The following is a 57,671-nucleotide window of genomic DNA, read 5'->3' on the forward strand; positions in this document are numbered from 1 at the left end:
CGCGCCAATCGGCCCGTTGTACAGATGTGGGGCGATCTGCGCGTAGTACACCTCGGCCAGCGTCGCGACTTTCTTCGCTTCGAGCAGGCCGCCCACACGAGCCACGTTCAACTGCAGAATCGACGCGGCGCCCGCTTCCAGCAACTTGAAGAATTCGTACTTGGTGGTAAGGCGTTCACCGGCGGCAATCGGAATGCTGGTGTGTTGCGCGACCTGCGCCATGGCGCCTTCCTGGCCCGGCGGCACCGGCTCCTCGAACCACAGCGGATCGTATTTTTCGAGGCGTTTCGCGAGCCGGATCGCCGACGAAGGCACCATCTGCCCGTGCGTGCCGAACAGCAGGTCGGCCTTGCTGCCCACCGCTTCGCGCACGCGCCGGCAGAAGGTTTCGCAACGATCCAGCACTTCCATCGACAACTGATGACCCGAGTACGCCGTGTACGGCCCGGCCGGATCGAACTTCACCGCTGTGAACCCGCGTTTGACGTTTTCAGCCGCGCATTCGGCCGCCAGATCCGGATCGTCGTAGTCGTATTCGCCGCGGCTGTTCTTCGGATACAGGTACGTGTATGAACGCAGCCGCTGATTCACCATGCCGCCGAGCAACTCGTACACCGGCTTGCCGGCCGCCTTGCCGATAATGTCCCAGCACGCCATTTCCAGGCCGCTGACCACGCCCATCATCGTCAGATCGGGGCGTTGCGTGAAACCGCTCGAATACGCCTCGCGCCAGAGCCGCTCGATATGGTGCGGGTCCTTGTCGAGCAGATAGCGGCCGAATACGTCGTCGATGATATGAGTCATCGCTTTCGGGTGGAACGTCGCCGAATAGATTTCGCCGACGCCTTCAATCCCGCAATCGGTCTTGAGCTTGACAAAGATCCAGTACATGCCGCCCACGTGCGGCGGCGGTACGGCGACGATATGCGTTTCGAGCGAGACAACTTTCATTTACGCAACCTCTTTTCTATTGAGCATGTTTCTCAGCGCGAGCCCGGCAAAGCCGCCGAGTGCCGCCATGGCGGCGACATAGCCGAAGTAGAGCTGGTAGCCGAAGACGCCCGGGAACGTCTGCGTCAGATAACCGTTGATGAGCGGCAGGAACACGTCCGGCGAATAACCGAGCACGGAGATCAGGCCGATCGCAAGACCCATCGTGGCGACCGGAATATTGCAGCGGTCCAGCAGCGACCAGTACAGGCCGCGAATCGCGTAAGTCAGAATACCGATGAACAACACCAGGAAAACCAGCAGCACGTGGCTCGAAATACGCGGCGCCGCCATCAGTCCCACGAGCGACAGCGCGGCGAGAAAGAGCGCGATCACAAGCACCGACACCTTCGAATAGCGGTCGCCCAGAAAGCCGCCACCAATGCCGCCGATCGGCCGCATCCACAGCTTGAGCGTGGTGATCGTGCCGGCCATCACGACCGTCAGGCCGATCTCACCTTCATGCAGATACGCAGAGAAACTGTAAGTGGCCCAGAACACCTGATAGCCGCAGAACACAATGGCGGCAACCAGCCACAGTTCGGGAATCTTCGCGAGCGTCTTCAGGTCGACCAGCACGTTGTTGCGTTGACGCGCGGCGCGATTGGCGGCTGCGTCTTCGGTGCCTTGCGGGTCTTTGACAAGCGCGAGCACGACGCCGAGCGCAATGCACAGAAACGCGTACATGTAGACCACCAGCTTGAAACCGGCCGCGACCGATGCACCTTTGGTTTGCGTCATCCATGCGAACAGCGTGATCGCGATTGTCGCGAGCATGGCTTCGATCAGGCCGCGTCCGCCGTCGAGCAAGCCGAAGAAACGCCCCTGCTCATGCGTGCCGGCGATCATCGTCACGCGTTTGATGACGGCGGCCCAGAACGTCAGGCCGGTCGACAAACCCCAGCCGCCGAAGATCATCATCAGCATGGGAAACGACGGCGCGGTCGAATACCACAGCCCGAGCGCGCCGGTGGCGATCAGCGAAAAACAGATCAGCAGACGCGGCGCGATGCGGTCCGCGAGCCAGCCGCTCGGCAGATAACTCAACAGAAAAATCGTGCCCAGCGACGAATACAGATAGCCGAGTTGGCTATCGGTGATGTGGAACACTTCGAGCATGGTCGGCTGATACACCTGCCGCAGATACAGAATCGGGTAGATCGCGCCGGCTGCGATCACCAGCAACATCAGCTGGATATAGCGCTGCGTCTTGCTGTCTTGCAGTGCGGCCTGCTCGTCGCCTAAAGCGAGCGATGCGTTGGTTCGAACGGGTTGGGATGACACGTGAGCGCTCCTCAGAGACACAGCACCGGTCCACCGGCCCGCCGGGTCTCCAATATGTTTTGTTATGGACTGGCAGCGGTTCGCTGCGCTTCTTTGGGTTGCAAGGCAGACACGCGCCGTGGGTTCGACGTGCGGTGCGTGCCGGTTCAGCTTCAGTACTTCATGACCACGAGACGGGTTTGGGTGAATTCGAGCATGCCGTGCTTGCCGTCGTCGCCGCCGAGGCCCGAACGTTTCCAGCCGGCGTGAAAGCCCTGATAGGGATCGGCCGGCGTACGGTTCACATACAGCTCGCCTGCCTCGATGCCGTTGGCGATCTTCATCGCACCGCGATAGTTCTCCGTATACAGCACCGACGACAAACCGAATTGATGGTCGTTGGCCATCTCAAGCGCTTCGTCCAACGTGCGGTATTTGACGACCGGCATGATCGGACCGAACGTTTCTTCCTGGATGATTTCCATGTCCTGGCGGCAGTTCGACAGTAACGTGGCCGGGTAGAAGAAGCCTTTTCCTTGCGGCAGCTTGCCGCCGGTTTCGAGCTTCGCGCCTGCCGCGACCGCACGTTCCACCATCGCGTGAATCGACTGGCGTGACGCTTCGTTGACGAGCGGCCCCATCAGCGAGGGCTGTTCGCTGCGATCGCCGCTTTCCACCGCGCTCATATGCTTTTTCAGCAGCGCGACGAACCGGTCATGCACGCTTTCCTGCACGTAGACCCGTTCGATCGCCGTGCACAACTGACCGCAGTGCGTGGTCTTGGAAGCGACCAGGTCGCGCGCGGCTTTCTCCAGATCGGCATCGGCCTCGATAATCGCGGGCGTCTTGCCGCCCAGTTCCAGCGATGGCTTGGCGATATTCGCCTTGCAGTAGTCGAGTACCTTGCGGCCCGCGCCGACGCTGCCCGTCAGCGTGATCATGCCGACCTTGGGATGCGTGCAGAGCGCTTCGGCCGTCGCATGATTCATCGCGAGAATGTTCACCACGCCCGCGGGCAAACCGGCCTTCTCGACCGCTTTGGCGATTTCGAATGCGGAAGTCGGCGTGTTGTTGCTCGGGCGCACGACGACCGTGTTGCCGGCGATCAGCGCCGGCGCCACTTTGCGCATGAACGTGTAGACGGGATAGTTGAACGGGATCAGACACGCCACCACGCCGATCGGCTCGCGATGCAACACGAGGTTTTCGTCGGGCGCATCGCTCGGAATCACTTCCCCTTCGATGCGGCGAGCCCACTCCGCGTGATAGCGGGTGATCTGGCCGGCGTAGATCGCCTCGTTGGTGGCGTCGGCCACGCTCTTGCCCGACTCCAGCGCGAGCGCCGCGCCGATGGCCGGCGCGCATTCGGTCAGCGCATCGGCGAGTTTGTGCAGGTAAGCCGCGCGCTCGGTCGAAGGCAGCTTGCGCCAGCCTTTTTGCGCGACCGCGGCGGCCTCAACCGCGACGATGGCTTCAGCTTCGGTGGCGCCCGTCACATGGGCAATGACGGCCTCCGTGGCCGGATTGTGGACGGCGATGAGCTCGCTGCCAGCGGTTCCTGTCGCGGGTTCGTTGAACCGGCCGTTAGCAAAATTCCGATCGAGTCGCATGGTCGTCTCCTGAAAAGCATTGGTGCGAAAAACGCATCGCCCTCGGCTATGGCCTGTCTGCCAAAGGTGCATGGACGGAATTTTTCTCTGCGTCACCGCTGGCCACAAGCGAATAATTTGCGGGACAAACATTCGAAAAAATCACGTTTATCCAGGGATGTGCCTCATTCGCGATCGGCCTCCCAACTTGCAGAATCCGGGCTTTGCCAAAAAGCAGCGGGCGTCGAAGGCATTCGGCCCGCTCACTACCAACGTCTGGAGCTCAAGATGAAAAAGAACCGCATCGCGACCGCCACATTCATGGCGCTCACGTCACTCACCTCACTGGCCGCGTCCTCGGCCTTCGCCCAAAGCAGCGTGACGCTGTACGGCGTACTCGACGAAGGCATCGACTACACCAACAACGCCGGACACGGCGCGGTTTGGGAAATGGCGAGCGGCTACGCGCAAGGCAGCCGCTGGGGCATGAAGGGTGCGGAAGATCTGGGCGGCGGCATGAAGGCCGTGTTTCAACTGGAAAATGGCTTCGACGTAAGCTCCGGGCGGCTCGGCCAGGGTGGCCGCATGTTTGGCCGGCAGGCCTACGTGGGGTTGAGCGACAGCCGCTTCGGCACGGTCACGCTGGGGCGCCAGTACGATTCCGTGGTCGATTACCTCGCTCAGACCACCGCCAACGGCAACTGGGCCGGCTACCTCTTCGCGCATCCCTACGACAACGACAACACGGACAACTCGTTCCGTCTCGGCAATAGCGTGAAGTATGCGAGCCCGGAGATCGCGGGCTTCCAGTTCGGCGGCGTGTACAGCTTCAGCAATGACACCAGCTTTGCGAACAACCGCGCGTACAGCTTCGGCGGCCAGTACGCGAACGGCGGCCTGCTGGTGGCCGCTGCCTACATGCAGGCGGACAATCCGGGCGTGGGCTCCACCGGCGCGATCACCGCCAACGACGCGAGCTTTATCGCCGGACGCATGCGGGTGTTCGGCGGCGGCATCAACTACACGTTCGGCTCGGCGACGGCAGGTTTTGCGTACACCAACTCGAACTACAAGAATCCGACCGGCAACGGCTATATCGGCATTCCGCTGGCCGCGCCGGGCGTGACGTTGAATACGCTGAAGTATCAGAACTTCGAGGTGAACGGTAAATACCAGTTCACGCCGGCGTTCTTTGTCGGCGCCCAGTATGTGTACACGATGGAGAACTACGACGCGTCGTCAGGCAGTGTGAAGCCGAAGATCCACTCGGTGGGGTTGATGGCGGATTACAACCTGTCGACGCGCACCGACGTTTATGTGCAGGGCGAGTACCAGAAGGTGGCGGGCGATTCGACTCACTCGATTCTCGACAACGCGTTCATTCCTGGCGTGCAGGCGCCTTCGTCGACGAGTACGCAGGTCGCTGTTCGGGTCGCGCTGCGGCATAAGTTTTAAAGCAGTGGGGGCTTCGCGTCCGCATCGTCGTAGGATCGCCCCCCCCTCAGATCTACTTCTCCTCCTGCTCGCGGCCCTTGAACAGCCGCGCACTCGACAGAATGGCGAGCGCGATGGCCACGCTGAGAATCGCCGTGGCTTCGCGCCCGAGCCCCGCAGCCACGCCAACACCCGCGCTCAGCCACAGGCTCGCCGCCGTCGTCAGGCCGCGCACCTCGCGCTCGGCGCTGAGCTTGATGATGGCGCCCGCGCCCAGAAAGCCGATACCCGACACGAGTCCTTGCAACACCCGGCTCATGTTGTCCTGCGAAAATCCGGCCTGCAACGGCACGACCACGAACAAGGCCGCGCCCACCGCCACCATCATATGCGTACGCATGCCGGCATCGCGCCGCGACAACTCACGCTCGAAACCCAATATGCCGCCGAGTATCAATGCGAGCCCGAGGCGCATTAGCACCTGGGTGACGTCGGCCACGCTGCCGAGATCGGAAAATTCTGCCTGGGCGGTCGCCCACACCACGTGCCACCCGTTACTCATTACATTTACCTGACGACAAGAAAACGCCAAGCATACGGCAATACCGCCGCTTTGCGTACCTCACCCCGTCGACGTCTTCTTCACGAATGCGTTCACCACGGCTTCCAGCTCTTTTGTGATCGTCGTCATTACGCCGGCCACCACGGCGAACTCGCGGCCGGTCACTTGTGCACGGCTCGCCACGATCTGTCCGTTGAACGACACGATGTGCGCTTCTTTCGCGATCCCCTTGATCCGCTCGATCAGTTGCTGCTGCTCCTTCTTCTGCAAGCGCGCTATGCGCCGGCTTTCCTGCTCGTAGACGGCGGTGACACCGTGCAGTTGTGTCAGCAACGGATCCACGGAGTCGACCAACGCCTTCAGCGCATCGTCAGCGCGCGGTGACGCGCGCCCGATCGCCTCTAACGCAGCCGAAGCCAGCGCGATAAAGTCCGCGATCTTCGCGGCGACTTTCCCGCTGCCGTGAAACGCTTCGCGCAGCGCCGGAGAAAACAGGCCGGGCAAGCCGTCGCGGCCTTGCGTCAGCACCGTATGACTGTCGGCAAAGGTGTTTAACGTTTCACGCGCGATCGCCAGCGCGCCGTCGAACTGCTGGAACGCCAGCATCGCTTTCAACACGATGCGCTGCGAGAGCATCCGCTGACGTCCCGCAAGATTGATCAACGAGCTCAACACCTCGCTGGAGACGTCTATGTCGGACGTGTGTGCGTGAACCCGTTCTGTCGTGATGCTCATGTCAACTTCTTATGATTGTGATCGGCCCCGTCGCGCGACACGGTCCCCGGGCTACGCCTCGATGCGCAACCCGGGTTGAGAGCATGGACCCGGTTACTCCGTTGCGTGCGCGTGCATCACACCGGAGTGCATCGACCACGCCATCCACGGACGACGCAGCGCGACGATCGCGAGGAACGCGCATGCAGCCAGCGCGCCGAACGTCGCAAAGCCCATCTGATAGCTGCCCGTGCTTTCCTTGGCGATACCCATGACGACCGGCAGATAGAATCCGCCGATGCCGCCTGCCGCGCCGACAATACCCGACATCAGACCCGTACGGCCGGCCCAGCGATGCGGCACCAGCTGGAAGGTCGCACCATTGCCGAGGCCAAAGGCCACATACAGGCACAACAGCAGTGTGATGCCGCCCGCCATCGAAGGCATGGCAGCGGCGAACACGAAGTCGCACAGCGAGATGATCGCGAGCAGGAAGGTCAGCGCGCGCACGCCGGACACCTTGTCGGCGATCAGGCCGCCGAGCGGTCGCACCATCGCGCCGGTCGCGGCGAGCAAAGCCATGAAGAGACCCGCGTCGATCTTCGAGAGCTGATAGAGGTTGGTCAGCAGCAGCGAAACATATGAGGACATGCCGACGAAACCGCCGAACGTAATGCTGTACACCAGCATGATCGCCCACGTGTCACGCTCGGCCAGCACCGCGCGATAGCGCTTGGGCAGCACCGCGATGGCCAGCAATGCGCCGATCACCGGCAACAGCAGCACACCGGTCTTGCCGGAGCCGAACATGCCGGCTTCGACCAGCAGCACCAGCACGATCAATCCGGCGAGCGTCACCGCGAAGCTGCCGAATGCGCGCAGCACGCTACCCGATTTCACGCCCGAATCATTGGCCCAGAAATAAAGCGTGATCGCCGCGATCGCGAGCAACGGCAGTGCGCCGCCGGCGGCCATCTGCCAGCCGTAATGCGTGGCCAGCTGCGGGAACAGGAAGCCGTCGAGCACCGCGCCGATATTGCCGGCCGCGGCGAGGCCGAGCACGAGACCTTGCACCTTCGGCGGATAGTTGCTGCCGGCCATCGGCAGCGCCACGGCGAAACTTGCGCCGCCGACGCCGAGGAACACGCCGAGCACCAGCAGCACCGTGTATGACGGCACGGAAGGCATCAACGGCAATACGATGGTCGGCACCGCCGACAACAGCACGCCCATCAATGCAATGCGCTTGCCATGGGCGGATTGATACAGGTTACCCAGCGTGACCCGCAGAATCGCGGCCGACAGCACCGGCACCGCGACCAGCAGTCCCTGTTGCGCGGGCGTCATCGCAATGCTCTTGCTGATGAACGGCGCGAGCGGTCCATACAGGACCCAGACGGTAAAGCCGGTGTCGAAATAGAGGAAACACGCCACCAGCGCGCGCCAGTCCCCACTCTTTAGGGAGCTCATCACGTTTTTCATCAGATATCCTCACAAAACTGATTTTTCGACTATCCGGCAGATTGCGCCACGCGCCACGCACCGGAATGATCACGATGTTGAAAACCGGCATGAACATGCAACCTCCATGCCATCCGGCTCCGTCTTTTAAAACTTCCCTGCGTACTCGTTGAAACCTTGAAACGGTGAACGCACTCGTCGCTCTGGAAAGCGTGCGGCTATCAATAAACGTCGCGTGCGTAGCGTTTTTCCTGCGCGAGGCGGCTCACGTAGTCGAGCGCTTTCTCATCGCTCATGCCGCCGTGCCGGGCGACCACTTCCTTGAGCGCCGCATCGACGTCTTTCGCCATCCGGTTCGCGTCGCCGCACACGTAGAAATGCGCACCGTCTTCGAGCCATGCCCACAATTGCGCACCCTGCTCGCGCATGCGGTCCTGCACGTAGACCTTGTCCGCCTGATCGCGTGAGAACGCAACGTCGAGACGGGTCAGCACGCCGCTGTCGCGCATCGATTCAAGTTCGTCGCGGTAGTAGAAATCGGAAGCGGCATGCTGCTCGCCAAAGAACAGCCAGTTGCGTCCCGTGTCGCCACGTGCACGCCGCTCGTGCAAGAAGCCGCGAAACGGTGCAACGCCGGTACCGGGCCCGACCATGATCATCGGAGTTTCCGAACCATGAGGAGGACGAAAGTGTGCGGACTTCTGCACGAACACGGGAACGTTGACATCGCCCGCGCGATCCGCGAGAAAAGTAGACGACACGCCTTTGCGATGACGGCGTCCGTTGCTGTAGCGCACGGCGGCAACCGTCAGATGAACTTCGCCGGCATGGGCTTTCGGGCTCGAAGCGATCGAGTAAAGACGCGGCTGCAGACGCTTGAGCATGCCGGTCAATTCGGTTGCCGTGAGGCGCACCGGAAATTCGTGCAGCACGTCGGCGATCTGCTGGCCCCACAACCACTGCTTGAGGTCGGCCTTGCGTTCGGGCGCCAGCAGATCGCGCAGCGCGCCGTTATTGCTGCGTGCGGCGACAAACGCGAGCAAATCCGGATTCGGTCGCGCGATCTCGTAGTGCCTGGCGAGTGCATCGGCGAGACGCATTTCGCCCGCGCCCGCCACATTCACGGCGGCATCCGCGCTCAAACCGCTCAGCCCGATCAATTCGTCGACCAGTTCGGGACAGTTGCTTGGCCACACGCCAAGCGCATCTCCTGCTTCGTATTCGAGTCCCGAGTCGCCCGTGTGCAGCGAGAAGTAACGCGTGTCTTTCGCCGCGCCCTGCTTGTTCAGGCGCAGATTGCTCACGAGCCGCGATGCGGCGGGCCGCGTCTTGCTCGGCACCGTGCCCGGCACCACCGCGTTGACCATGCCGCCGGGCGGTACCGCGTACAGCGCAGCATCCTCTTCCTTGATGCGCACGATGATGCGATCGAGCCACGCATCCGCGCTCTCCTGATACTCGCTGTCGCAATCGACGCGGTCCATCAGCCGCAGTGCGCCTTGCTCGGCGAGCCGCTGGTCGAGCCGGCGGCCATGTCCGCAAAACTGGTCGTAGTTGCGGTCACCGAGCGCGAGCACCGCGAAGCGCACGCCGTCGAGCCGAGGTGCGCCCTCGCTGTTCAATTGCGTCCAGAAACTTTGCGCGTTGTCGGGCGGATCGCCGTCGCCGAAAGTGCTTGTCATCAACAGCACGTATTGCGCCTTGGCAAGCATTGAGGCCGGATAGTCCGCCATGCACGATGTGCGGATTTCGAAGCCCGACTCCATCAAACGAGTCGCATAACTTTCGGTCAGCGACTCGGTGTTGCCGGTTTGCGAGGCCCACAGCAAGGTGACCTTGGGACGCGCGCGCACAATGCGCACGCCCGATACTTGCGATGCTTGCGATGCTTGCGATGCCTGCGCATGCGAGGCCGCAAGCGGAGCGGCGGCAATCGTCGCACTGCGGCTATAGAGACCGGCTAGCAAGCCGTCCACATACAGGCGGCTAGTGGTATCGAACGGAGCGTTGCCGGGCAGAACCGGCACGCTGTCGATGCCCTGCGCCTCCTGCGAACGCAGGCCGCCAACGAAACCGGCCAGATAAACCCGCTGCTGATCGTTGAACGAAGGTGCGAGCGTCGGCGGCAACTGCAACAGGCCGGTGAGTGCATTGATACGGGGCATATCCAGATCCTCGGCGCTTGCCGATACGGTGTTCTCCTGCGCCGCGCTCACGGCTACGGCAACGGATGCGTCGGCGAGCACCGTATCGTCGTCATTCAGAAGCGGCTCCGTGCTGTCGGCCACAACGGGACTCAACGCGACCGCACAAAACTTGAGTTCGGGCTGCTGCGAGACCGGGTCGATCGCATCGCTCGTTACGGCGTTGATGCACAGGTCGTCGCCGAATACATCGTTCCAGTGCATCGGCGCAAAGCAGTTGCCCGCGCTCACGCGCTCGGTCACGACAGCCGGCAACACCGCGCGGCCGCGGCGCGAGCGAATCTCCACCGGGTCTTTTGCCTTGATGCCGAGCGTGGCGGCATCTTCCGGATGAATCTCGACGAATGGACCGGGGTTCAGCTTGTTGAGCATCGCGACCTTGCCAGTCTTGGTCATCGTGTGCCATTGATGCTGCAAGCGGCCGGTATTCAGCACGATCGGAAACTCACGATCCGGCAATTCGGCCGGCGCCGCGTAAGCGCGCGCGAAAAACATTGCCTTGCCGCTCGCGGTCGGAAAGACGAGCCGCGGACGGCTGCCGTCCGGCAGTTCCTTGAGTGTCTGGCTCACTCCGTTGTTGAGGTAGCGAACCGGATTGCGCTCGGCGCAATCGTCCGATGCAAGCGGCCATTGCAACGGCGTTTCTTTCAAACGACGATGGCTCGCACCGCGCAGGTCATAGCCGGTTTTGGGATTCGACGCGCGGGTGATTTCCGCGAAAACTTCCTCGGCGCTCGCGTAAGTGAAAGCCTCCGCGTAACCCATTTCGCAGGCAATGCGCGCGATGATCTGCCAGTCCGGCAGCGCAGCGCCCGGCGGCTCGATCCCTTTTTGCATCAGCGTGACATTGCGCTCGGAGTTGATCATCACGCCTTCGGCTTCGGCCCACAGCGCGCCGGGCAATAGCACGTCGGCGTATCGGTTGGTCTCCGTGTCGAGGAAAGCGTCTTGCGCGATCACGAGTTGCGCCGCGCGCAAGCCGTCGATTGCGTTCTGACGATTCGCCACGCTCGCCACCGGGTTCGTGCAGATGATCCAGCACGCCTTGATCTCGCCCGCCGCCATGCGTGTGAACATGTCGATCGTGCCGTTGCCCACTTCCGGTTTGAGCGTGCCCTTCGGAATGCGCCACAGGTCTTCGATAAACGCGCGGTCTTCTTCGACTAGCACCGAACGCTGGCCCGGCAATCCCGGTCCCATGTAGCCCATTTCGCGGCCGCCCATCGCATTGGGCTGGCCAGTCAACGAAAACGGTCCGCTGCCGCGGCGGCAAATCTTGCCCGTTGCCAGATGCAGATTGCAAATCGCGTTGGTGTGCCACGTGCCGTGCGTACTCTGATTCAGGCCCATGGTCCAGCAGCTGATCCACTCGCTCGCGGTGCCGATCATCTGCGCGGCCGCACGCAGATCGTCGAGCGCGAGGCCGGTGATCTGCGCGACCTTCTCCGGCGTGTAGTCGGCGAGAAACTCAGGCATCGCGTCCCAGCCCTCGGTAGCGTCGGCGATGAAAGCGGCATCCGTATGGCCGTTTTCGTGCAGCAGATGCAGCAAGCCGTTGAGCAACGCCAGATCGGTGCCCGGCTTGATCTGCATGAAGAGATCGGCCTTCTCCGCCGTCGTGTTGCGGCGCGGATCGACGACGATCAGTTTGGCGCCGGCCTTCACGCGATCCATCATGCGCAGGAACAGAATTGGGTGACAGTCGGCCATATTCGCGCCGATCACGAAGAACAGGTCGGCATGATCGATGTCTTCGTACGATCCCGGCGGGCCGTCCGCACCGAGCGACAGTTTGTAGCCGCTGCCCGCGCTCGCCATGCACAGGCGCGAATTCGATTCGATGTTGTTGGTGCCGACGAAGCCTTTGGCGAGCTTGTTGACGAGATACTGAGCCTCGATCGACATCTGACCGGACACGTAAAACGACAGCGCATCCGGTCCATGTTCGTCGAGCATGCCGCGCAAACGCGCCGCTGTGGTGCTGATCGCCTGCGCCATGGGCAGCGGCGCCGGGTCCTGGCCACGCGCATGGCGCACGAACGCATCTTCAAGACGCCCGGACTTGCGCAACGCAACGTGCGCCGATTGCCCCTTCGTGCACAGCCGGCCGAAGTTGGCCGGATGCTCCTTGTCGCCGGAGATCTTCACGACCTGGCCGTCCTCGACATGCAGCACCATGCCGCAGCCAACGCCACAGTAAGGGCACACGGTTTTCACGTTAGGGGAGGACATGGCGGGCAAGATCACTCGAAAAGGTTTCAGACAATCCGTGGCTCAAACGGCGACCCACACCTGGCCGTTTTCGACTCGCGCGGCGAACGCGCCGACGGAATACGCTGGTGTTTCCAGGCACTCGCCGGTCCGCAGGTCGAAGTGATGCTTGTAGATCGGCGAAGCGACCACGATGCGCTCGCCGAGGCTGCCGATCAGCCCGCGCGACAGCACCGCCGCCTGCGAGCCGGGGTCGAAGTTGTCGATCGCGAACACGGTGGCGTCGGCGTCACCGTTGTCAACGTGAAAAACCGCGACCTGCTCGCCGTTGACGAGCGCGCAAACGCCCGTGTTGGGCACGATGTCGTCGAGCGGGCAAACCGGTGTCCAGGCGCGTGGCAGGCGATCGTTGTTCATGACGGAAGTCCTCGGTAAATGGTGCAAATCAATCAGACGGTTTCGACGACGACGGGAATCGCGGCGAGCTTCGCGTGGCGCTCGGCGGGCGTGGCCGGCCGGATCTGGCCGCGTTCCTCGACGAAAGCGACGTTGCTGTCGGATTCGCCGCTGTTGACGAAATGACGGAAGCGCTTGCGCGTTTCGGGATCGGTGACAGCCTTCTTCCATTCGCACTCGTAGGTGTCGACCACGTGCTGCATCTCCGACTCGAGTTCGTCCGCCACGCCAAGGCGATCGTTGACAACCACGTCGATCAGATACTCAAGGCCGCCTTCGAGGTTGTCGCGCCACACGCTGGTGCGTTGCAGACGGTCGGCGGTGCGCACGTAAAACATCAGGAAGCGGTCGATGTAGCGCACCAGCGTTTCTTTATCGAGGTCCGAAGCGAGCAGCTCGGCATGGCGCGGTTTCATGCCGCCGTTGCCGCACACGTAGAGATTCCAGCCCTTCTCGGTCGCGATGATGCCGACATCCTTGCCCTGTGCTTCCGCGCACTCGCGCGTGCAGCCCGACACGCCGAACTTGATCTTGTGCGGCGTGCGCAGGCCCTTGTAGCGGTTCTCGATCTCGACCGCGAGGCCCACCGAATCGCCTACGCCATAACGGCACCACGTCGAGCCGACGCACGACTTCACGGTGCGCAGCGACTTGCCGTAGGCGTGGCCCGATTCGAAACCGGCGGCGATCAGCTCTTCCCAGATGAGCGGCAATTGTTCGACGCGCGCGCCGAACAGATCGACGCGCTGACCGCCGGTGATCTTCGTATAGAGGCCGTATTTCTTCGCCACCTGCCCGACCGCGATCAAACCGTCGGGGGTCACTTCGCCGCCGGCCATGCGCGGCACGACCGAATACGTGCCGTCGCGTTGAATGTTGGCGAGGTAGTAGTCGTTGGTGTCCTGCAACGACGCATGCTCCTTCTTCAGCACGAACTCGTTCCAGCACGACGCGAGAACGCTCGCCACCACCGGCTTGCAGATATCGCAGCCGAGACCATGACCGTGCTTCGCGAGCAGTTCGCCGAAGCTGCGCACGCCTTCCACCCGCACGATGTGATACAGCTCCTGGCGCGAATACGGAAAGTGTTCACAGACGTGATTGTTGACCGCGAGACCCTGCTTCTTCATCTCGGCTTTCATCACCTGCGTGACGAGCGGCACGCAGCCACCGCACGACGTGCCGGCGCTGGTGGCGCATTTGAGTGCGCCGATGTCCGTCGCGCCCGCGCAGACCGCGGCGCATAGCTCGCCCTTCGAGACGTTGTTGCACGAGCAGATCTGCGCGCCCGCGGGCAACGCCTCCACGCCGAGCGCGGGCTTCGCGTTGCCGTCCGCCTGCGGCAGGATCAGGAATTCGGGCGACGCCGGCAGCTCGATGCGGTTCAACATCATCTGCAGCAGCGTGCCGTATTCGCCGGCGTCGCCCACCATCACGCCGCCCAGCAGGTATTTGCCGCACTCCGACACCACCAGCTTCTTGTAGACCTGCTTGCGTTCGTCGCTGAACTGGTAGGCGCGGCTGCCCGGCGTATTGCCGTGCGCGTCGCCGATGCTCGCCACGTCCACGCCCATCAGCTTGAGCTTGGTGCTCATGTCGGCGCCGACGAATTCGGCCGTGCCACCGTGCAATTGCTTCGCCACCGCGCGGGCCATTTCATAACCCGGCGCCACGAGGCCGAACAACTGGCCGTTCCATAGCGCGCATTCGCCGATCGCATAGATGTGCGGATCGCTCGTGCGGCAGGCGTCATCGATCACGATACCGCCGCGCGGGCCGAGTGTCAGACCGCTCTCGCGCGCCAGATCGTCACGCGGACGAATGCCCGCCGAGAACACGATCATGTCGGTGTCGAGGTGGCTGCCGTCCGCGAATTGCATGCGGTGCGTGCCCGCTTCGCCGTCCACGATCGCCGTGGTGTTCTTTTGCGTGTGCACCGTCACGCCCAGTTCCTCGATCTTGGTGCGCAGCACGCGGCCGCCGCCGTCGTCCACCTGCACGGCCATCAGACGCGGCGCGAACTCGACCACGTGCGTTTGCAGGCCCATGTCGCGCAGCGCCTTTGCACATTCGAGACCGAGCAGTCCGCCGCCGACCACCGTGCCCGTCTTCGAGCGTGCACCGCATTCGCGCATCGCTTCCAAATCGTCGATAGTTCGGTACACGAAGCAATCCGCGCGTTCACGGCCCTGCACGGGCGGCACGAACGGATAGGAACCGGTGGCGAACACGAGCTTGTCATAAGGCAGCGTTTCGCCCGTCGATACCTTCACGGTGCGCGCGTCACGATCGATCGCCACGGCCTTTGCGTTTAACTTGAGCAACACGTTTTGCCGCTCGAAGAAACCCGGCTCGACCAGCGACAGGTCGTCCGCCGACTTGCCCGAGAAGAACTCGGACAGGTGCACGCGGTCGTAGGCCGGCCGCGATTCTTCGCTCAGCACCGTGATGTCGAGGCCATGCGCGGCGTCTTGTGCAAGGCACTCGACCAGTTTGTGGCCGACCATCCCGTGACCGATAACGATGATTTTCATGACCGCGGTTTCCTCAATGTGCTGGTTGCGAGCGCCGTCGGGCGGCAGGTGGCGAAAGCGATTCCGGAAATAAAAACGGCGTCCCGCGAACCCAGTCGATGACTGAGTTCGGGGGACGCCGTTGTCCTGACCTGTGCTGCGGCGAGTACTTTGTGTTGCACTCGCAACGGATCCACGTTGATCCGATGGCAAGCCTTAATGCAAGGCCTGTGCCAATTGCACCGAACCGCCTGAAAGACGCCGTGGCTCGGGGCTTCGAGGCAAATGGCACGCGCGTGCGGCGAACCCGGCGCGCGACACGTTTCGATGCAGCGAAGCACACGCATGGTGCGACGCAGCACTGTCTACGTGCGCAATCGGGGCACGCATGCGGTGCGTCACCGTCGGTTTTTTTGGGGGGAAGGCGAGACACGGCAAGGCATTGAACGCACCGTCGCGACGTATGGCGTGATCTTTGCGTAAGAGTGAACAGGTCGACGTGGCAACGCAGCCACCATGACCTGCAGTACGAACGAATACCGGACGGGCACAACGCTGTGATTCGTCCCACTCGAAGTCGAATACCGATACACCAGGCAGCAAACGGACAACGGCGTCCCCTCGTGACCATCACGAGCGGATGCCGTTTTTTATTTGGCTCCGGCAATTCAACTGCCGTTAGCCGACCCACAAGCGAAGGACACCGCGATGAACACGAACACCGGAAAGGTCACCTTATTGAGCGCAGGCCCGGGCGACCTCGATCTGCTCACGCTGAAAGCCGCAAAAGCGTTGGCGGCGGCCGACGTCGTGTTGCTGGACGACCTCGCGAATCCGGAGATCGTGACGCTGGCGCCGCAGGCGCGGGTGATTCGCGTCGGCAAGCGCGGCGGCTGCCGCTCCACGCCGCAAGCGTTTATCGAACGCCTGATGCGGCGCTACGCGCTCAAGGGCTTGCATGTGGTGCGGGTCAAGGGCGGCGAAGCGCTGCTATTCGGCCGGGCCGGTGAAGAACTTGCGGCACTGCGCGACGCCGACATTTCGGTCGAGATCGTCAACGGCATTTCGTCGGGATTCGCGGCCGCCGCGGGACTGGGCATTTCGCTCACGCATCGCCGCCACTGCCACGGCGTTACTTTTGTTACCGCGCATACGGAGGATCACGGCGAGCCGGACTGGGCCGCATTGGCGGCGACCCGCACCACGTTAGCCATCTATATGGGGATGCGGCGCATCGAGAGTATTGCGACCGCGTTGCTCGCGAGCCTGCCGGCCGACACCCCGGCAGCCGTCGTTCAGTGGGCGGGGGGCAGCAACGAGCGGCGCCTCGTGAGCCGTCTCGATCGCCTCGCCGTCGATGCGACAAGCGCGAGTTTCGGTAGTCCGGCGGTGATTCTGGTGGGCAGCGCGATCGGCGAGAGCGTCGAGTGCGCGCGGGCTGCGGACCAGGCACGGCGCGATGAAACAGTGGCCATGCAGATCGACAAGCTGATCGGGCGAGAGTTCGTTGCACAGGCGGCGTAAAAGCGCTCAGGCGCAGAGATTACCGAAATAACTGCGGTCGGAAAGAATGCTCAGTACGGCAATATGGCTGCGCAGGTTGTAGATTCGCGCCGGGCGACCTTCGCTATAAAACGCGGTTCTGTGAAAACTGTCTCTATGCGGCCTGAAAACAGACTCTCCTGAAGATGAATTCTCTCAGGACTTCAAATTGCTCACTAACAAGAATGGACGGAAAGGAATAGACGGACACACAGAACACACACTGGGGAAAATCGGATGGGCCATCAACGAGCCACACGCCTTCTGATCGCAGACGACGACGCGAATCTGCTGGCCGCTTACGTACTCTTTTTCAGCGCACATGGTTTCGACATCAGGACCGCGCGCAACGGCCTCGACGCGCTGGCGCAATACTGCGCCTGGCATCCGGAGGCCGCGTTGCTGGACGTCGAAATGCCGCGCCTTGACGGGCGCGCGGTCGCGCGGCGAATCCGCTACGTGGGCGACGTGCCCGCGCCCATGCTGGTGGCGGTTACCGGGCTTGAGCGCGACGAGGAAAAGAGCGAGTCGCTGCGCTCGGGCTTCAATCATCACTTCGTCAAACCGGTGCCCATGCCGGTCATTCTTGCCGCGCTGAACGGGCGGATCCGCCATTAAGACCGAGACCGGCGGCTTGCGCCTCGTTGCGCCGGCAGCGTTGCGCTGGACATTTTGACCGGCCTCTTCCCGCGTTTGCCGATGTTGCCGATGTTGCCGATGTTGCCGATGTTGCCGATGTTGCCGACCTGGCCGACGTACTGGCCACCCACCGCCGTCAGTCGCCGAAACCCAGTTCCGCCTCCACCGACTGCCCCACGCGCAGCCACTGCCCAGCCCCGCGTGCGACAAGTGCATTGTTGCCGAACGTAATCGCCCCGTTTCGCTGCGGATTCGCGCGATAGACACTCATCGTGTCGGTCGGCTCGTTCGGCCAGTCCGGATCGGGCGCGCCTTTGGCCTGGTCGATGGTGGGCATCGGACAGCGCGAGCACGGCTTCACCAGTTGCAATTGCACGTTCTCACCCGCCTCCCCGTCGATGCTCAGCGTCTCCACGTAATCCTCTTCGTACGCGTCGAGCCCCGTCAGCACGACATTGGGGCGGAACCGGTTGATCGGAATCGCCGGTGCGCCCTTGCCGCTCAGCCGCGTGTTCAGATCGTCGAGCGACGCCTGACCAATCACCAGCAGCGGAAAACCATCGGCAAAGTGCGTGGTTGCGCCGCCCACGCTATCCGTATAGTCCGGATCGACAATGCGCTCCCGCTTGGGATCGAAGCGCAGCAGCCGTGCGGGCATACCAAGAAACGTCGAGAACCATGCCGCGCTTGCCGCGCCGGTGTCGAGTCCATAAGCGGCATCGCGCCAGACCTGCGTTTGCACTGCGCTCGGCGCTTCGAGCCGCGCGCTGTCCAGCGGCGTGCGCAATTCGCTCATGCCCGGCGCGCGAATCACGAGATCTTCGGCGCCGATTTCGGCCTGGATCAGCGCCATGCGCGGATACGCGCGCTGCGTGAGCATGGCGCCGGCCGGGTCGGTGACCATCCAGCAGCGGTCGTATTCGAGGCCGGTGGCGAACAGACGCGCCTCATGCAACGCAATGCCCGCGCAGGATTTGATCGGATAGACAAAAAGCTCGCTGATGGTCGCCATGGAGTGGGGGGCACGTGGGGAGCGTGCGAATTGTTGTGTTTAAGTCGCGATTGTAAAGCCCTCTACTCCCATCCTTCCAGCCGTAATGTCGCCCGCACGAGCCGCTGCTCTTCCTGTTCAATCTATCAACTGCTCGGCAACGAACTCGACGGCCCGCGCGGGCGCATCTATCTGATCAAGCAGATGCTGGAGGAAGAGCCGGTCACGCAGAAAACCCAATTGCACCTCGACCGGTGCCTGAGCTGCCGCAATTGTGAAACCACCTGCCCGTCCGGCGTCACCTATCACGCGCTGCTCGATATCGGCCGTGCCGAGCTGGAGCGGCGCATCGAGCGGCCCTTGTCGGAACGCTTGCTGCGCGAGGGTTTGCGCCGCGCGGATCCCGCATTCGGCGGTATTCGGCGCGCTGCTGAAGACCGGCCGCGCGATGCGGCCGTTTCTTCCGGCCGCGCTTGGACGTAAAATCGCGAGGCAAAGCGTTCGGCCAAATGCTGGGACAAACCCAAGGCCGGCGCCGCCGCATCCGCGCACAATGCTGATGCTGGAGGGCTGCGTGCAACCCGCGCTGTCACCGAACACCAACGCGGCCGCTCGGTCAGCTGCAAGCAAGCTTGCCAGGGCAGACTCAGCAAAGAAACGCGTTTCACTGCCCCTGCACGTTGCAGCATGCGCAGAAGCCGGGCGGCGCGGTCGAGTCGATCCTGCAACAACTCGGCTTCGATCTCACCGCCGTGCCCGACGCCTATCTGTGTTGCGGCTCGACAGGCACGTATTCGATTACCCAGCCCGAGCTTGCGCAAAGGTTACGCAAAGGTTAGGCAAAAACCGGCTCGACGCGCTGGAAAGCGGCAAGCCGGAGATGATCGTCACGGCCAATATAGGCTGCCAGATGCATCTGGACGGCGCCGGGCGCACTCCGGTGCGCCACTGGATAGAACTTGTAGAAGCATCCTTACCATAAACGAACCAGGAAATTCATTATGCTGAGCAAACCTGTGCTGACCCTTGCCGAAACGACCCGCATTCTCGAAGCCGCCCGCGCGGAAGCCGAGCAGAACAAGTGGGCCGTCGCCATCGTGGTGGTCGACGACGGCGGCCATCCGCTCGGAATGCTGCGCCTCGACGGCAGCGCGCCGGCCAGCTCGTATATCGCGACCGAAAAGGCCCGCACTTCGGCGATCGGACGGCGTGAAACCAAGGTATATGAAGACATGATCAACAACGGCCGCACCGCATTCCTGAGCGCGCCGCTGCAAGGCACGCTGGAAGGCGGCGTGCCGGTGATCGTCGACGGCCAGGTGGTCGGCGCGGTCGGCGTGTCCGGCGTCAAGTCGGATCAGGACGCGCAGATCGCCAAGGCCGGGATTCAGGCTATCGCCGCTTGAATTCGCCTGCCGCTCGAAGCGGCGGCGATCACCAAAAGAAGCTAAACCGTTGCACAACGCGGGCCGATGCCCCCTCATCGGCCCCATTCAGATAGATGGAGCAGTCGATGACTCAGATGAACCCGCGCGGCGGACTGCAAGTCGCCGCCAATCTCGACCAGTTCGTCGAAACCGAAGCCCTGCCCGGCACCGGAATCGACAGCGCTGAATTCTGGTCGGGCTTCGACGCCCTCGTGCATGAGCTGGCGCCCAAAAACCGTGCGTTGCTCGCCGAGCGCGACCGCTTGCAAACCGAGCTGGACAACTGGCATCGCGCCAATCCGGGTCCGGTGCGCGATCTGCGTGCGTACCGCGCGTTTCTGGAGGGCATTGGCTATATCGTGCCCGTGCCTGCCAGCGTCAAAGCCACGACCGACCACGTGGACACCGAAATCGCCGAACAGGCCGGCCCGCAACTGGTGGTGCCGCTCTCGAACCAGCGCTATGCGCTGAACGCGGCGAACGCGCGCTGGGGCAGCCTGTACGACGCGCTGTACGGCACCGACGCAATCCCCGAGAGCAACGGCGCCGACAAGCAGAAGGGCTTCAACCCGGTGCGCGGCGCTGCGGTGATCGCCTATGCGCGCAAGTTTCTCGATCAGGCCGCACCGCTCGCGAACGGCTCGCATGCCGACGCGACCCACTATGGCGTGGAAGGCGGCAAGCTGATCGTCACGCTGAAGAACGGCAAGAGTGAGCTGAAGACGCCGGCGCAATTCATCGGCTATCAGGGTGAAGAAAGCGCGCCGTCCGCGGTGCTGCTCAAGCACAACGGCCTGCACTTCGAAATCCAGATCGATGCGAACGACTCGATCGGCAAGACCGATTCGGCGCATGTGAAAGACGTGGTGGTCGAAGCGGCGGTGAGCACGATCATCGACTGTGAAGACTCGGTCGCGGCCGTGGATGCGGACGACAAGGTCCAGCTCTACCGCAACTGGCTCGGCCTGATGAACGGCGATCTCGCCGAAGAGGTCACGAAAAACGGCAAGACCTTCACGCGCCGGCTGAACGCCGACCGCGTCTACACCGCCGCGAATGGCACGGCGCCGGTCGTGCTGCATGGCCGCTCGCTGCTGTTCATCCGCAACGTCGGTCATTTGATGACCAATCCGGCAGTGCTGACGAAAGACGGCCACGAGATTCCGGAAGGCATTCTCGACGCCGTGATCACCACGCTGTGCGCGTTGCACGACCGCAAGCACAAGCTGAATTCGCGCACCGGCTCGATCTATATCGTCAAGCCGAAGATGCACGGCCCGGCCGAAGTCGCCTTCGCGAGCGAGTTGTTCGCGCGCGTGGAAGACCTGCTGAAGCTGCCGCGCAACACGATCAAGATGGGCATCATGGACGAGGAGCGCCGCACCAGCGTGAACCTGCTCGCCTGTATCGCCGAAGCGTCGGAGCGTGTCGCGTTCATCAACACGGGTTTCCTCGACCGTACCGGCGACGAGATGCACACGGCCATGGAAGCCGGTCCGATGCTGCGCAAGGGCGACATGAAGTCGAGCGCCTGGATCGCCGCTTACGAACGCAGCAACGTGCTGGTCGGTTTGAGCGCGGGCCTGCGCGGCCGCTCGCAGATCGGCAAGGGCATGTGGGCGATGCCTGATCTGATGCACGCCATGCTCGAACAGAAAATCGCGCATCCGAAGGCCGGCGCGAACACCGCATGGGTGCCCTCGCCGACCGCCGCGACACTGCACGCGTTGCATTACCACCAGATCGACGTGCAGGCGGTGCAGCAGGAACTGGAACGCACGGATTACGCGAAGGTGCGCGACGAACTGCTCGACGGCTTGCTGACGATTCCGGTCGTGGCCGAAGCAAAGTGGAGCGACGACGAGATCCGCAGCGAGATCGACAACAACGCACAGGGCATTCTCGGCTACGTGGTGCGCTGGATCGATCAGGGCGTGGGCTGCTCGAAGGTGCCGGACATTCACAACGTCGGCCTGATGGAAGACCGTGCCACGCTGCGCATTTCCAGCCAGCATATCGCCAACTGGCTGTATCACGGCGTGGTGAAACGCGAACTGGTTGAGGAGACGTTCAAGCGCATGGCGAAGGTGGTCGACGAGCAGAACGCGGGCGACCCGCACTACAAGCCGATGGCGCCGGGCTTCGACACGATCGCTTTCAAGGCCGCGCAAGCGCTGGTGTTCGAAGGGCGCCAGCAGCCGAGCGGCTACACGGAACCGTTGCTGCACAAGTTCCGGCTGGAAGTGAAGAAAGAAGCCTGAGGACTGGCTTGCCGGGCCGCGCGTGAAGCGTGGGCCGGCTGAAAGAAAGACGGGCGCCGCGTGGTTAGCGGCGCCCGTTTTAATGTGCGCGGTACTGCTGCGCGTTGCTTCTGCGTGATGAGTTTCGCGGGAGTTTCGCGAGCGCATGGCGCTCTCGAACGAGCGCGGCGCGCATCAGCCGCCTGCGCTAGCCACGGCGGCCTTCAAAGTGGATCAAGCCGCTTCCGCCGTATATTGCGCCGGCACGCCTTCCTGCATATTGGTCTGCATATACGCCTGCAAATAAGCCTCGAATTCCGCCTTCACTTCCGGATGACGCAGCGCGAATTCCACCGTCGCTTTCAGATACCCAAGCTTGCTGCCGCAATCAAAACGCGTGCCGAAATAGCGATAAGCCAGCACCTGCTCTTCGGTCAGCAGCGATTGCACTGCATCGGTCAATTGCAGCTCACCGCCCGCACCCGGCTTCAACGCGCGAATATGCTTGAAGATGGTGGGCATCAGCACATAACGGCCCACCACGCCGAGATTCGACGGCGCGTTGTCCGGCGCCGGCTTCTCGACGATGCCCGACAGCTTGATCACGTTGTCTTCCCACTCGCGGCCATCCACCACGCCGTACGAGCGGCTGTCTTCACGCGCGATGGTTTCGACACCGATCACCGAGCTGTGGTAGTGATTGAAGGTATCGACCAGCTGGCTCATCACCGGCTTCGAGCTGTGCAGCAGGTCGTCCGCCAGAATCACCGCGAACGGGCTGTCGCCCACCAGTTTTTCGGCGCACAGCACCGCGTGGCCAAGACCGAGCGCTTCGGCCTGACGCACATAGAAACAGTCGACATTGGCCGGCTTGATGCTGCGCACCAGGTCGAGCAGTTTCTGCTTGTTACGCGCCTCGAGTTCAGCCTCGATCTCGTAGGACTTGTCGAAATGATCTTCGATGGCGCGCTTGCTGCGGCCCGTCACGAAGATCATCTCGGTGATGCCGGCGGCAATCGCTTCTTCGACCGCGTATTGAATCAGCGGCTTGTCGACGATCGGCAGCATTTCCTTAGGACTTGCCTTGGTAGCCGGCAGGAATCGTGTCCCGAGGCCCGCTACGGGAAACACGGCTTTGGTGACTTTCAGCATGGTAGGCATTCCCACATCGGTTAGAAATTAGTGTGTTCGCGGGCCAGGCGGCCAATCGATTTCGCCGGAAAGGCTAGCAAAAAATGACGTCAGTGCCCACGTGAAATTTCCTCAATCAGAATAAATAAAACCATTCAATTTCGATATGCAACATGGCGATAAGCAACAATTACATATCGAAAATGGATTTATTTTTCGCAGATTCAGAAATTTCTACATATCCTGACAACTGGCCTACGGATGCGTGAGGCGCGCCGGCATACGGGCCGTTCGCGCCCGCCAGACGCCTCGCGAGCAGCGTTATTCGTTGTCGTCGAGCTGGGGCAGCTTGCCCGGATTCATGCGAAAACGGCGGATCGGCTCGTTGCGCAGCGCCTCCCGATAGGCGGAGGCGGCGACAAGGATCAGCAGCACGGCAATGCCGGCGAGTAAATGCAGGTTCATGACTTCACCTCGGGTCAAGAGAATCCGTCACTCAAATTAGCACGACAAAAGCGGTAAATAATTCGCCGCTACATCCGGATATATGCAATTACAATTCGTCACAAAATTGCCGTCTAATTCAATTCAGCACGCAATTTTTTTATCGATTTTTTGCCTGCGCCGTGCACTAGCATGTCATGCACCGTGGACGCGTACGTCGTCCGCGCGAACCCGCTTTTTCCTCCGTCAGAATAAGGACCGCGCATGAGCGACTCTGCACTGGATGCCGCCGGCTCATCCCTGCCCCTCTCCCCGCCCCGCACGACCGCCGCGTCGCGCGCGCACAGCGAAGCACGCGCGAACAGCGCCGGCAAGGAGCATGTCATCGACGCCATGCGGGGCTTCGCCGCCTTGCTGGTGGCCTATTTTCATTGCCGCCAGGTCGAATGGGTGGGCATGCAGGCGTTTCACCAGAGCGTGGGCCACGCCTTCAGCCTGAATGCGATCGCCGCGTATCTGACCTTCCCGATTGCGTGGGGCTCGGCGGGGGTGCCGATTTTCTTCGTGATCAGCGGCTATTGCATTCACCGCGGCGGCGCGCTGCGGCTCGCCGGCAATCCCGACTACCGGCTCGATACGGGCAATTTCTGGGTGCGCCGCTTTGCGCGCATTTATCCCGTGCTGCTCGCGGCGCTCGTGCTGACCTTCGCGCTCGACTGGTTCAGCCTGCAATTGCCGCCCGTCAATCACAAGATCCGCGAGATCGGCCTGCAGGCCTTCCTCGTCAACCTGTTCTCGCTGCAGGGCGTGGCCGGTCACACATTCGGCTCGAACGGCGCGCTCTGGACGCTATCGCTCGAAGTGCAGTTCTACGCGATCTATCCGCTGCTGTTCGCGCTGCGCCGGCGCATCGGCATGACCTGCGTGCTGGCGATCGTCGCGGTGATCAACGTGGTGTCCGCCTACATGCTGGAGCGTCACGACATTCAGTTCTTCACGTCCTATTGGTTTTCATGGACGCTCGGCGCGTGGATCGCCGACACCCGCGCGCGCAGCGCGCCGCACGCCCGCTCGCCGGTGTGGCTCTACGCGCTCGCCGCCGGTTTCGTCGCGCTCGGTTGCGCGGCGTTCCATTTCGGTCAGTACGGTGCATTCCAGTTGTGGGCGATCGGCTTCGCGTTCTACCTGTACAAGGCGCTCGACCGCGGCAACGCGGACCGCAGCCCCGGAGCCGGCATGCGCCTGCTATCGCGGTTCGGCGATTTCAGCTTCTCGCTGTATCTGATCCATCTGCCGATCTTCGTACTGCTGTCGTCGCTGCTGTTCCGCTCGTCGCTGCAAATGTCGATCTGGCCGTCGTTCGCCTACATGCTGGTGGCTGTGCCCGCCGCATACGTGTTCTACCGGCTGGTCGAGCTGCCGGCCATGAAGTGGTCGGCCAGTTTCAAGCCGAAAGCGGCGCTAAAACAGGGCTGAACGAGAGCAACCAGCCCGCGCGATAAAAAAAACGGAGCGAACGTCCTTGGACTTTCGCTCCGCTGCGCAAACGGCAGGGACTGGCCGAGCCCCTGCCTACCCCGCGTTGAACTTGCTTAAGCCGTTCTGGAGGCCGCCACGCGCTTCAGGATCTGCTCGACGCCTTCCACATAGGTTGCGGTGCCGAACCGGCCCAGCGCCGTCTGATATCCGTTCCGAACCAGCCTGTTACGCAGTTCGTCGTTCGAGCGCAATTCGGCGAGCGTGTCGGCGAGGCCGTGCGCATCCCCCGGCGTGCACAGCACGCCGTTCTCGTAGTCGTCGATGATCTCCAGCACGCCGCCCGCGCGCGCGGCCACCACCGGCCGCTGCGCCAGCATCCCTTCGACGATCACGCGGCCGAACGGCTCCGGCGTGATCGACGTGTGGACCACCGCGTCGACCGCGCACATGCAAGCCGCGATGTCGTGCTGGAAGCCGAGAAAATGCACGCGCTCGCCGAGGTTGTGCGCGGCGACGAACGCGTGCAATTCAATCTCGTACTGATCCTCGCCGAACAACGGCGCACCCACCAGCACCGCATGCATCTGCGGATTGAGGACCATCGCTTCGAGCAGCACGTGCTGTCCTTTCCAGCGCGCGAGACGGCTGAACGAGCCGACCAGAAACGCGTCCTGCGGCAAGCCGAGGCGCTGGCGCAGCGCCGCTTGCGGCACCGTGCGCAACGCGTCGAACGGCGCGGCGGAAATGCCGTTGAACACCACGTCGATGCGTTTTTCGTCGAACTGCGTGAGCTCGGCGAACGCGCGCGCCGAGGCGGCCGAATTGGCGATCACATGGGTGAGGCCAAGACGCGCGCACCATTTGATGATCGCCAGTTGCTTGCCGCCGAAATGCTCGGGGCTCACGATATCGCGCAGATGCCAGACCACCGGGCGCCGCGCCAGTTTGCCGGCGAGCGCGCCGATCACCATGGCGCGCTGGGTGTTCGCGTAGATCACGTCGGACTTGCGCGCGCGTTTGGCCGTGGCGCGTACGAGCGACATCAGGCCCTTGAGCGCTTGCCCCTTCGGCAATGAACCGCCCTGCTTGCGCACATGGCGCAGCGCGCCCGCATCGAGCACCTCGACCGCTACGCCGGCTTTGGCCAGCGCGGTGCGGAACGGGCCGTCGTCGAACAGCACGACTTCGATGCGCGAGCGCAATGCCTTGACGATCTCCAGCAACGACAACTCAGCGCCGCCGAGCACGCCGCTTTGATCGACGGCCAGAATGCGCGGCCCGTTGGCTGCGGTCTCAGCCTTATACGGCACGTAGGGCGGCAGTGTTGCCGTGCGCAGCGCGGGCACCGACGCGCGCACATGCGCGAAGAAACGCTCGCGGAAATGCGCGGCCGAAAACTGCTCGGCGTTCGCGCGGCAATCCAGTGGCGAAAAACGCTTCACGTGGTCGTCGAAACGTTCGACCGCGGCGATGATCGACTCGGCATTCTGTTCGTCGAAAAACATGCCGGTGGGCCGTGACTCGGACAGATCGCGCACGGTTTCGAGCGCACCGCCCTTGCCGTAAGCGATCACCGGCGTGCCGCAAGCTTGCGCCTCGACCACCGAAATGCCGAAGTCTTCTTCCGCGGCGAACACGAAAGCCTTCGCGCGGCTCATCCGGTCCTTGAGGACCTTGAACGGCTGGTAGCCCATGATCTCGACGTTGGGCCCCGCTTTCGCGCGGATCTTCTGCATGTCGGGACCGTCGCCGATCACGACGAGCTTGCGCTGCGGCATGCGCGCGAACGCTTCGACGATCAGATCGATCTTCTTGTACGGCACCATCCGCGAAGCGGTCAGATAAAAGTCGTCCTTGTCCGCGCACAGCGTGAATGCTTCGACATCGACCGGCGGAAAAATCACTCGCGCGTCACGCTGATAGACCTTCTTGATACGCCGCGCGATGAAGTCGGAATTGGCCACGAAGCCATCCACCGAATTCGAAGTGCGGATATCCCAGTTGCGGATGTAATGCAGAATCAGCCGCGCCATGGCCGACTTCAGGCCGGCGGTGAGCCTCGACTGCTTGAGGTACTGATGCTGCAAATCCCACGCGTAGCGGATCGGCGAATGCACGTAGCTGATATGCACCTGATCGGGTCCGGTCAGAATGCCCTTGGCGACCGCGTGGCTGCTCGAAATCACCACGTCGTAGGCGGACACGTCGAGTTGCTCGATCGCGAGCGGCATCAGCGGCAGATACGAGCGGTACTTGGTGCGCGCGAGCGGCAGCTTCTGGATGAACGACGTGGTGACGGTTTTGCCGCGCAGAAAGCTGCGGTCGTCGAGAAAATCGACGAGGCTGAACAGGTCCGCGTCCGGAAAGCACGCAACGATCTGTTCGAGCACCTTCTCGGCCCCCGCATACGTGACGAGCCAGTCATGCACGATCGCAACGCGCACCGTTTTATCGCCACGGAATGCGGCGCGGCGCGGCGGCGCCTGAACACCGGGAACGGTGGTGAGTTCGGCCAGTGCGCTGCGCGTCGCGGGTTGCAGCACGGCTTCTTCAAGGACTTCGTGGTTCATGCGCTTTTCCTCGGATTCAGTCGCAACAGCAGTGAACGCGCAAGATCGCGCAAGGCAGGGGTCATCGTGATCGACCAGGCGACATTCGCGCCGACCATCAATACGCCGGCGACAATCGCCGCCGCGAGACCCGGCAGGAAGCTGGCAAGCCACAGGCTCGCCAGCAGGAAAGCAAGGTGGGCGAGCATGTCGAGCGCGATCTGCCGCGCGTGAATCGCCGACAGGCGCAGCAGCACCGCGTAGTCGAACAGCGCCCGGCCGGCCACGGCCACTGCCGCGCCCGTCAGACCGAAATGGGTGATGCCGAACCACAACGCGCCTGCAAACAGGGGCAATTCGAACAGACCGACGCGCGCGGCGGTGGCCGGATTGACCTGTGACTGGATCAGAATCCGCGTCACATTGGCCTGCCCGACGAGCCACACGGCAACGATCATGATGCGGCCCACGGGCGCCGCCACGGTGGCGATTTCATTGCCCACCCACAGATGCAGGAAAGGTTCGAGCACCAGCATCGCGACCAGCGCGACGGGCGTGAACACACCGTTGAGAAACTCCAGCGACTGCCGGGTGATGGTGTCGGCGTCGGCACGTCCGACTGCGGAAAGCCGCGGAAACAGCGTGCGCACCAGCGCCGTCGGCACGATGTTCAGGCGCGTGACGAGGTTTTGCGGCACCGTGTAATACGTAACGAAACGCGCGCCGAGGCTCGTGCCGAGCATGACCCGGTCGAGTGAGTCGGCGATCATGGTGGTGACGCTCGCAATCAGCATCCAGCCGCCGAAATTGAACAGCCCTTTCGCCACGCCGAATTGCGGCGGCAGAACGCGGCGAATCTCCAGCACTTTCAGCGCGGAACGGCCCAGCAGAAGCGCGGCCAGGATCCGCGCGAACACCGCGGCGGCGAGCACGTTCTGCAAGGTCGCGCCCATCCACAGTGCGGCGCCGAGCGGCAGCAACTGGAACAGGAACGTGCCGATGGTCTGATTGGTGTTGTAGACGCCGAAGCGTTCCGCGCCGTTGATCGCACCCGCGAACACCCACGACACGTTGGCAATCGGAATCGCCACCGCGAGCCACGGCAGCGCCATATACACCTCGTGCTGCAACTCGGGCGATACCTTGGTGAAATACGCGGTGTAGAGAAACGCGCCGAAGTAGATGATCAATCCACCTATCACGCCGGTCGCGAGATTGAGCCATGTCGCGCTCCAGAACACGCGTGCGCTCTCTTCCTTGTCGCCGGATGCGCGTGCCTTCGAGATGTGATTCTGCGCGGCCATGCTCATGCCGAGATCGAGAATCCCGAAGTAGCCGATCAGCGTCCACACGAGACTGATCACGCCGTAGCGCTCGACGCCGAGCAGCTTGATATACGACGGCACGGTCACGAGCGAGACGAAAGTCGGCAGCACCAATCCGAAGAAATTGATCGCTACGTTCTTGAGAATGCCTTTGTCCATCGGATGCCTTGGGGTTGACTACGTTTGCCTGCGTGCTGCCTGGGTCTTTCCTGGGTGTTGCCTCGCTATGCGAATGAAGCGTTCACGCCTCGCTCATCAAGGTTTCCAGCGGTACATCATCACTTTGCCGCGCGCGTCTTCCTCGACGAACACGAGGTATTCGCCATTGGCGCGCCTGGAAGCGCTGATGCCGTTCGGCACATCGACCCAGCCCGACGCGCGGCCCACTTCCGGGCCCGGCCGGATCACGCCGAGCTCCTTGCCGCTGTCCTTGTCCCACACGTGCACCGCGCCGACCGGCTCGACGCCGAAGATGTATTGCCCCTCGACCGTCAGGCCGATGATGGTGGCGATGGGTTTGCTCTGCGTCTGCCACGGCAGCGTGATTGCATAGCGCTGCACCGGATTGCCGCTCGACCATTTGTCGTAGCGCACCAGCACGCGGCCCACTTCTTTCCAGAAGCCGCGATCGATCGGCGTGTCGGCCGTGTAGCCCGTCACATACATGGCGTCGGTGTCCGGGTCGTAGATCGCGCGGTGCAGTTCAGTGAACGGTTGCGGCACCGGGTACTGCGTCATGTTCGAGTACGCGTAGACCGGATTGCCCTTCGCATCCAGCCCGCCGAAACGGAAGCGATAAATGCCCTTGGTATCGCGCGTGCGCCAGATGTCGCCAGCGGTATCGACCCACCAGCCCCAGCCGCCCGCGAGCTTCGTACCGGACGTATTGAGCGTGAATTCGTCGGTGTTGAACTTGCCGTCGCCATTCGCATCGCGCCAGATCCAGTCGCCGCCGGGCGGCGCATTCGGCACCTTGGCCACGGCGCGCTCACGTCCCGCGATGAAGCCCGAGGGAATCGCCGTCTCGCCGTCATGCTGCGGATCGAAGCGATAGATCTTCAGATGGTCGGCATACATGTCCGTGAGATACAGAAACGTGCGGCCCTTCAATTTGCGGGCGATCGGCAGGCCCGGGTACTGATCGGTGTGAAACACCGGGTCGTCCGGATACTTGAACCGGTTCGACAGAAAACCCGCGTATTTCCAGTCCTGTCCCGCAGGCTTCGACAGATCGAGTTCGAAGCGTTTGTTGCCGGTATAGACGCTGTCCGGACGCGACGGATCGATCCATGCGCCGTCGACGAACAGCAGCCCCTGCACCTGCCAGTTCTGCTTTCCGTCCGGCGCATAGCTTTCGAGCGTGGCGCCGAGTCCCGCGCCGATCGGGGCATAGCGCGGACCAATGCCGTTGGTCGACACATACACGTTGCCGCGCGCATCCACGCCCACGCCGGTCAGTCCGTTGAAACGCTGCGAGCCCGGCTTGCCGGCAACGCCGCTAAAAATGCCGCCGTGCTCGCCGAGCGAGCCCGACTCCGCATAGCGGCCGTTATTCCTGCTGAAATACAGCACCTGTTGACGCGGACCGTTGTCCGCGATCAGGATGCGGCCTTGCGCATCGATCGCGATATCCACCGCAATCGTGCCGGCAGGCAGCGTGAAATTTTCGTCGATGCGTTTGCCCGCCGCCGTGTAGTGCTCGACGTGCGGCGCAGCGTCGTTGCGCGTACCGCTTAACAGCCACAGCGTACCGTCCGGCGCCAGCGCGAGTCGACCCGGCTCGTGCACGCTCCAGGTGGTTTTCTGCTGCATCGATTCCGCGTCGTACACCTCGATACGATCGCGCGCCGTGTTGGCCGCGTACAGCGTGGTTTCGTTCGCCGCGAGGCCGCCGATTTCGGCGCTCGTGTCGGTCGGCACTTCGTTCATCATCAGGAAACCCGCCGCCAGTTGCGCATGCGGGTCGGCGCTTTTCGCTGCGGGCTGGAACGGGGCGGCGCGTTTCGGATCGGCGATCTGCCGGCGCGAAATGCCGAACCATTGCTTGCCCTTCTCCGGCCACACGCCCTGCTCGACCAGCCGGCCCTTCTCGTTGCCGACCGCGATCGCGACGAACGCATATTTGCGATTCACCGCAACCGCACTGCCGCCGCTGTTGCCCCAGCCATGCGTGCCCCCTGCGAAGCCGAGCATCTTGCCGTTCTGATAGACGCTCGCCTCAGCGCCGCTTTCGTCCCAGGGCGCGTTCGTATAGACCTTGCCGTCCGGCGTCACCGCGATGGCGGTGATGTTGATCTGCGCCCAGGTGCCATCGCCGAAACCAAATGTGTTGCCAATCCATGACGTCTTCGCGTTCAACGCGGTTTCCGCATGAACCGCGAAACTGACCGATTGCGCAGTCAGTCCGGCGGCGCATGCGAACACGGCGAGCCAGCTTTTGAACGTGAAACGGGGCAAGGTATTTCCTCCAATCAACGCTGCGCCGCGCGCGCCGCAACTTGGCTCGCGCGCAGATCGCGGGTGCACAACCCAGTGAAATGACGGTACGAATCGCGGTCGATCTCGTGATGCAAGTCGCCAGAAGCCATGCAAGGACATGAGACAGATTCGTGCGCGGACAGGACTCAGGCAGGCGATGACAAGAACAGTTGCCGCGAGTCCGGTGCTCCGGCAGCGAGGCGAGGCGCGAAGCCCACGCGCCGTCCTTGGCCGCCCAATCCGCACGGCTCACATTACGCGGAAAAAACACCGCGACGAAAATCGAAAATAATTCAAAAATATTCGGCGCTTTAAGCGTTGTGAAAGAATTCAATTTAAAAATCGATTAAAAACAGATCGACTACGGCGCGTATCGCCGTACGCGCCTTTGCGCCATCCTTACCGATCTTCCGCGCGGCGATCCGCATTTATTACACCGCTGCTCATCCATTCGATACAAGCATAAAAATCCATTGCGAATGGACAACGAAACACCCTGTTGCAATATGATTCATTTATCCAATTCATTCCCGTTTTTTCACGATTTTCTTTTCCCTAGAATCAATTGCACTTCCGTTGCGACGCGAAGCGAGCGCGCCTGTTCTCCGCAACTCTCGCGCGATCCTTCGCCCGGCCCATCTGCTTCACACCATGGACGGTTCATGACTGCCAGCGCACTGCCCTTAGCGCCCTCCCACTCCCGCCGCATCGTGCAGCTCGACGGCTTGCGCGCCATCGCCGTGCTCGCCGTGTTCGCGCAGCACGCGTTGAAGGCGCCGCTGTGGATGGGTGTCGATCTGTTCTTTGTTCTGAGCGGGTTTCTGATTACCGGCATCCTGCTCGAGCGCAAGGCGCGTGGGCAGTCGTATTTCGGCTATTTCTACGCGCGCCGGGCGCGCCGCATCCTGCCGCCCTACGTGCTGCTGATGGTGGTGTCATCGATTCTGTTCGGCTTCGGCTGGGCGCAGCACTGGCAGTGGTACGCATTCTTCGCGACCAATATCGGCGACGCGCTCAACCAGAGCGGTCACGACAGCCTGAATGTGCTGTGGTCGCTCGCTGTCGAAGAGCAGTTCTATATTTTCTGGCCATTCGTGATCCTGCTCGTGCCCGAGCGCGTGCTCGGCTACGTGGCGGCCGCGTTGATCCTGCTCGTGCCCGTGCTGCGCGCGGTGGCCACGCCCTGGTTCGATTCGTTCTGGCCGATCTATTACCTCACGCCGTTCCGCATGGATCTGCTCGCGGCCGGCGCGTTGCTGGCGGTCGCCGTACGGCGTGACCGCAATGCGCTCGAGCCGTTCAAGGGGCTCGCAGTGCTGGGAATGATCGCGGCGCTCGCGGTGCTGGCGTGGCTGCACCTGCACTTTCCGCGTTTTCGCGCGGCTAACACGCCGCTCTCGAATGCAGGGCTCTATAGCGTTTCGTTGGTGCTTTGTACTTCCGTCGTGGTCATCGCCCTGCAGAGCAAGGGCATCGTCAAACGGCTGCTGTGCAATCCCGTGCTCGTCTATATCGGCACCATCAGCTACACGATCTATCTGATTCACCTGAGCGTGCTGTACGCGCTGTGGCCGCTGCATCTGAACCGCTATGTGACCGCCGCGCTCGCGCTAGCGATCACGCTCGTCTACGCCACCTTCACCTGGTTCGCATTCGAGAAGCGCCTGATTTTCGGCTCGGCGGGCAACGCGCATGCGCCGCTAAAAGCGCAGACGCATCCCCAACCGCAAACGCAGCCCGCAGCGGGCGGCGGCGTCAACACGGCGCCGCAAAGCCGCGCATGAAGCGCCGCGCATGGCTCGTTGCAAGCGTATGGGCGAGCGCGGCGATGCTCGGGTCGACCGCGCTCGCCGCGACGCCGGGCCCGCGAACGCAAGTGCTGATCGAGGCCTACGGCGATTCGACCACGCTCGGCATTACCTGCAGCGACGGCCATTGCGGCCCGCAAGCGCAAAACGCGGTGACGTATCTACAGGACGAATTGCAGGCGCATCACGGCGGCCAGGTGCGCGTCACGAACTACGGTGTGGGCAACACGATGGCGATGCAACTGCGCGACGGCACGGGCAATCGCCGTGCCGGGCCGACGGCCGGCCTGCCGTGGCAGGAGCGGCTCGCCGCTTCGCCCGCGCAGATCGTGCTGATCAACTACGGCATCAACGAAGTCATGCAGAACCAGACGCCCGAGCAGTTCTACACGGCCGAGACGGCGCTCGTAAAGACCGCTCGCGCGCTCGGCAAACAGCCTGTTCTGCAGACCGCGAACCCGATGCCGGACAACCGGCTCAACGCGCGGCTCGCCACGATGGTCGCGATGACGCGCCGCGTGGCCGCCGAGCAGCAGGTGCCGCTCGTCGATCAGTTCGCCTACATCAGCAGTTTGCCGGACTGGAAGACGTTGATGTCAGACGGCGCGCATCCCAAGCCGGGGTTGTACCGGCTGAAGGCCGAACAGGATTTTCAGGTCGTCGAACCGTTGGTGCGGCGGCTGCTGGACGGCACGCCGTGAAGCGCTTTTTCAAGTGCGTTTCGCCTCTTCGGCATCTTTGCCGCGGGCGAAAACGTGCTTCTGAGATGTGCTTTCCGAGTGCCGATGAAATGCGCCTTAACCGGCGCGACTGCTTTTTCTTTTTCTTTTAACAATTCCGAAGGCAAGCTATGAGCCAACCACGCAAAGCGATCATCACCGGCGTATCCGGACAGGACGGCGCCTATCTGACCAAACTGCTGCTCGACAAGGGCTACCACGTGACCGGCACCTACCGGCGCACGAGCTCCGTCAATTTCTGGCGCATGCGTGAGCTTGGCGTGCTCGATCATCCGAATCTGCGCCTCGTCGAACACGACCTCACCGATCTCGGTTCGACGCTGCGTCTGCTCGAAGGCGCGCAGGCCGACGAGTTATACAACCTCGCCGCGCAGAGCTTCGTGGGCGTTTCGTTCGACCAGCCGGTGACGACCGCTGAAGTGACCGGCATCGGCGCACTGAATCTGCTCGAAGGCATCCGCATTCTCAACCCGAAGACCCGCTACTACCAGGCGTCGACGTCGGAAATGTTCGGCCTCGTGCAGGCCGTCCCGCAACGCGAGGACACGCCCTTCTATCCGCGCAGCCCTTATGGCGTGGCCAAGCTGTTCGCGCATTGGTCGACGATCAACTATCGCGAGTCGTACGGTCTTTTCGCGAGCAGCGGGATTCTGTTCAATCACGAATCGCCGCTGCGTGGCCGCGAATTCGTCACCCGCAAGATCACCGACACCGTCGCCAAGATCAAGCTCGGCAAGCAGGACGTGCTCGAACTCGGCAACATGAGCGCACGACGCGACTGGGGCTTCGCGCTCGAATACGTGGAAGGCATGTGGCGCATGCTGCAAGCCGATGAACCGGACACCTTCGTGCTCGCCACCGGCCGCACCGAAACGGTCCGCGATTTCGTGCGCATGGCGTTCGCTGCCGCGGGCTACCAGCTTGAATGGTCGGGCAAGGAAGAACGCGAAACCGGTATCGATGTCGCCACCGGCAAGACCCTGGTGCGCGTCAATCCGAAGTTCTATCGCCCCGCCGAAGTGGACCTGCTGATCGGCTGTGCCGACAAGGCTCACGAAAAACTCGGCTGGAAGCCGGAAACCACGCTGGAACAGCTGTGCCACATGATGGTTCATGCGGATCTCGGACGTAACCAGCATCACGAGACGTTCTGATTCGCGGTGACGAGGCGCCGCCGTGCCGGCGGTTGCGCATCGTCACCGGCTGGTGTCTTTTCTCATGCCATGCCTCGTTGCGAGAACACGCGAACAGGCGTCGCCCCTTATGGAGCGGCGATTCAAGGAATTCGACCGCCTTTCACCGCGCCCGATAGACCTCCGTTAGATCGGCAACAGTTCGACGCAAAGCACGATGATGTTTCGCAACCGGAGGCACAACCGGTGCCGCCAGGGTCCGTCGTGAAGTGCCAGTCGACCCCGCATTCGTGGCCGTCCTTCGCCATGAATCTATACATCCCCCAGCTCACCGAAATCTGCGTGCCGTTACTGCATGGCGCCCGTATCGCGGCCTGACGATCAGTCAGCTTGCGCACGCCTACGCGCGAAGGCGCCCAACTCAGGACGAGGGAGCCCGCACCGTCGATGCGCTCGCGCAATCCAACAGCCTGTCGTAATGATCTGACAGCAGAACCGGAACGGTCCGATACCTGAAACTCTCGCCATGCGGTCAAATCGGGTGTCGCGCTCAGGCGGTCCCGTCAACCGTTCGCTCCGCTCCCGCTTGGCGTGCACCTCTCCCTGGTTAGTCCCCAACCGCGGCCCATGACCGCCCACACCATTACGGCTGCCGTATTTCATTGTGTGGGTTCAATGGCGGGAGAGTCAGCTTGATCGCATCTACCTGTCAGACGGCTGATTGCTGGCAGCGGGGAATGTTGAAGGAAGGCGCTACGGCAGCCGCCCACGCGCCCACGCCCACAAAGGTCAACTACGAGATCGGTGTGGAAAATCGTTTCGTTGTCGAGCGGGTTTTGACCGCATCGAATTGGGCCGCGGGGGCAAAGGGCAGCTATCGGGCGATAACGTTAAACACGCTGGAGGAATTCCTTGAATAAACCGCATCAGAATGGGCATGCCTCGACGCGCCCAAAAGCGCCGCCTGATCCGTTTGTTGAAGTGACTATCGTTTTCCGCGACGCACTGAATCACCCTATCGAGCGGCTCGCTGTGCGCGTTGCAGCCGGGACTGGCGCGGCGCCGGCTCCGATTTGGGTGACCGGCTCCGACACGGCACCGCGGCCCGAGTCAGAACCGCCAGCACTAGAGGCAACGGCGAACAACAGTACTGACGCCGTGACAGACAAAGACGGGTACGCCATAACGATCCAGAACGCCGCGCGTGGCCAGCCGCTTGATGTCCTGGTCAGGAACCGCCATGGACAATATGTATGGAAGGCAACGGTAACGCCAACAAAGGACGTGAATGCCTATGTGATCAACAGTCCCGAATATCATCTTGACGGTGTGACGCAGATTACGCCGCAGAATACATTCGAGCAGGACGTGACCATTCCCGTCATGAAAGACGGCGAAATCATGACGATGGATAGGCTGATTAATGAGTTTGGCCCTTACATCGGCTCCGCTCGAAAGGTCACCGAGCAGGGCAAGGTAAAAAAGGACTTTCCGGCGAAAAGGAATGAAACGCAAAACGATCCCGCCACCGGCAAATCAAAAACCACAATCACGATTGAGCATCATTACCGCGTAGTCGATACAGGCAAGCCGCGAACCATCGCGATAAATCTACTTGCATCCCGGTTGAATTTCCCAAAGAGTCTGGATATTTCCGATGCGAAGTACGCCGAGATTTCGCGGAGAATAAATTGCGAAGTCGCTGCTGTTAAGGCTGTAGCCGAGACCGAATCCTCGGGATTCGGATTCTGTGACAATGGGTTGCCAAAGATCCGCTTCGAACGCCATTATTTTTTTAGAGCATCATTGGCTGTCAACAAAAGAGCCAATGGGGTTTGGCAAAAACAGAAGAATCCGTTCCCGAAGGTGCCTGATTTGTCGTGGCCCAAATCGGGAGGCTACAGCATGGGCGAGCCCGCAGAGAATGGAATCTGGACGCACAGCGACACAGACATCATGTATCAGTACCAGCGGATGGTAAGAGCAGCAAACCTTGATTCCAATGCCGCATTCATGGCGTGTTCGTGGGGAGCATTTCAGGTGATGGGTTACTTCTATAAGGAGTGCGGCTACTCTTCGCCGGCAGCATTGGCGAATAGCGTGATGACCGGCATCAACGAACAGCTGGAACTATTTTTCGCCTATGTTTCATATGTCAGCCCTTTGGCGTTAGACGCGCTACGAGACAAGAATTGGGCCGGTTTTGCGCAGGCTTATAACGGTGCAAACTGCCCACCATCCTATGCTTCAACAATGAAGAGAAACTATGATAAATATAAGTAAATGGGGGCGCCTGTGCCTGATGACGTTGGCTGCACTTACTTGCAATGCCGCTAGCTCCGCAGAGGCATTGATTTTCGACAACCCTTTTTTTGTGGCAATTCGCGCTGGAGACAATGTCTACGGATACTATTACTCCAAAGACGAAAGGTTTTCCTGTCTATTCATGTTTTCAGGAGTCAACCAGCTTAAAAATATCGATAATAGATCCCCCGCCCAAATAAGAATCGAAACATATAGCCCAAACCTTCACCAGGCATCTTTTGCCTACACGGACAGGGATAAACTGTTTGACGTATCAGGAGATTTATTTGTTAGCTCAGAAAAATGGGTTATTAGAACAGAAAAGCCTCAAGGCGCCTGCAATGGGATCGGAGCAGATTTTGGAAAGTCTCCCGACGATCCCGCTGCGACGCGTTTCACCGTCGAGAAAAAGATCGAGGTCGTTGGGATTGGAATTGCGAACCGGAAAACTTTTTTCTATCGCCAGCCTGGCGCAGAAATAGAGAAAAGATTTTTGCTGAGGGGAGATATTGCGCTGATAATTTCGAAGCGCGGCGACTTTGCCCATGTCCGGTTTGCGAACCCCAACCTGGTTTCGTCGACCCGCGATCCCGTTATTACCGGATGGATACGGTCGGCCGATCTAAAAAACCCCCTTCCGCCCCTTGCGCATTAGTTACAACGCCGCAAGTTCCTCCAAGCCGGGATGTGATGCCAAAAACCGAGTTCCGCGTTCGCTAAGAATGCGCTCTTGCAAGAAGAGACGCGGCGCCCGATCGCAATGATCGAGGCCCCGCGTCTTTTTCATTTCACCGCGCCTCAGGCTTGATTCAGTGCACCCCACCCGCCGCAATCGCCTCGCTATACACCGAGGCCACCCGTTTCGCGATCACCGCGTTATCGAAGTTCTCGCGCGCATAACGGCGGCATGCCTGGGCATCCGGCAATTTCAGCGTACCGTTGAGCGCGCCCGCCAGTCCGTCCGCGATCGCCTTCGCACCCGTCCCCGGCAGCACCAGATCCGGCGACAAACCCGCCACCGCTTCCGGCAAGCCGCCCACCGGCGTGACCAGCACCGGCGTGCCCGAGGCCAGCGATTCGACCGTGATCAGGCCGAACCCTTCCAGCGCGACGGTCGGCACGACACTGATATTCGCCGCGCGATAGAGCGCCGCCAGATGCTGATCGGGCACGAAACCCAGCAGCTTGACGTTATCTTCCAGACCCGCTTCATTGATGCGCGCCTGCAGTTCGCCCTCCAGCCGCCCCTTGCCCGCGATCAGCAGCAGCACGTCCGGCGCACTGCGCTTGAGCAGCTTGATCGCATCGATCAGATCTTCGAGGCCCATGCGGCGCACCAGACGCCGCACCGCCAGCACGATCGGCCGGTCTTGCGGCAATTGCAGTTTGAGTCGCGCCTCGGCCGGAGATATCGGCAGATTGAACTGCTCGACATCGACGCAACCGGGCACGACGCGCACGCGGTCCGGCGCGATGCGATAGCGCGACGTCAGAATCTTGCCGAACGCTTCGGACAACACGATCAGCCGCGACGAGCGCGCATAGACCGATTGCTCCAGATAGCGCTTGGCGCGCTGGCCAAGCGAATCGGCGCCTTCCACGTGACTCTCGTCGGCCCATGGTCCCTGAAAATGCGAGACCTGCGGAATGCCGCGCGTCACGTCGAGGCCCGGAAACGTGTAGAGCGCGAAGTGCGACGAAATCACGTCCGGGCGTGACGTGCTGAGTTCCTGGCGCAGCGCGCGGCGCGCGGCCATCAGCCGCAACGGCAGCGATTGCGCGGCGGAGCCGAAGCCGTTGATCGCGCCACCGGTGTCGGCGGCTACCTTCGGCGAGCCGGCCACCACGCCGCGCACCGCGACGCCCGCGCCCGGCAGCGCGCCGACCAGCGAGTAGTACATGCGGTCGAGGCCGCCCGCGCGCTCGGGGAACCAATGCATCCCGATCTGCAGCGATTTGATAGAGCTCGTCGTCATGGTTGTGACCCCTGTGCGTTCTGAGAGTTGTGATGGTTAAGCGATGAAACCGCCGGCGGGTCGATACGAACCCGCCGCGTCATTCCGCGCTCTTCTGGCCGGCCAGCGTGTTCAGCGTCAGCGCGTCGGTCTTGGCGACCGCCGCCGCTTCCGCCTCGCTGCGCCGGCGATCCTTCTGCTGCCCCGCCAACTGGCGATACAGCGCGATGTATTGCGCGGCCATGCGCGCCCAGCCGAAGCCGGTTGCGAGTTCGTTGGCGGCCACGCCCATCGCACGGCGCGCCGCGTGGTTCTCGGCGAGGCGTGCGACCGCGTGGGCCAGCGCCTTGGGATCGTCCGGATCGTCGAGCACGATGCCGCATTCCGGCGTGATGATTTCAGCGCCGCCTGCCGTGCGCGCCGTGACCACGGGCAAGCCCGCCGCCATCGCTTCGAGCAGCGACAGGCTCATCGCCTCATAGCGCGACGGGAACACGAAGGCGTCGACCGAATGCATCAGCACCGGCATCTCTTTCACGAGACCGAGAAAATGCACGCGATGCGCGATGCCGAGCGCCTTCGCCTCTTCCGGGTAAGGACTGCCCGGCAGGAAGCCGGCCACCGCGATCTGCACGTGCTCGGGCAAAAACTTGAGCGCGGCGAGTACGGTGCCGAGATTCTTGCGCGGCGTGCGCAGGTCGCCGACGAACAACAGCAGGAACGCGTCCTTCGGCAAACCGAATTTCTCGCGGTCGCCGGAGGCCGCGGCAAAGCCTTGCGTATCGACGCCGTTGTAGATCACATCGACACGGTTGCCGGGCGTGAGGCCGATCGCGCGGATCTCATCGGCGACCTTTTGCGACACTGCGGTGATGACCTTCGAGCGCCGGTAAGCCCAGCGCTCCAGCAGCGCATTGCAGCGCGTATAGACCGACTGATACGCGGACCACACGCCCTTGGTGAGCCCGAATGGGTAGTACTTGCTGCCGAACCAGCCGCTATGCACGAAGTGCGAGGTGTTGACGTCGGCGGGCATCCACGTAATGAAGCCGTTCACGTGCAGCACGTCGTACTCGCGGCGATGCGCGCGCAGCCACATCGCGCTCTTGAATGCGAACACCTGCTGGCGCAGCAGATTGGTCGGCCACCAGCGGCCGATTTTTACCGGCACCCAGCGGACGTTCGGATGCGCGAGCAGATCCGGCGCGACGTGCGAGGCGACCAGCGTGACGCCGATGTTCTCGTCGAGCGCCGCGCGGGCGATCTCGTGGTTGACGCGCCCCTGGCCGTCGTTATGGCGCACAACGTGCGTGACAATGGCGACTCTCAATCAGTGCCTCCGTGGATAGATAGCGTGCGGTATGACGCATTGGCGCGGTTGATTTTTTCGTAATGCACCGCGGAAAGAATCGAGAAAACACCCATGAAAAGCAGCAGGCCGCCGGTGCCGACCAGCGAATTGGTGAACACCAGCATCGCGAAGGTGGCGAGACTCAGGCTCATGCAGGCAGACACGAATTTATCGTTGCGCAGCTTGAACGACGCGAGCACCGCGCGCGTCACCAGCCAGATAATTCCGGACATGTAGAGCAGCGTGCCGGGCCAGCCGAGCACGAACGGAATGTTCATCACGCCGCTGTCGAAGTTGCCGTACTGGCCGAGCTGGCCGCCGTCGTTCGAGAGCTTGGTGGAGGTGCCGGTGGCGCCCATGCCTTCGCCGGATACATCGGTAAAGGCCGTTTTGGCGAAGGTCGCGTAGAACTCGTTACGCGCGGCGTAGCTCTGGTCGTCGTTCAGGTTGACGATGGTGGTCAGGCGCGCCTGCATCCGCTCGGCCACCGGGCCGACCGCCAGCAGCGGCACGCATAGCCCCGCCAGCAACACCGCGCTGGCCACGATACGCACGCGCACCTTGTTGTTCGACTTGACGAGCTGGATCAGCAACGCGATGACCCACCCGCCCCACGTCGAGCGCACGAGGCTCAGCGCGAACGAGAAAAAGCCCAGCGCCGCGGCAACCCAGCGCACCCGGTGCGTGGCCGCCATCACGAAGACCATCGCGCCCATCATCGCGAACGCGAACGGTCCCGACGAATTCATCGTGCTGAACACGCGCACGCCCATCGGCACCGGATCGCCTTGCGAGTTCATCTGCGAGCCGAGCATCCACAGCGCGTCCCACTGCGGCATGATGAAAAACTGCACGAGGCCGTAGCCGCCCATCACCAGCATGCCCCAGATGAACGTGTTGACGATGGTGTCGCGGTACTGCGGATACTGGCGCGTATTCGCCATGATGTGAAAGCCGATCAGGATCGGATAGAGCCAGTTGGCGAGGTCGTAGGTGGCCGCGAGCGGCCCGCTCGACATCACGCCCACGAGGAACGCATAGATGAGCCCGAGCAGGACCAGCAGCACCGGCAGGCCGCGCCGTTGCGCGAGCAGCTTGTAGTAGCGCAGCAGCGAGAGCGCGCTGATCATCGTCACCGCGAGCGGTGCGACCTGAATCAGGCTGGTCGGTGTGAACGATCCCTTGGACCAGTCGGCCAGACGCCGCACCTCCGGACTCAGGAACCACAGCCACCACATGAAGCCGATATAGCGCGCCGGGCTCTTGAAGTAGAGCCACAGGCCAGTCAGGATCGCGAGCACCGGAAACGCGAGCGTGAGCACCGTGCCCTGATGCGCGCCGATCAGCAGCGTCGTGACGAACCACAGCAAAGCCTCCGGCAGCCATTCCTTGCGGGCGCGGGACTTGGCCCGTCCCGTGCCGTTCGCGCTTGCGGCGCTTCGCGCAATCGTCGACATCGTTCAGAGCCCCCCGCGCGACTGGCGCGCCGGCCGCTCGGACTCGGACACACCCGCAGCCGCCGTCGTCATGCCGGCCGCCGAGCGCGCGCGCGCCGCGGCGCGAGAGCGCAGCATCTCCTGCGTGATCCGCACATGCTGCATGGCGTAGTGCTGTGTGGTTAGATCGCGCGCGAGCAGGCCGGCCGCGGCCGCCTGCGCCTGGCGCAATGCGTGCATGGGCTCGGCTGCGAGCTGGTCCACGGCCTCGCGCAACGCCTGCGGGTTGAACGGCGGGATATAAGACGCCTCGCCGGCCGGAAAATAATCCTGCAACGCGCCGACATTCGTGACCACCATCGGCTTGCCGACCGCGGCGGCTTCGAGCATGACGGTGATGCCGGAGGCGTGCGAATTCGGCCGCAGCGGCACGACGATCACATCGGCCCAGTCGTACAGTTCGTGTTGTTTCTTGATGCCGGAGAACAGCGCGATCTCGACGTTGGGCGCTCGCAGCGAAGCGGGAATGCGCCGCCGCGTCGCGAGCTTCACCGTGTAGCGCGCGTCGTTGCCGAATGCCTTGATGAGCGTTTCCCAATCGCGGTCACGGTCGTTGCCGATGGCGGCGATGCGGATCGGCGTGTGCGGCGTCCATTCGGTGGGCGTCTTGACCGGGAAATCGCGCGTATTCAGACCGTACAGCAACGCCTTGGCGTCGCGATCGAAGTAACGCTGGCACAGCCCGGCGTTTTCGCTCGCGAGCGTGGTGAGTTGATCGGCGCGCGTTATCAGCTTGCGATACAGCCAACTGCGCAAAATGCCGTAAGAAGGCCATTTATCGAGCAGCCACACGCTTTGCGCGAGCAGCAAGGGGCCGTGATCGGCGCCGGCCTTGCGGCCGCTCAGCAGCAGCATGAGCGCCGCCGAGAGCCATTCCTGTTCGGTGTGCGTCCAGATCACGTCCGAGCGCAGCATCTCGGCGCGGTTGCGCCACGTATGAATGAAGTCGAAGCCGAGCGCCGCCTTCAGCGCACGGCGCAACAGGCGCACCGGTTTGCCTTCGCGGGCGTCCTGCGAATAGGTGAGCTTGAACGCGTCGGATTCCGCGTGGTGATAGCCGTACAGACAACCAATGTCGTCGCCCTGTCGATAAAAGCGCGGGTCGGCGCCGTAAAACAGATGAACGTGAACTTTCGTACTCATGCAGACACTCCGCTCTGCCGGTGGAAAGGGGCATCGGCGGCCCTGATGCGGGCCGTGCGCCGATGCGCGAACGTGCGGGACGTGCGGCGCGGTGTCGTGCTCACGCGGCGCGGGACAGCGCGCGGCGCGCTTCGTGCGCGCCGGTGCGCACGGCTCGCCAGCGCGTGAGCTTCAGGCCCGCCTGCTTCGAGAGCAGCGCGAGCGCCGCGTGCGTGAGCCCTGGATAAACTCGCGTGCCGACCAGCGTCCACCACCACCACGCGGTCTCGCGGTGCAGCGGCGGCAACTGGTCGCGCAGGATCAGATGGAAGTTGAACGCGGCGTTGCGCAAGGCCGCCATGGTTTGCGCGTCGCGCCGGTCGTCGTCGAAACGCTCGGCGGGAAAGTGATCGACCGCCACGCGCGGGTCGTACATCAGCTTCCAGCCGGCGTTCCTCACCGCCAGGCTGAACGCCATGTCGTTGTGAACCTGTGCGCCCGCGCCGCGCAGGCGCGCGTCGAAGCGGATGGTGCGCACCGCCTCGCGGCGGTAGCTCATGTTCGCGCCCTTCAGAATGTCCACTTCGCGCGCACCGCCCACGCCGAGATGATGATTGCCGATAATCTTGCCGTGCGCCGTGACCTTGCCCACCAGCGGCCGCTCGCCGTCGAGCACGCGACCTTTCTCGTGCACCCAGTCGCGCCCGCCGAGTGCGCCGAGGCGCGCATCGCTCGCGAACGCGGCCGCAATGCGTTCGACCCAGTCGGCGTGCGGCGCGGCGTCGTCGTCGGTGATCGCGATCACGTCGCCTTTGGCCGCGTCCAGCCCGCGATTCAGCGCCGCGACCTGGCCGGGCACCTCGACCAGCGCCACCGAGAGCGGCAACGCGCCCGGCACGGCCGGGTCGCGCAGGCAGGCGTGGGTCGCTTCGTCGTCGGCGCGCGCCACCACCACTACTTCGTCCGGCAGACGCGACTGCCGTTGCAGCGCGGCGAGGCAGCGCGCCAGATCGGCCGGGCGTCGATAAGTCGGAACCAGTACCGTCACTTTCATCGTGATGTCCTTTTTTAACGTCGTTGCGCGAGGTTCGAGTTGCATCCCTAAACGCATCCGGCTCAAGTGCTCAGGTATTCCTGAACCGCCGCGTAGCCCCGGTCGTAGCCGCCGCGCGAGCGGGCCGGCATGCCGTTGAAAATGCCGCCCTGCACGTGCACGCCGGCCGCGCGCAGACGCTTCAACGCGTCCGCGATCTCGCCTTCGCTGTGCACGCCCGAGCGCATCACGAAGAAGGTCGAACCGGCATACGCGCCGATAATCGACGCATCGGTCACGGCCAGCACCGGCGGCGTGTCGATCATGATCACGTCGTAGCGTTTGGCGAGACCGTCGAGGTATTGCGGCAGGCGCGGCGACATCAGCAGTTCCGACGGATTGGGCGGATGGCGGCCGCACGAGATGAAGCTCAGGCCGTCCACGTTCGAGCTGCGGATCGCTTCTTCCAGCGAGATCTGCCCGCTCAGCAATTCGGACAGACCGTTATCCGGCACGCCGCCCAGATAGCGCTCGAGCACGCCGCGGCGCATGTCGCCATCGATCATCAGCACGCGCTTGCCCGAATTCGCGAGCAGCACGGCGAGGTTGACCGTCAGGAAGCTCTTGCCGACTCCGGCCATCGGACCCGTCAGCATGACGATGCGGTTCTTCGCATCCATCATGGTGAACTGCATGGAGGTGCGCAGGCTGCGCAGGCTTTCCACCGTGACGTCCTTGGGCCGCGCATTCGCGAGCACCGAGCGCAGGCGTTCGCCGCCGCGCTGGAAGCTGGTCTCGAGCACGGCCTGTTCGGCGCTCTGCGGCACGAGGCCGAACACCGGCAGATGGAATGCGCGCTCGATGTGATCCGGGTCGTCGATGCCCTTGAACATATTGCGGCGCAGGAACACGAAACCCGTGCCCGCGATCAGCCCGAGAATCACCGCCGCCGACAGGATCAGCGCCTTTTTCGGCTTGACCGGCACACCCGGACGCAGCGCGACGTCGACGATATGCACGTTGCCGCCGGTGCCGGCCTTCTGCACCGACAGTTCCTGCACGCGGTTGAGCAGCAGCACGTAGATGTCTTCGGCCACCTTCGCGTCGCGCTGCAATTGCACGGCCTTCACTTCGGTGGCCGGCAGATCGCGGAAGCGGTCGGCGTATTTGGTGCGTTGCGCCTGCAATTCGGCCATCTGCGCACGCGCGGCGACGAGCATGGGGTGATCGTCCCCGTAACGCTCGGTGAGCTGCGCCATCTGCAGGCGCAAGCCGGCGATCTGCTGCTCGTACTGCACGCTGCCTTCGAGGTACACCTTGGCCTCGTCGCTCGCGTTGATCGAGCCGGACTGACGTTGATACGCGGTCAAGGCGGCCTCAGCGCGTTCGAGATCGGACTTCAGGCGCGGCTCTTCACTCTTCAGGAAGTCGAGCATCTTGCTCGCGTCGGCCTGCTTGTTCAGCACGTGCTGGCGCACATACGACTCGGCCAGCGCATTGGCGACGAGCGCGGCATGTTCGGGGCTCTTGTCCTCCAGCGAGATCTGGATCACGCCGGTTTGCTTACCCTGCTCCTGCACCGTGATGGCCGACTGGAACGCGGAGATCGCGTCGAGGTCGTTGGCGCGCATCACCGTGAATTCCTCGCCCGGGCGCGCCACCAGTTTGTTGACCATCATGGTCACGCCGCCGCCCTGCTCCTGCTGGCCGACGAGGCCGCGCAGCAACAGCGCGCCGTTTGCCGCATACAGTTCGTAGTGCTGGTCGTCGATCACCTTCATGGTGAGCTTCTGGCCTTCCAGCGCGGGCACCACGTCGATCGAATCGACGTCGGCCTCTTCACCGCCCCATGCGTACGACGACAGACCCAGCCACGGACGCGCCGGCTGACCCGGCGTCGCCATGCGCGCGGCGATGCTGCCGAGGAGCGGCAGCGTTTTCGGCGTGACGCTGAAGTTCAGCTTCAGTTGCTGCACGACCGGGCCGACCACGCCGCGGCTCTTGATGATTTCGATTTCGGCGTCGGTGGGCAGCGAGGTCGAGCCGGTGGTGATCGCGGCGCCCGTTTGCGTCTGCGTGAGCGCCTGCGACGTGTTGTCGGACTGCTCGACTCGCACGTGCGCATCGGCGGAATAGATCGGCTTGGCGAGGAAACAGTACGCGCCCGCGATCGCGACGATCACGGCGGCAATCGCGATGAGCCACCAGATGTCGTCGAGGATCACCTGGACCAGTTGTCCGAGGACGACGTCCTCTTCTTCGGTCTTGATCGGACCGGCCATGTGTGGAGAGATTTGGTTGCTCACAGTTCGCTTCCCGTATCGGTTACATCGGCATTTGCTTCGGTCCCGCGCCGCGTCCCTGAAGGACGGCGCGGCGCGGGCCTGACGACGGCTCAGACGATTAGCGCGTCAGCTGTTTCAGGTAGAACAACGTCTGCACACTCGGCAACACCTGCTGCAACACACGGTTGAAGGTGGTCGACGCAGCGGTGCCCACGTACACGACATCCAGCGGCTGCAACTGGAACTGCGAGGACAGCATGATGGCGTCCGGTTGCGTCATGTCGAGGCGGTAGACATCCGGCGTGGTCGGATGGTCTTTCATGCCGCGCATCACGAAGATCTGGCGCGGATTGGCGTCCGTGTCGAGAATGCCGCCGCCTTGCGTGAGCGCATCGGCGATCGTCATGCGACCTTTGATGATCGGCAACTGGATCGGCGTTTTCACCTCGCCCATCACGAACACGCGGCTGTCGGTGCGGTCAGGCACGTTGATCACGTCGCCGTTCTGCAGCATCACGTTCTGTGTGGTGTCGCCGCGATCGAGCATGCGGTCGGCGTCGAGCACATAGAGTTTGTTGTTGCGCGTGAGACGTACGCGCTGAATGTCGGCGTCCGCATTCGTGCCGCCCGAACGCGTGATCGCGTCGACCAGCGTGAGCGGCACGTCGCTCATGGCGAGCGGGCCCGGCGTCTTCACTTCGCCGGTCACCTGCACCTTCTGGCCGCGGTACGACAGCACGCGCACGTCGACTTGCGGATTGCGGATATAGCGCACGAGGCCGGCGCTCAACTGATCGCGCACCTCGCCGACGGTTTTGCCGGCGGCCCGGATGCGGCCGACGAACGGGAAGAAGATCGTGCCGTCGGCGGCGATGGTCTGGCCGTACGGGTCGGCCTGGCCCGGCAGCGCGGCCGTATACGGCTGCTGCAAGGCGCCGCCGACCGACTGCGTGGTGTTGCCGCCCGCCGACAGCGTGCTGCCCTGCGGCGTGGTCAGTTCAGGGTGGTCCCACACGGTGATGCCGAGAATGTCCTGCGGCGACAGGCGGTACACGTACTGCGACGGGTCGCTCAGCGTCGAGGGCGGCAGCACCTGCGTCTTCGCGGCGGCGGCTTGCGCCTGCGCGGTCACGACGGCGGCGTCGATCACATGGACCGGATAGGTCTCGGCGGGTTGACTGTCGTGCTGGCCATCGTCTTTCAGACGGGAGGTGTCGAGGTAATTGCCAGGTGCGGTGGCGCAGGCCGACAGAAAGGACGTCAGCAAAAGCGTGGCGGCAAGGTTCGACTTGAAATTCGTGTACTTGCCGTTCGCGAACGAGTGTGCAGCGAGTTTTTTCATCAGCATATTTTTTTCAGCCATCCCATGACCAGATGTTCGATGAGCACGAGACTCTCCCTATAAGCGGTTTCCGCACCGCCATGCGGATCGGCGACGTCGGAATCCGCTTCCCACTTGCCGAGCGGATAGACCTTGCCGCGCGAGGCCGGATCGAGCGCTTCGACGTCGCTCACCTGCGCGCGCTCGGTGACCAGCACCAGATCGGCGTTGCGCACGAGTTGCCGGTTCAGACGCCGTGAGTAGTGGATGCCCGAGGCGACGCCCTGCTCGTCGAGCAGGCGCCGCATCACAGGGTCCATGCCGTGACCGTTCACCGCGCGCAGGCCCGCCGAATGAAACGCGATCGGCGCCGAATGCGAACGCGACGCCGCGCGTTGCCGGGCCTTGAACAGCATTTCCGCGGCAGGCGAACGGCACACGTTGGCGTGGCAAACGATCAGAACGTTGGCAAACATGGCAGGCTCCGTGATGAGGCGCGTGGTGACGGCGTATCCGTGCGTCGGAACCGGATCAGCGGCCGGCTTCGGCCGTATCCGGCGTTTCCGCCGCTTCCGATCGCGCGAGCGGCAAGCCGTTTGCGCCGACCTTCGCCGGTGCGTTGCGCAGCGCGTGCTGACGGCCGATCGCCTGATACTCGATGCCGAGTTCGAGCAGCGCGTCCGGTTCGTACAGGTTGCGGCCGTCGAAAATCAGCGGCGTCTTGAGAATCCGTTTGAGCGAATCGAAGTCCGGGCTCTTGAACACCTTCCACTCGGTGAGGATCACCAGCGCGTCGGCGCCAACGGCCGCATCCATCTCTTCCTTCACGAATTCGAGGCGTGCGTGCTGCTGCGGCACGTCCTTCAGATCGAGCGCGAATACCCGCTTCGATTCGTCGATCGCGACCGGGTCGTACGCCTTCACGCGGGCGCCGCGGCGCAGCAGTTCGGCGATCAGCGGACGGCTCGGCGCTTCGCGCATGTCGTCGGTATTCGGCTTGAAGGCGAGGCCCCATACGCCGAAGGTGCGGTCCGACAGATCTTCGCCCAGACGCGAGACGATCTTGTGCGCGAGCACTTTCTTCTGCGTGTCGTTGACCGCTTCGACCGCTTCGAGAATGCGCAGATTCGCCTTGTGGTCCGCGGCCGTGCGGATCAGCGCCTGCACGTCTTTCGGAAAGCACGAACCGCCGTAGCCGCAACCGGCATACAGGAAGTCGTAGCCGATGCGCGGATCGGAACCGATGCCGCGGCGCACCGCCTCGATATCCGCGCCGACGCGGTCGGCCAGATTCGCCAGTTCGTTCATGTACGAAATACGCGTGGCCAGCATGGCGTTGGCCGCGTATTTGGTGAATTCGGCCGAGCGCACGTCCATGTACAGCGTGCGTTCACGATTGCGGTTGAACGGCGCGTAGAGGCGCTTCATCAGTTCGCGCGCTTTCTCGCCGGGCACGTCTTCGTCGCAACCCAGCACGATGCGATCGGGCCGCGTGAAGTCTTCCACCGCCGCGCCCTCTTTCAGGAACTCGGGATTCGACACCACCGAGAACATATGCGCGGCATTGCGTTCGGCCAGCTCGGCGGCGATCACCTCGCGCACGCGCGAGGCCGTGCCGACCGGCACCGTCGATTTGTCGACGATCACCTTGAAGCCCGTCATATATCGGCCGATATTGCGCGCGGCGGCCAGCACGTATTGCAGGTCGGCGGAACCGTCCTCGTCGGAGGGCGTGCCGACCGCGATGAACTGGATATCGCCGTGCGCGACGGCCGCTTCGACATCGGTCGAGAACTTCAGACGGCCGGCCTTGCGATTGCGCGCGATGATCTCCTGCAGACCCGGTTCATGGATCGGCACACCGCCGTTGTTGAGCACGTCGATCTTGCGCTGATCGACGTCGAGACAGAACACATCGTGGCCGATGTCGGCCAGACACGCGCCCGTCACGAGGCCCACGTAGCCACTACCGATGATCGTCAGGTTCATGTATTACACCTCGAAAATGGAGTTGATTCAGGAATGCGCTCGCGCGATGCATTGCGCGGCTAAGGCTCAATAAGCGTGCAATGAGCGGGTAATCAGCGGGTCAATATGCGTTGCTGCCCACGAAGCCCTTCCACAGCGTCAGCACGACGATCTTGATGTCGAGCCAGAAGGTCCAGTGCTGCATGTAGTACAGATCGAGCTTGACGCGGCCCATCATCTTTTCGATGCGATCGGTTTCGCCGCGATAGCCGTTGATCTGTGCCCAACCGGTAATGCCCGGCTTGATCCGGTAGCGGTGCATGTAGCCCTTCACCAGATCCTTGTAGATGTCGTCGTGTTCGAGCGCATGCGGACGCGGGCCGACCACCGACATCTCGCCGCGCAGCACGTTGATGAACTGCGGCAGCTCGTCGAGGCTCGTGCGCCGCAAGAACGCACCGACCGCGGTGATGCGCGGATCGCGCCGCGTAGCCTGGGTGATCTTGCCAACCTCTTCCTTGTGCACGCGCATCGAGCGGAACTTGTAGATCTCGAACTGATTGCCGTCGATACCTTTGCGCTTCTGCCGGAAGAACACGGGACCGGGCGAGTTCAGCTTCACCGCGGCGGCGATCACCAGCATGACCGGCGCGAGCGCGGTCAACGCGGCGAGCGCGAACAGACGGTCGAACACGCGCTTGGGCAGCACGCGCAGATCGGTGATCGGCGAGGCGGCCAGGTTGATCGCCGGCACGCCGAGCAGATCGACCATCGGCTGATTGAAGAGCGTGAGGCTGCGCACGTCCGGAATGAAGCGGATGTTCACGAAGTCGTTGCGCAGGTCCATCACGAAGCGATGGATCGCTTTCTCCTTCGAGATCGGCAGCGCGAGCCACAGTTCGCGAATCGCGCGCTGGCGCACGAGGTGCAGCATGCGTTGATAGTCGCGCTCGACCGGCACGCCTTCGATCGCCTCGCCCGCATCCGGGTCTTCATACGGATTGATCGTGCCGTCCTCGTCGAACACCACGACTGGGCTGAACCCAGCCTCCGGACGACTGCGCATCTGCTGGATCAGAAAGCGCCCATACGGCGCGCCACCGACAATCGCCACCGCGCGCTGATTGAAGCCCTCGCGGCGCAGTCCGCGCAGAATCGAATAGACGATCACCTTGGTGACGATCAGGAGCACGATGGTCGCCACGGCCCAATAAACGAGCCACAGCCGCGACAGGCTGTCCGAGCGGTGCAGGCTGAAGCTGATCAGCACGCCGGTGATTTCCACCAGCAGCCAGCCGCCCGCCACGCGGCTCAGCATGTCATACAGCGGCTTGCCGCGCCATGACTGATAGATCCCGAGCGCGGGGAAAAACACCACCACCAGCAGACAGTCGAACGCGAGCGAGACGCTTTGCATATCGTCCAGCCACACCACTTTCCCGCTGTGCACGGCCGCCGCGATGGCGGCGCCGAGCGCGACCATGGCGATGTCGATGATTCTCGATAGAACGCTCAGCATGCGCTGCCCCTCAGTTCGTCAGTCAAGTGCCATCCGTTGGTTGATTGAAATCCGGTCCGGCGACGGGACGCACAACGCCGGTATGCGCGTCATGCAAATTCATGCGCGACGCGAAACTATTTGAAGCCGTGCTAATTGCCCTTCTGTTTCCCGTTCGAAAAACCGTCTACACGGCCGGATTGGGAAACGCGTGTCGGAATGAGTGAATACCCTTGTACAGGTATAGATAAAGCGATATTAAAATTCCCGCCGCAAGACCGCAAAATATCTCAAATTGTATCGGTCAAAATTCCAGCATTTTTTCTCAATTTTGTTCGGCAATTCTTACCGGATTTGGTGTTTGACTGATGCCCGGCAAGCGTTTATACGAGCCAATTTCATGCTTTCTGAGCGTTTTCCTACGAAGCTTACGCAGCGCCTTCTGTCGTTATTCTGCGGCATGAATGACGATAAAAAAATGGTGCGGGATTTTTTTCGGGTAATTTTTCTTTTTAAAAAATTATCCGGACATTTTTTCTTCACGAAATGGATAAATTTATTGGGCGCTTTATATAGTTTCTATTTAACGCGCTTTTATTGATTCCTGAGTTCGTGATAAAACTCGACGCATTCACCCAGCCTCGAGGAGTCCATCATGACAGCTCCGGTTACGGCCACGCCCGCCGACACCCGGTCTATGCAAGTCAAGTCCCTGAACGTCAAGCTCAAGGTTCATCCCGTGATTCTGGCAGGCGGCTCCGGCACGCGGTTGTGGCCGATGTCGCGCGAACAGCACCCAAAGCAGCTCATCGGCCTGCTCGGCGAAGATTCGCTGCTGCAATCCACCACGCGCCGTCTCGACGGACTTGAAGCCGGCTATCCGCTTACCGAGCAACTCGTCGTGGTGGCTAATGAAGACCAGCGCTTCACGACCGCCGAGCAACTGCGCACGAGCGGCAAGCCAACCCGGCTGATTCTCGAGCCCACCGGACGCGACACGGCGCCGGCGCTCACGGTGGCCGCCCTCTCCGTCGCCGCGCAGGACGAAGACGGCATCATGGTGGTCATGCCCGCCGATCACGCTGTCACGGATATCGACGGATTTCATGCGGCAGTGGCGACCGGCGTGCAGCACGCGGCAGCTGGTCATATCGTCACGATGGGTATCGTGCCGACGCGCGCGGAAACGGGCTATGGCTACATTCGTATCGGCGCGGCGCTTGGCACGACTAATGATGCACAGGACGCGGGTGTCGAAACCATCGGCAAGATCGGCGCACACAAGCTCGATCGCTTCGTCGAGAAGCCGCATCTGGAGTTGGCGCAGCGTTATATCGAATCGCAGGAGTACTGGTGGAATAGCGGCATCTTCATCATGCGTGCGTCCACCTGGCTGAAGGCGATCCGCCATTTCCAGCCGGCCATTTATGAAGCCTGCGACGCGGCCTTCGCGGGCGGCAAGGCGGACGGCGACTTCTTCCGTCTGCAACGCGACGCGTTCAGCGCGTCACCGTCGAATTCGATCGACTACGCGGTGATGGAACAGCTCGGCAACGATCAGAGCGCGGCCTCGGGCATCGTCGTGCCTTTGCAGGCGGGCTGGTCCGACGTGGGTTCGTGGGACGCGATCTGGGACATCTCGGACAAGGACGCCGATCAGAACGTAGGGCGTGGACGTGTGATGTTCGAAGGCGCCGCCTCGACCTTCGCGCATTCGGAAGGACGCCTGATTGCCTGCGTGGGCACGCAGGATCTCGTGGTGGTTGAAACGGCCGACGCCATTCTGGTAGCCGACAAGTCGCGCGTGCAGGACGTCAAGAAGATCGTGGGACGGATTCGCAACGACGGCGGACTGGAGGCGGCCAATCATCGCAAGGTGCACCGCCCGTGGGGCAACTACGATTCGGTCGACACCGGCGAGCGCTTCCAGGTCAAACGGATCGTGGTGAAACCAGGCGCGCGGCTCTCGCTGCAAATGCATCATCACCGCGCCGAACATTGGATCGTCGTGCGCGGCACGGCGCTCGTCACGCGCGGTGAAGAGCGCTTTATCGTCTCCGAAAACGAATCGGCCTATATTCCGCTGGGTGTCACCCACCGCCTGGAAAACCCCGGCAAGATGCCGCTCGAAATGATCGAGGTCCAGTCCGGTTCGTATCTCGGCGAAGACGATATCGTGCGCTTCGACGACACCTACGGACGCCAGTAACGCACGTCAATCCAGGGCGTCAGGAATGGCGTCCTGCTGACATCACCATTGAATCACAACGAATGAAGCGGGAACCTGCGGCGGTTGCTCCTACCGGCCGCGGGGAAATGCCGTGCTAGCCGCCGCGCTCATCCCGCGTGGGAGATGAGTTCTGTGTACGACGGAAAACGGTCTGATGCACTGCTCTCGGTTGCTGCGTTGACAGCCGCCGGTTCGCCGGGATAACGGCGCAGCGGGCCACGGAACGCGTTCAGCGGTCCATGCAAAGGCGCGCCGTGATTGACCGCGACGGGCTCCGGCACATGGCGCAAGGCTGGCAACGGACGAGCCGCGGCGTGCGCCGGGTTCGCTGACGCATGCGCCGATGCTGCTGATTCAGCTGCCGCTGCCAGCGTGAGGCATTCACGGTCGATCCACTGGCGCGCCCAGTCCAGCGCGTAGTGCTCTGCCGCTTGCGCATCCTCAAAGCGCGGGCCGACGAGGCCGGAGCGCTCGACGCGTTTGCCGTCCTTCATGATTTCCGCCCATGCGCGATACATGGCGTTCGGCACCCGCTCAGCCGAGACATAGATCACATAGCCGCGGTCGGCGATTTCCGTGCCGCGAGGCGCGAGACTCATCGACAGCGGACTGCGCCGATCATCGGGCGCGGGCGTGCCGCGCGCCGACGCGATGGCGGAGTTCAAACCGTGCATGGCCGCATTCACCGCGCCCGCTTCGTCCGCGCGAGGCAGTTCTGCGCGCGCGACATACCGCGCAGGCGCTGCACCGTGCGACGCCGGTGCGCGCGACACTGGCGAGACGTTCGTCATGCCGTTCGCCACACCGCTTGAAAGTCCGCTTGAAACCGCGCCTGAAACTCCGTTTGAAGTTCCATTAGCAACCCCGGACAACTGCCGCGTCATGTCGGCAATCGGATCGGCCGAACGCCAGTTGGCGAGGCTGCTCGACATACCGGGCGCCTGCCACGACTCGGGACTTCTCCACGACACGCCACGCAGATTCTCGTCGCGCGTGCGGGGGCTTTCCGCTACCGGTGCGGCGGGTTTGGCCGCGACGGGCGGCGCCGGTTGAGGGACGTACGCAAAAGTGCGACCGGTTTGCGACAACAGCCGAACCATCTCCAGCAGCGTGCCGTTCAATTGCCACTCTTCAAAGCGGCGCCGGCAAGTGGGACCCGACGGGTAACGGCCGGGCAGTTTCGACCAGGGTTCACCGGTTGTGAGAATCCACAGGACGGCGTTCGCCACGATGCGCGGTTCGGCGCGAGGCCGGCCACGCCGGTTTAAACGGACGGCCGGCTCGTCTGAGACAAGCGCTGCCAGCAGCGCCCATTCGTCATTGCTTAGCTCATCGAAAAACATTGGGTTTTCTCCACGCAGCCTGGCCGGGCCGCGGCTTTGGGACGCCACGAATTCAACTTTCACGATTCGTGTGCAGCCCGCGGTTGCACAAATATGTTTTGTACGTTCTGTCAGCTGGTCAAACCCGCCCTTTCTTAGTGCGGCTTATCCCTATTGCGAAGCACAAAACGTGGTCTCACTCGTGCATGGGAGAATTTGTGCACGAAGCATACCATCCCCAGGGTTTCCGTGAATATGAGTGAGACAAGTGTTACGGATAGAAACAATCTTGTCCTTTTTGCTGCGTCTTTTCTCGCATTACCGTCACAGAACTCCTGTTGCTTCCGGGCACAAAACGACGCTATTGCAGCGCACAACATTTAGGCATCACGCGTGAATAGGCTTTAATGAATCGGCGATCTCCTCGACTCGATATTTCGATGCATTTCGCTTGCGGCTTTGTGAGGAACAGGTGCGGGGAAGCCGCGCCCGGAAAGACTATGCGCGGTACATGAGCGCGTGGACATCGGCCTGTGCGACGCGGCGAACGCAGCGCGCCACCCGCCGACTGACTGCGCGGCTCAGCGCTTCTCCGATACGACCCGCTCGATTGGGTTTCAACGTACCGGCTTTGCCGCGCCCTCGCCGACCACCGTCGTCCATTCACGCACGCGCCAGCGCGTCACGAGACCGGAGAGCACATAGGGATCGGCTTGGGCAAAGGCTTCGGCGACTGCGGGAGAGTCGCTCTGAAAGAGCAGAACAGCGGTGTCGGTGGGCTCGCTCAACGCGCCGCCCAGCAGCAGTTCGCCGCGCCCCGCGGCGGCCCACGCGAGCTTCAGATGCTCGTCGCGGTATACGGCACGCCGTTCCAGGTAGTCGGACACCAGGTCATACATCAACAGATAGTGCATGGAGAGCCTCCTTGGGACGGTGCGGGGAAGTGGACCAGCGACGCAACCGCGGCATGCATCGCGGTCAATATTACCCATATATCGGGATACAGAATTTCATGCCGATTTACTATTCAATTGCACCTGCAGCAATGCACAAAGCATGTTTGAATTTCCAGATTCATTCTATCGAATGATGCCGTGCTAATTCGTTTGTATTCGCCTTATGCAATTAATCTGGAATGCATAACATAATTCGACATGGCCGCCATTGTCCTTTCATTCTCCAATCCGGCGCGAATCCCCGCCACGTAGGGGAAAACCAGCGTGAGCGCGTGTCAACCGGATTGCTGTTTTGGCCGTTCTGGCAGACAGCATTTGCCATAATGGACGTGCCGAGGGTCCTGGATACCGTTGACGCCCGCGCGCATGAACGACCAAAAACGTTTTCACCACCGATGGAGTGTCACATGAAAATCCAATCCGCTATCGCTACGCTGGTGCTGGGCGCTGTCCTCGTTTCGCCGGTGTTCGCGGAGAACAGCCAGCAAACGAAAATGGCCGACTGTAACAAGCAGGCCGGCGACAAGAAGGGCGACGACCGCAAGGCATTCATGAAGACCTGCCTGTCCGCCAAGCCGGCCGCCGCCGCGCCGATGAGCCAGCAGGACAAGATGAAGGCGTGCAACACGCAAGCCACCGACAAGAAGGGTGATGACCGCAAGGCGTTCATGAAGAGTTGCCTGTCGTCCGCGCCGTCCAAGTGATCACAGCAAGTCAAACATAGCGAATCGGCGCCGCGCGACGAGCGCGGCGCACGAGCGCTTTCCGTTCGAACACAGCGACGCCGTATCCGGCGCGCTGTTTGCCTGCCTCCCGCCCCGCCCTTCACTGTCCACCCGCCCGAACGCGCCATTTTTCTTCTATGATGGCTGCGGAGACGGCCCACCCCCATATACAACATTAGACGGGCCGCCATCTTGTCGTTGGTGCTGCAGAGCATCCATCGGAGGCAAGGATGGTATCGAAGCATAAAAACCGCTGGCTGAGGCGGTGGCTGGTCGTCATCATATTCTGGGCGGTGCCCGTGGCGATCGTGGTGGTGAGCGAGATTCGCGAGGAAATGGCGTACAACGCCGTCGACCTCGACCGCGCGCTCACCAGCTGGAATTTCACCGACGCACAACGCGCCGCCGGCGCCCCTGCGCGCTGCCGCGGCAAGCCCGATGAGGCGCAAGCCGCAGGCTGCCCAAGCGAGGTGCTGGCCGCGAACGCGGCGCGTCAACAGGACGCCCGCAATGAATACAGCGTGCGCCGCGCTACGCTGATGGCTTACCTCTGGCATGCATTCGTCGGCTACTGGATCGTGCCGGCCGTGACGCTGTTCCTGCTCGGCATGTTGATCGGCATGGTGCGTCGCGTATTGCGGCGTCCGCCTGCGGTCAAAAGTCCGGCGAATCACGGATGAAAGTGCTCATCCGATCCGGCATCAGATCTGCGGCGTCGAAGCAACACTTTCAGTTTGATTGCAACGCTTATACGCCCGGCGAAAAATCGGTAAAAATGATCC

Annotated in this window: 42 protein-coding genes and 1 pseudogene (1 of these 43 only partly in view); 16 read left to right on the forward strand and 27 right to left on the reverse strand. The window is 62.4% G+C overall.

The window, feature by feature from the left end; all coding sequences use genetic code 11:
• The 3 genes from P0D68_RS07750 to aldA all read right to left on the reverse strand — a co-directional run.
• Nucleotides 1-951, reverse strand: the 5' portion of a protein-coding gene (locus tag P0D68_RS07750) for a mandelate racemase/muconate lactonizing enzyme family protein (protein ID WP_091794227.1). 267 nt of this gene lie to the left of the window's left edge; 951 of the gene's 1,218 nt are visible here — the first part of the coding sequence; its start codon is at nt 949-951; the stop codon falls past the left edge of the window.
• Nucleotides 952-2,274: an MFS transporter gene (locus P0D68_RS07755; protein WP_408303489.1), complete on the reverse strand. Its 1,323-nt coding sequence runs from the start codon at nt 2,272-2,274 to the stop codon at nt 952-954.
• 152 nt (nt 2,275-2,426) lie between these two features.
• Entirely contained in the window at nt 2,427-3,863 is a 1,437-nt protein-coding gene (gene aldA / locus P0D68_RS07760) for an aldehyde dehydrogenase (protein WP_408303490.1), read from the reverse strand.
• Between the two features lie 267 nt (nt 3,864-4,130).
• Between aldA and P0D68_RS07765 the strand changes: the two genes are divergently transcribed.
• Nucleotides 4,131-5,297, forward strand: coding sequence for a porin (locus P0D68_RS07765; RefSeq protein WP_408303491.1), 1,167 nt, complete (start codon nt 4,131-4,133; stop codon nt 5,295-5,297).
• Between the two features lie 52 nt (nt 5,298-5,349).
• Here P0D68_RS07765 and P0D68_RS07770 read toward each other — a convergent pair whose 3' ends face one another.
• The 6 genes from P0D68_RS07770 to nirB all read right to left on the reverse strand — a co-directional run bounded on the left by P0D68_RS07770 (nt 5,350) and on the right by nirB (nt 15,418).
• Entirely contained in the window at nt 5,350-5,838 is a 489-nt protein-coding gene (locus P0D68_RS07770; protein WP_408303492.1) for an MgtC/SapB family protein, read from the reverse strand.
• Between the two features lie 60 nt (nt 5,839-5,898).
• The gene (locus tag P0D68_RS07775; RefSeq protein ID WP_408303493.1) at nt 5,899-6,573 is read right to left on the reverse strand and encodes a type IV pili methyl-accepting chemotaxis transducer N-terminal domain-containing protein; all 675 of its coding nucleotides are present in this window, start codon (nt 6,571-6,573) and stop codon (nt 5,899-5,901) included.
• 93 nt (nt 6,574-6,666) lie between these two features.
• A complete protein-coding gene (locus P0D68_RS07780; RefSeq protein ID WP_091794240.1) occupies nt 6,667-8,034 on the reverse strand; it encodes an MFS transporter in 1,368 nt (455 codons plus the stop codon).
• Nucleotides 8,035-8,234: 200 nt separating this feature from the next.
• Nucleotides 8,235-12,449 (reverse strand): bifunctional nitrate reductase/sulfite reductase flavoprotein subunit alpha, encoded by a 4,215-nt coding sequence (locus P0D68_RS07785; protein ID WP_408303494.1) that lies wholly within the window; start codon nt 12,447-12,449, stop codon nt 8,235-8,237.
• Between the two features lie 42 nt (nt 12,450-12,491).
• Nucleotides 12,492-12,845: a nitrite reductase small subunit NirD gene (gene nirD, locus P0D68_RS07790; protein ID WP_091794244.1), complete on the reverse strand. Its 354-nt coding sequence runs from the start codon at nt 12,843-12,845 to the stop codon at nt 12,492-12,494.
• 32 nt (nt 12,846-12,877) lie between these two features.
• Nucleotides 12,878-15,418, reverse strand: a complete 2,541-nt coding sequence (gene nirB, locus P0D68_RS07795; protein ID WP_408303495.1) for a nitrite reductase large subunit NirB — start codon at nt 15,416-15,418, stop codon at nt 12,878-12,880.
• A gap of 687 nt (nt 15,419-16,105) precedes the next feature.
• Here nirB and cobA point away from each other — a divergent pair.
• Together cobA and P0D68_RS07805 are read left to right on the forward strand one after the other, a co-directional pair.
• Nucleotides 16,106-16,921 (forward strand): uroporphyrinogen-III C-methyltransferase, encoded by an 816-nt coding sequence (gene cobA, locus P0D68_RS07800; protein ID WP_408303496.1) that lies wholly within the window; start codon nt 16,106-16,108, stop codon nt 16,919-16,921.
• 255 nt (nt 16,922-17,176) lie between these two features.
• Nucleotides 17,177-17,557, forward strand: a complete 381-nt coding sequence (locus tag P0D68_RS07805; RefSeq protein WP_408303497.1) for a response regulator — start codon at nt 17,177-17,179, stop codon at nt 17,555-17,557.
• Between the two features lie 157 nt (nt 17,558-17,714).
• Here P0D68_RS07805 and P0D68_RS07810 read toward each other — a convergent pair whose 3' ends face one another.
• The gene (locus P0D68_RS07810; RefSeq protein WP_408468239.1) at nt 17,715-18,590 is read right to left on the reverse strand and encodes an MOSC domain-containing protein; all 876 of its coding nucleotides are present in this window, start codon (nt 18,588-18,590) and stop codon (nt 17,715-17,717) included.
• 108 nt (nt 18,591-18,698) lie between these two features.
• On the opposite strand from P0D68_RS07810, the pseudogene P0D68_RS07815 reads away from it, so the two are divergent.
• The 3 genes and pseudogenes from P0D68_RS07815 to P0D68_RS07825 all read left to right on the forward strand — a co-directional run.
• A pseudogene (locus tag P0D68_RS07815) lies at nt 18,699-19,551 on the forward strand (heterodisulfide reductase-related iron-sulfur binding cluster); the annotation flags it as partial.
• A gap of 19 nt (nt 19,552-19,570) precedes the next feature.
• The gene (locus P0D68_RS07820; RefSeq protein WP_091794256.1) at nt 19,571-19,975 is read left to right on the forward strand and encodes a heme-binding protein; all 405 of its coding nucleotides are present in this window, start codon (nt 19,571-19,573) and stop codon (nt 19,973-19,975) included.
• A gap of 107 nt (nt 19,976-20,082) precedes the next feature.
• A complete protein-coding gene (locus P0D68_RS07825) occupies nt 20,083-22,257 on the forward strand; it encodes a malate synthase G (RefSeq protein WP_408468242.1) in 2,175 nt (724 codons plus the stop codon).
• A 213-nt stretch (nt 22,258-22,470) separates the two neighbouring features.
• Here the strand turns inward: P0D68_RS07825 and galU are convergent, their stop codons facing one another.
• Together galU and P0D68_RS07835 are read right to left on the reverse strand one after the other, a co-directional pair.
• The gene (galU, locus tag P0D68_RS07830; RefSeq protein ID WP_408468313.1) at nt 22,471-23,388 is read right to left on the reverse strand and encodes a UTP--glucose-1-phosphate uridylyltransferase GalU; all 918 of its coding nucleotides are present in this window, start codon (nt 23,386-23,388) and stop codon (nt 22,471-22,473) included.
• A gap of 300 nt (nt 23,389-23,688) precedes the next feature.
• Nucleotides 23,689-23,832 carry a hypothetical protein gene (locus P0D68_RS07835; protein WP_007181947.1) on the reverse strand — a complete coding sequence of 48 codons (144 nt, stop codon included), beginning with the start codon at nt 23,830-23,832 and terminating at the stop codon, nt 23,689-23,691.
• A 243-nt stretch (nt 23,833-24,075) separates the two neighbouring features.
• Between P0D68_RS07835 and P0D68_RS07840 the strand changes: the two genes are divergently transcribed.
• Entirely contained in the window at nt 24,076-25,287 is a 1,212-nt protein-coding gene (locus P0D68_RS07840; RefSeq protein ID WP_408292739.1) for an acyltransferase family protein, read from the forward strand.
• A gap of 116 nt (nt 25,288-25,403) precedes the next feature.
• Here P0D68_RS07840 and P0D68_RS07845 read toward each other — a convergent pair whose 3' ends face one another.
• From P0D68_RS07845 to P0D68_RS07855, 3 genes are all read right to left on the reverse strand, one after another.
• Complete coding sequence (locus tag P0D68_RS07845) at nt 25,404-27,860, reverse strand: glycosyltransferase family 4 protein (protein ID WP_408292741.1); 2,457 nt, start codon at nt 27,858-27,860, stop codon at nt 25,404-25,406.
• The gene (locus P0D68_RS07850; protein WP_091794267.1) at nt 27,857-29,323 is read right to left on the reverse strand and encodes a flippase; all 1,467 of its coding nucleotides are present in this window, start codon (nt 29,321-29,323) and stop codon (nt 27,857-27,859) included. The genes P0D68_RS07845 and P0D68_RS07850 overlap by 4 nt, the downstream gene beginning before the upstream one ends.
• Before the next feature lie 96 nt (nt 29,324-29,419).
• On the reverse strand, nt 29,420-31,621 hold the full coding sequence (locus tag P0D68_RS07855; protein WP_408292744.1) for an NHL repeat-containing protein: 2,202 nt from the start codon (nt 31,619-31,621) through the stop codon (nt 29,420-29,422).
• A gap of 683 nt (nt 31,622-32,304) precedes the next feature.
• On the opposite strand from P0D68_RS07855, the gene P0D68_RS07860 reads away from it, so the two are divergent.
• From P0D68_RS07860 to P0D68_RS07885, 6 genes are all read left to right on the forward strand, one after another.
• Nucleotides 32,305-33,426 carry an acyltransferase family protein gene (locus tag P0D68_RS07860; protein WP_408292747.1) on the forward strand — a complete coding sequence of 374 codons (1,122 nt, stop codon included), beginning with the start codon at nt 32,305-32,307 and terminating at the stop codon, nt 33,424-33,426.
• Nucleotides 33,423-34,151: an SGNH/GDSL hydrolase family protein gene (locus P0D68_RS07865; RefSeq protein WP_408292750.1), complete on the forward strand. Its 729-nt coding sequence runs from the start codon at nt 33,423-33,425 to the stop codon at nt 34,149-34,151. Before P0D68_RS07860 ends, P0D68_RS07865 begins: the two co-directional genes overlap by 4 nt.
• Nucleotides 34,152-34,300: 149 nt before the next feature.
• On the forward strand, nt 34,301-35,344 hold the full coding sequence (gene gmd, locus P0D68_RS07870) for a GDP-mannose 4,6-dehydratase (protein WP_408184702.1): 1,044 nt from the start codon (nt 34,301-34,303) through the stop codon (nt 35,342-35,344).
• A gap of 671 nt (nt 35,345-36,015) precedes the next feature.
• On the forward strand, nt 36,016-36,243 hold the full coding sequence (locus P0D68_RS07875; RefSeq protein ID WP_408292753.1) for a hypothetical protein: 228 nt from the start codon (nt 36,016-36,018) through the stop codon (nt 36,241-36,243).
• Nucleotides 36,236-37,606: an N-acetylmuramidase family protein gene (locus P0D68_RS07880; RefSeq protein WP_408292756.1), complete on the forward strand. Its 1,371-nt coding sequence runs from the start codon at nt 36,236-36,238 to the stop codon at nt 37,604-37,606. Before P0D68_RS07875 ends, P0D68_RS07880 begins: the two co-directional genes overlap by 8 nt.
• Complete coding sequence (locus tag P0D68_RS07885; protein ID WP_408184699.1) at nt 37,590-38,282, forward strand: hypothetical protein; 693 nt, start codon at nt 37,590-37,592, stop codon at nt 38,280-38,282. The genes P0D68_RS07880 and P0D68_RS07885 overlap by 17 nt, the downstream gene beginning before the upstream one ends.
• Before the next feature lie 154 nt (nt 38,283-38,436).
• Here P0D68_RS07885 and P0D68_RS07890 read toward each other — a convergent pair whose 3' ends face one another.
• The 10 genes from P0D68_RS07890 to P0D68_RS07935 all read right to left on the reverse strand — a co-directional run bounded on the left by P0D68_RS07890 (nt 38,437) and on the right by P0D68_RS07935 (nt 51,677).
• Nucleotides 38,437-39,603, reverse strand: a complete 1,167-nt coding sequence (locus P0D68_RS07890) for a glycosyltransferase family 4 protein (RefSeq protein WP_408292759.1) — start codon at nt 39,601-39,603, stop codon at nt 38,437-38,439.
• A 79-nt stretch (nt 39,604-39,682) separates the two neighbouring features.
• Complete coding sequence (locus P0D68_RS07895; RefSeq protein WP_408292762.1) at nt 39,683-40,912, reverse strand: glycosyltransferase family 4 protein; 1,230 nt, start codon at nt 40,910-40,912, stop codon at nt 39,683-39,685.
• The gene (locus P0D68_RS07900; RefSeq protein ID WP_408292765.1) at nt 40,909-42,390 is read right to left on the reverse strand and encodes a glucose-6-phosphate isomerase; all 1,482 of its coding nucleotides are present in this window, start codon (nt 42,388-42,390) and stop codon (nt 40,909-40,911) included. The genes P0D68_RS07895 and P0D68_RS07900 overlap by 4 nt, the downstream gene beginning before the upstream one ends.
• 3 nt (nt 42,391-42,393) lie before the next feature.
• The gene (locus P0D68_RS07905) at nt 42,394-43,572 is read right to left on the reverse strand and encodes a glycosyltransferase (RefSeq protein WP_408292768.1); all 1,179 of its coding nucleotides are present in this window, start codon (nt 43,570-43,572) and stop codon (nt 42,394-42,396) included.
• Nucleotides 43,573-43,672: 100 nt separating this feature from the next.
• Nucleotides 43,673-44,605 (reverse strand): glycosyltransferase family 2 protein, encoded by a 933-nt coding sequence (locus tag P0D68_RS07910; protein ID WP_091800524.1) that lies wholly within the window; start codon nt 44,603-44,605, stop codon nt 43,673-43,675.
• A gap of 62 nt (nt 44,606-44,667) precedes the next feature.
• A complete protein-coding gene (locus P0D68_RS07915) occupies nt 44,668-46,866 on the reverse strand; it encodes a polysaccharide biosynthesis tyrosine autokinase (RefSeq protein WP_408293620.1) in 2,199 nt (732 codons plus the stop codon).
• 121 nt (nt 46,867-46,987) lie between these two features.
• Nucleotides 46,988-48,217 carry a polysaccharide biosynthesis/export family protein gene (locus P0D68_RS07920; protein WP_091794289.1) on the reverse strand — a complete coding sequence of 410 codons (1,230 nt, stop codon included), beginning with the start codon at nt 48,215-48,217 and terminating at the stop codon, nt 46,988-46,990.
• Complete coding sequence (locus P0D68_RS07925) at nt 48,211-48,666, reverse strand: arsenate reductase/protein-tyrosine-phosphatase family protein (RefSeq protein WP_091794292.1); 456 nt, start codon at nt 48,664-48,666, stop codon at nt 48,211-48,213. The genes P0D68_RS07920 and P0D68_RS07925 overlap by 7 nt, the downstream gene beginning before the upstream one ends.
• A gap of 55 nt (nt 48,667-48,721) precedes the next feature.
• Complete coding sequence (locus tag P0D68_RS07930) at nt 48,722-50,179, reverse strand: UDP-glucose dehydrogenase family protein (RefSeq protein ID WP_091794294.1); 1,458 nt, start codon at nt 50,177-50,179, stop codon at nt 48,722-48,724.
• A 100-nt stretch (nt 50,180-50,279) separates the two neighbouring features.
• Nucleotides 50,280-51,677 (reverse strand): undecaprenyl-phosphate glucose phosphotransferase, encoded by a 1,398-nt coding sequence (locus P0D68_RS07935; RefSeq protein ID WP_091794297.1) that lies wholly within the window; start codon nt 51,675-51,677, stop codon nt 50,280-50,282.
• A gap of 634 nt (nt 51,678-52,311) precedes the next feature.
• Here P0D68_RS07935 and P0D68_RS07940 point away from each other — a divergent pair.
• A complete protein-coding gene (locus P0D68_RS07940) occupies nt 52,312-53,865 on the forward strand; it encodes a mannose-1-phosphate guanylyltransferase/mannose-6-phosphate isomerase (RefSeq protein WP_408292774.1) in 1,554 nt (517 codons plus the stop codon).
• Nucleotides 53,866-53,993: 128 nt separating this feature from the next.
• Here P0D68_RS07940 and P0D68_RS07945 read toward each other — a convergent pair whose 3' ends face one another.
• The gene (locus P0D68_RS07945; protein WP_408292777.1) at nt 53,994-55,229 is read right to left on the reverse strand and encodes a DUF6566 family protein; all 1,236 of its coding nucleotides are present in this window, start codon (nt 55,227-55,229) and stop codon (nt 53,994-53,996) included.
• Nucleotides 55,230-55,825: 596 nt separating this feature from the next.
• On the reverse strand, nt 55,826-56,122 hold the full coding sequence (locus P0D68_RS07950; RefSeq protein WP_408292780.1) for a YciI-like protein: 297 nt from the start codon (nt 56,120-56,122) through the stop codon (nt 55,826-55,828).
• Between the two features lie 449 nt (nt 56,123-56,571).
• Between P0D68_RS07950 and P0D68_RS07955 the strand changes: the two genes are divergently transcribed.
• Entirely contained in the window at nt 56,572-56,868 is a 297-nt protein-coding gene (locus tag P0D68_RS07955; protein WP_408184690.1) for a PsiF family protein, read from the forward strand.
• 251 nt (nt 56,869-57,119) lie between these two features.
• Nucleotides 57,120-57,569 (forward strand): hypothetical protein, encoded by a 450-nt coding sequence (locus P0D68_RS07960; protein WP_408292783.1) that lies wholly within the window; start codon nt 57,120-57,122, stop codon nt 57,567-57,569.
• The last annotated feature ends 102 nt before the right edge of the window (nt 57,570-57,671 follow it).

The sequence above is a fragment of the Paraburkholderia sp. RL17-380-BIE-A genome, from assembly GCF_046028085.1.
Classification (GTDB): Bacteria; Pseudomonadota; Gammaproteobacteria; order Burkholderiales; family Burkholderiaceae; genus Paraburkholderia.

What these genes read in the sequence shown, in the direction of transcription:
- aldA (WP_408303490.1), bottom strand. Translation starts at nt 3,863, where the DNA reads ATGCGACTCGATCGGAATTTTGCTAACGGCCGGTTCAACGAACCCGCG.
- P0D68_RS07765 (WP_408303491.1), top strand. Translation starts at nt 4,131, where the DNA reads ATGAAAAAGAACCGCATCGCGACCGCCACATTCATGGCGCTCACGTCA.
- P0D68_RS07770 (WP_408303492.1), bottom strand. Translation starts at nt 5,838, where the DNA reads ATGAGTAACGGGTGGCACGTGGTGTGGGCGACCGCCCAGGCAGAATTT.
- P0D68_RS07775 (WP_408303493.1), bottom strand. Translation starts at nt 6,573, where the DNA reads ATGAGCATCACGACAGAACGGGTTCACGCACACACGTCCGACATAGAC.
- P0D68_RS07780 (WP_091794240.1), bottom strand. Translation starts at nt 8,034, where the DNA reads ATGAAAAACGTGATGAGCTCCCTAAAGAGTGGGGACTGGCGCGCGCTG.
- P0D68_RS07785 (WP_408303494.1), bottom strand. Translation starts at nt 12,449, where the DNA reads ATGTCCTCCCCTAACGTGAAAACCGTGTGCCCTTACTGTGGCGTTGGC.
- nirD (WP_091794244.1), bottom strand. Translation starts at nt 12,845, where the DNA reads ATGAACAACGATCGCCTGCCACGCGCCTGGACACCGGTTTGCCCGCTC.
- nirB (WP_408303495.1), bottom strand. Translation starts at nt 15,418, where the DNA reads ATGAAAATCATCGTTATCGGTCACGGGATGGTCGGCCACAAACTGGTC.
- cobA (WP_408303496.1), top strand. Translation starts at nt 16,106, where the DNA reads ATGAACACGAACACCGGAAAGGTCACCTTATTGAGCGCAGGCCCGGGC.
- P0D68_RS07805 (WP_408303497.1), top strand. Translation starts at nt 17,177, where the DNA reads ATGGGCCATCAACGAGCCACACGCCTTCTGATCGCAGACGACGACGCG.
- P0D68_RS07810 (WP_408468239.1), bottom strand. Translation starts at nt 18,590, where the DNA reads ATGGCGACCATCAGCGAGCTTTTTGTCTATCCGATCAAATCCTGCGCG.
- P0D68_RS07820 (WP_091794256.1), top strand. Translation starts at nt 19,571, where the DNA reads ATGCTGAGCAAACCTGTGCTGACCCTTGCCGAAACGACCCGCATTCTC.
- P0D68_RS07825 (WP_408468242.1), top strand. Translation starts at nt 20,083, where the DNA reads ATGACTCAGATGAACCCGCGCGGCGGACTGCAAGTCGCCGCCAATCTC.
- galU (WP_408468313.1), bottom strand. Translation starts at nt 23,388, where the DNA reads ATGCTGAAAGTCACCAAAGCCGTGTTTCCCGTAGCGGGCCTCGGGACA.
- P0D68_RS07835 (WP_007181947.1), bottom strand. Translation starts at nt 23,832, where the DNA reads ATGAACCTGCATTTACTCGCCGGCATTGCCGTGCTGCTGATCCTTGTC.
- P0D68_RS07840 (WP_408292739.1), top strand. Translation starts at nt 24,076, where the DNA reads ATGAGCGACTCTGCACTGGATGCCGCCGGCTCATCCCTGCCCCTCTCC.
- P0D68_RS07845 (WP_408292741.1), bottom strand. Translation starts at nt 27,860, where the DNA reads ATGAACCACGAAGTCCTTGAAGAAGCCGTGCTGCAACCCGCGACGCGC.
- P0D68_RS07850 (WP_091794267.1), bottom strand. Translation starts at nt 29,323, where the DNA reads ATGGACAAAGGCATTCTCAAGAACGTAGCGATCAATTTCTTCGGATTG.
- P0D68_RS07860 (WP_408292747.1), top strand. Translation starts at nt 32,305, where the DNA reads ATGACTGCCAGCGCACTGCCCTTAGCGCCCTCCCACTCCCGCCGCATC.
- P0D68_RS07865 (WP_408292750.1), top strand. Translation starts at nt 33,423, where the DNA reads ATGAAGCGCCGCGCATGGCTCGTTGCAAGCGTATGGGCGAGCGCGGCG.
- gmd (WP_408184702.1), top strand. Translation starts at nt 34,301, where the DNA reads ATGAGCCAACCACGCAAAGCGATCATCACCGGCGTATCCGGACAGGAC.
- P0D68_RS07885 (WP_408184699.1), top strand. Translation starts at nt 37,590, where the DNA reads ATGATAAATATAAGTAAATGGGGGCGCCTGTGCCTGATGACGTTGGCT.
- P0D68_RS07890 (WP_408292759.1), bottom strand. Translation starts at nt 39,603, where the DNA reads ATGACGACGAGCTCTATCAAATCGCTGCAGATCGGGATGCATTGGTTC.
- P0D68_RS07900 (WP_408292765.1), bottom strand. Translation starts at nt 42,390, where the DNA reads ATGTCGACGATTGCGCGAAGCGCCGCAAGCGCGAACGGCACGGGACGG.
- P0D68_RS07905 (WP_408292768.1), bottom strand. Translation starts at nt 43,572, where the DNA reads ATGAGTACGAAAGTTCACGTTCATCTGTTTTACGGCGCCGACCCGCGC.
- P0D68_RS07910 (WP_091800524.1), bottom strand. Translation starts at nt 44,605, where the DNA reads ATGAAAGTGACGGTACTGGTTCCGACTTATCGACGCCCGGCCGATCTG.
- P0D68_RS07915 (WP_408293620.1), bottom strand. Translation starts at nt 46,866, where the DNA reads ATGGCCGGTCCGATCAAGACCGAAGAAGAGGACGTCGTCCTCGGACAA.
- P0D68_RS07920 (WP_091794289.1), bottom strand. Translation starts at nt 48,217, where the DNA reads ATGCTGATGAAAAAACTCGCTGCACACTCGTTCGCGAACGGCAAGTAC.
- P0D68_RS07925 (WP_091794292.1), bottom strand. Translation starts at nt 48,666, where the DNA reads ATGTTTGCCAACGTTCTGATCGTTTGCCACGCCAACGTGTGCCGTTCG.
- P0D68_RS07930 (WP_091794294.1), bottom strand. Translation starts at nt 50,179, where the DNA reads ATGAACCTGACGATCATCGGTAGTGGCTACGTGGGCCTCGTGACGGGC.
- P0D68_RS07935 (WP_091794297.1), bottom strand. Translation starts at nt 51,677, where the DNA reads ATGCTGAGCGTTCTATCGAGAATCATCGACATCGCCATGGTCGCGCTC.
- P0D68_RS07940 (WP_408292774.1), top strand. Translation starts at nt 52,312, where the DNA reads ATGACAGCTCCGGTTACGGCCACGCCCGCCGACACCCGGTCTATGCAA.
- P0D68_RS07945 (WP_408292777.1), bottom strand. Translation starts at nt 55,229, where the DNA reads ATGTTTTTCGATGAGCTAAGCAATGACGAATGGGCGCTGCTGGCAGCG.
- P0D68_RS07950 (WP_408292780.1), bottom strand. Translation starts at nt 56,122, where the DNA reads ATGCACTATCTGTTGATGTATGACCTGGTGTCCGACTACCTGGAACGG.
- P0D68_RS07955 (WP_408184690.1), top strand. Translation starts at nt 56,572, where the DNA reads ATGAAAATCCAATCCGCTATCGCTACGCTGGTGCTGGGCGCTGTCCTC.
- P0D68_RS07960 (WP_408292783.1), top strand. Translation starts at nt 57,120, where the DNA reads ATGGTATCGAAGCATAAAAACCGCTGGCTGAGGCGGTGGCTGGTCGTC.